Annotated in this window: 52 protein-coding genes and 3 pseudogenes (2 of these 55 only partly in view); 33 read left to right on the plus strand and 22 right to left on the minus strand. The window is 64.7% G+C overall.

Going from position 1 to position 57,009, the window contains the following annotated elements:
• The 5 genes and pseudogenes from ppsA to AC4BCK_RS11275 all read right to left on the minus strand — a co-directional run.
• Positions 1 to 1,091: pseudogene (ppsA, locus tag AC4BCK_RS11255) on the minus strand (phosphoenolpyruvate synthase) (it extends 1,323 nt beyond the left edge of the window).
• 88 nt (positions 1,092 to 1,179) lie between these two features.
• Positions 1,180 to 3,729, minus strand: a complete 2,550-nt coding sequence (locus tag AC4BCK_RS11260; protein WP_490565940.1) for a cation-translocating P-type ATPase — start codon at positions 3,727 to 3,729, stop codon at positions 1,180 to 1,182.
• Entirely contained in the window at positions 3,726 to 4,190 is a 465-nt protein-coding gene (locus AC4BCK_RS11265) for a universal stress protein (RefSeq protein ID WP_400591354.1), read from the minus strand. Before AC4BCK_RS11265 ends, AC4BCK_RS11260 begins: the two co-directional genes overlap by 4 nt.
• Positions 4,191 to 4,256: 66 nt before the next feature.
• Complete coding sequence (locus AC4BCK_RS11270) at positions 4,257 to 6,077, minus strand: heavy metal translocating P-type ATPase (protein WP_490566909.1); 1,821 nt, start codon at positions 6,075 to 6,077, stop codon at positions 4,257 to 4,259.
• 136 nt (positions 6,078 to 6,213) lie between these two features.
• Positions 6,214 to 6,696, minus strand: coding sequence for a pyridoxamine 5'-phosphate oxidase family protein (locus AC4BCK_RS11275; RefSeq protein ID WP_251424186.1), 483 nt, complete (start codon positions 6,694 to 6,696; stop codon positions 6,214 to 6,216).
• A 144-nt stretch (positions 6,697 to 6,840) separates the two neighbouring features.
• Here AC4BCK_RS11275 and AC4BCK_RS11280 point away from each other — a divergent pair, with 144 nt between their 5' ends.
• The 4 genes from AC4BCK_RS11280 to AC4BCK_RS11295 all read left to right on the plus strand — a co-directional run bounded on the left by AC4BCK_RS11280 (position 6,841) and on the right by AC4BCK_RS11295 (position 8,862).
• Positions 6,841 to 7,311: a pyridoxamine 5'-phosphate oxidase family protein gene (locus AC4BCK_RS11280; RefSeq protein WP_251424184.1), complete on the plus strand. Its 471-nt coding sequence runs from the start codon at positions 6,841 to 6,843 to the stop codon at positions 7,309 to 7,311.
• 14 nt (positions 7,312 to 7,325) lie between these two features.
• Positions 7,326 to 7,697, plus strand: coding sequence for a DUF5655 domain-containing protein (locus tag AC4BCK_RS11285; protein ID WP_251424182.1), 372 nt, complete (start codon positions 7,326 to 7,328; stop codon positions 7,695 to 7,697).
• Between the two features lie 314 nt (positions 7,698 to 8,011).
• Positions 8,012 to 8,257 carry a GyrI-like domain-containing protein gene (locus AC4BCK_RS11290; RefSeq protein ID WP_490565941.1) on the plus strand — a complete coding sequence of 82 codons (246 nt, stop codon included), beginning with the start codon at positions 8,012 to 8,014 and terminating at the stop codon, positions 8,255 to 8,257.
• Positions 8,258 to 8,280: 23 nt separating this feature from the next.
• Positions 8,281 to 8,862, plus strand: coding sequence for a flavodoxin domain-containing protein (locus AC4BCK_RS11295; RefSeq protein ID WP_251424179.1), 582 nt, complete (start codon positions 8,281 to 8,283; stop codon positions 8,860 to 8,862).
• Here AC4BCK_RS11295 and AC4BCK_RS11300 read toward each other — a convergent pair.
• Positions 8,859 to 9,296 carry a DUF1003 domain-containing protein gene (locus tag AC4BCK_RS11300; RefSeq protein WP_400591362.1) on the minus strand — a complete coding sequence of 146 codons (438 nt, stop codon included), beginning with the start codon at positions 9,294 to 9,296 and terminating at the stop codon, positions 8,859 to 8,861. The two genes, AC4BCK_RS11295 and AC4BCK_RS11300, sit on opposite strands and share 4 nt — an antisense overlap.
• Positions 9,297 to 9,516: 220 nt before the next feature.
• Here AC4BCK_RS11300 and AC4BCK_RS11305 point away from each other — a divergent pair, with 220 nt between their 5' ends.
• Positions 9,517 to 9,789, plus strand: a complete 273-nt coding sequence (locus AC4BCK_RS11305) for a YegP family protein (protein WP_251424175.1) — start codon at positions 9,517 to 9,519, stop codon at positions 9,787 to 9,789.
• 12 nt (positions 9,790 to 9,801) lie between these two features.
• Here the strand turns inward: AC4BCK_RS11305 and AC4BCK_RS11310 are convergent, their stop codons facing one another.
• Both AC4BCK_RS11310 and AC4BCK_RS11315 read right to left on the minus strand, forming a co-directional pair.
• The gene (locus AC4BCK_RS11310; protein WP_490565942.1) at positions 9,802 to 11,262 is read right to left on the minus strand and encodes a DUF5129 domain-containing protein; all 1,461 of its coding nucleotides are present in this window, start codon (positions 11,260 to 11,262) and stop codon (positions 9,802 to 9,804) included.
• 29 nt (positions 11,263 to 11,291) lie between these two features.
• Positions 11,292 to 12,062, minus strand: coding sequence for an SDR family NAD(P)-dependent oxidoreductase (locus AC4BCK_RS11315; RefSeq protein ID WP_490565943.1), 771 nt, complete (start codon positions 12,060 to 12,062; stop codon positions 11,292 to 11,294).
• Between the two features lie 154 nt (positions 12,063 to 12,216).
• Between AC4BCK_RS11315 and AC4BCK_RS11320 the strand changes: the two genes are divergently transcribed.
• The 6 genes from AC4BCK_RS11320 to AC4BCK_RS11345 all read left to right on the plus strand — a co-directional run bounded on the left by AC4BCK_RS11320 (position 12,217) and on the right by AC4BCK_RS11345 (position 16,480).
• Positions 12,217 to 13,089, plus strand: a complete 873-nt coding sequence (locus AC4BCK_RS11320) for a universal stress protein (RefSeq protein WP_174180272.1) — start codon at positions 12,217 to 12,219, stop codon at positions 13,087 to 13,089.
• Between the two features lie 41 nt (positions 13,090 to 13,130).
• A complete protein-coding gene (locus AC4BCK_RS11325; protein ID WP_490565944.1) occupies positions 13,131 to 13,568 on the plus strand; it encodes a VOC family protein in 438 nt (145 codons plus the stop codon).
• Positions 13,569 to 13,696: 128 nt separating this feature from the next.
• On the plus strand, positions 13,697 to 14,752 hold the full coding sequence (locus tag AC4BCK_RS11330; RefSeq protein ID WP_310112600.1) for a zinc-dependent alcohol dehydrogenase family protein: 1,056 nt from the start codon (positions 13,697 to 13,699) through the stop codon (positions 14,750 to 14,752).
• 59 nt (positions 14,753 to 14,811) lie between these two features.
• Complete coding sequence (locus tag AC4BCK_RS11335; RefSeq protein ID WP_174180266.1) at positions 14,812 to 15,342, plus strand: hypothetical protein; 531 nt, start codon at positions 14,812 to 14,814, stop codon at positions 15,340 to 15,342.
• The gene (locus tag AC4BCK_RS11340) at positions 15,339 to 15,533 is read left to right on the plus strand and encodes a hypothetical protein (protein ID WP_174180264.1); all 195 of its coding nucleotides are present in this window, start codon (positions 15,339 to 15,341) and stop codon (positions 15,531 to 15,533) included. Before AC4BCK_RS11335 ends, AC4BCK_RS11340 begins: the two co-directional genes overlap by 4 nt.
• 56 nt (positions 15,534 to 15,589) lie before the next feature.
• On the plus strand, positions 15,590 to 16,480 hold the full coding sequence (locus tag AC4BCK_RS11345) for an HNH endonuclease (protein WP_377088288.1): 891 nt from the start codon (positions 15,590 to 15,592) through the stop codon (positions 16,478 to 16,480).
• Between the two features lie 11 nt (positions 16,481 to 16,491).
• On the opposite strand, the gene AC4BCK_RS11350 is transcribed toward AC4BCK_RS11345, so the two are convergent.
• A complete protein-coding gene (locus AC4BCK_RS11350) occupies positions 16,492 to 17,199 on the minus strand; it encodes a Pr6Pr family membrane protein (protein ID WP_490565945.1) in 708 nt (235 codons plus the stop codon).
• Between the two features lie 53 nt (positions 17,200 to 17,252).
• A complete protein-coding gene (locus tag AC4BCK_RS11355) occupies positions 17,253 to 17,747 on the minus strand; it encodes a hypothetical protein (protein ID WP_490565946.1) in 495 nt (164 codons plus the stop codon).
• A 237-nt stretch (positions 17,748 to 17,984) separates the two neighbouring features.
• Here AC4BCK_RS11355 and AC4BCK_RS11360 point away from each other — a divergent pair, with 237 nt between their 5' ends.
• The 5 genes from AC4BCK_RS11360 to AC4BCK_RS11380 all read left to right on the plus strand — a co-directional run bounded on the left by AC4BCK_RS11360 (position 17,985) and on the right by AC4BCK_RS11380 (position 23,942).
• Positions 17,985 to 19,007 carry a LacI family DNA-binding transcriptional regulator gene (locus AC4BCK_RS11360; RefSeq protein ID WP_366278401.1) on the plus strand — a complete coding sequence of 341 codons (1,023 nt, stop codon included), beginning with the start codon at positions 17,985 to 17,987 and terminating at the stop codon, positions 19,005 to 19,007.
• A gap of 191 nt (positions 19,008 to 19,198) precedes the next feature.
• Complete coding sequence (locus AC4BCK_RS11365; protein ID WP_364407235.1) at positions 19,199 to 20,491, plus strand: ABC transporter substrate-binding protein; 1,293 nt, start codon at positions 19,199 to 19,201, stop codon at positions 20,489 to 20,491.
• Positions 20,492 to 20,561: 70 nt separating this feature from the next.
• Entirely contained in the window at positions 20,562 to 21,539 is a 978-nt protein-coding gene (locus tag AC4BCK_RS11370; protein ID WP_174180256.1) for a carbohydrate ABC transporter permease, read from the plus strand.
• A 1-nt stretch (position 21,540) separates the two neighbouring features.
• Positions 21,541 to 22,419 (plus strand): carbohydrate ABC transporter permease, encoded by an 879-nt coding sequence (locus tag AC4BCK_RS11375; RefSeq protein WP_066276517.1) that lies wholly within the window; start codon positions 21,541 to 21,543, stop codon positions 22,417 to 22,419.
• A 2-nt stretch (positions 22,420 to 22,421) separates the two neighbouring features.
• Entirely contained in the window at positions 22,422 to 23,942 is a 1,521-nt protein-coding gene (locus tag AC4BCK_RS11380) for a glycoside hydrolase family 32 protein (protein WP_174180254.1), read from the plus strand.
• Between the two features lie 37 nt (positions 23,943 to 23,979).
• Here AC4BCK_RS11380 and AC4BCK_RS11385 read toward each other — a convergent pair whose 3' ends face one another.
• Positions 23,980 to 25,146 (minus strand): alpha/beta fold hydrolase, encoded by a 1,167-nt coding sequence (locus tag AC4BCK_RS11385; protein WP_490565947.1) that lies wholly within the window; start codon positions 25,144 to 25,146, stop codon positions 23,980 to 23,982.
• A 110-nt stretch (positions 25,147 to 25,256) separates the two neighbouring features.
• Here AC4BCK_RS11385 and AC4BCK_RS11390 point away from each other — a divergent pair, with 110 nt between their 5' ends.
• A complete protein-coding gene (locus AC4BCK_RS11390) occupies positions 25,257 to 26,777 on the plus strand; it encodes an HNH endonuclease signature motif containing protein (RefSeq protein WP_490565948.1) in 1,521 nt (506 codons plus the stop codon).
• Positions 26,778 to 26,836: 59 nt separating this feature from the next.
• On the opposite strand, the gene AC4BCK_RS11395 is transcribed toward AC4BCK_RS11390, so the two are convergent.
• From AC4BCK_RS11395 to AC4BCK_RS11415, 5 genes are all read right to left on the minus strand, one after another.
• A complete protein-coding gene (locus tag AC4BCK_RS11395; RefSeq protein ID WP_490565949.1) occupies positions 26,837 to 27,442 on the minus strand; it encodes a hypothetical protein in 606 nt (201 codons plus the stop codon).
• 58 nt (positions 27,443 to 27,500) lie between these two features.
• Positions 27,501 to 28,322, minus strand: a complete 822-nt coding sequence (locus AC4BCK_RS11400; protein ID WP_490565950.1) for a nuclease-related domain-containing protein — start codon at positions 28,320 to 28,322, stop codon at positions 27,501 to 27,503.
• A 178-nt stretch (positions 28,323 to 28,500) separates the two neighbouring features.
• Positions 28,501 to 29,322: a hypothetical protein gene (locus AC4BCK_RS11405; RefSeq protein ID WP_400512037.1), complete on the minus strand. Its 822-nt coding sequence runs from the start codon at positions 29,320 to 29,322 to the stop codon at positions 28,501 to 28,503.
• Positions 29,323 to 29,859: 537 nt separating this feature from the next.
• A complete protein-coding gene (locus AC4BCK_RS11410; protein WP_400512038.1) occupies positions 29,860 to 30,726 on the minus strand; it encodes a hypothetical protein in 867 nt (288 codons plus the stop codon).
• On the minus strand, positions 30,710 to 32,476 hold the full coding sequence (locus AC4BCK_RS11415; protein ID WP_400512039.1) for an NAD(P)/FAD-dependent oxidoreductase: 1,767 nt from the start codon (positions 32,474 to 32,476) through the stop codon (positions 30,710 to 30,712). Before AC4BCK_RS11415 ends, AC4BCK_RS11410 begins: the two co-directional genes overlap by 17 nt.
• Positions 32,477 to 32,631: 155 nt before the next feature.
• On the opposite strand from AC4BCK_RS11415, the gene AC4BCK_RS11420 reads away from it, so the two are divergent.
• The 3 genes from AC4BCK_RS11420 (at position 32,632) to AC4BCK_RS11430 (ending at position 34,925) form a co-directional block, all read left to right on the plus strand.
• A complete protein-coding gene (locus AC4BCK_RS11420) occupies positions 32,632 to 32,994 on the plus strand; it encodes a UBP-type zinc finger domain-containing protein (protein WP_363936227.1) in 363 nt (120 codons plus the stop codon).
• Positions 32,995 to 33,137: 143 nt separating this feature from the next.
• On the plus strand, positions 33,138 to 34,304 hold the full coding sequence (locus AC4BCK_RS11425; protein WP_363957415.1) for a cytochrome P450: 1,167 nt from the start codon (positions 33,138 to 33,140) through the stop codon (positions 34,302 to 34,304).
• A gap of 180 nt (positions 34,305 to 34,484) precedes the next feature.
• A complete protein-coding gene (locus AC4BCK_RS11430) occupies positions 34,485 to 34,925 on the plus strand; it encodes a hypothetical protein (protein ID WP_400512041.1) in 441 nt (146 codons plus the stop codon).
• An 11-nt stretch (positions 34,926 to 34,936) separates the two neighbouring features.
• Here the strand turns inward: AC4BCK_RS11430 and AC4BCK_RS11435 are convergent, their stop codons facing one another.
• A complete protein-coding gene (locus AC4BCK_RS11435; protein ID WP_490565951.1) occupies positions 34,937 to 35,173 on the minus strand; it encodes a hypothetical protein in 237 nt (78 codons plus the stop codon).
• 359 nt (positions 35,174 to 35,532) lie between these two features.
• Here AC4BCK_RS11435 and AC4BCK_RS11440 point away from each other — a divergent pair, with 359 nt between their 5' ends.
• The 4 genes from AC4BCK_RS11440 to AC4BCK_RS11455 all read left to right on the plus strand — a co-directional run bounded on the left by AC4BCK_RS11440 (position 35,533) and on the right by AC4BCK_RS11455 (position 38,818).
• Positions 35,533 to 36,225, plus strand: coding sequence for a histidine phosphatase family protein (locus AC4BCK_RS11440; RefSeq protein ID WP_436055089.1), 693 nt, complete (start codon positions 35,533 to 35,535; stop codon positions 36,223 to 36,225).
• A 24-nt stretch (positions 36,226 to 36,249) separates the two neighbouring features.
• Positions 36,250 to 36,804 carry a DUF3090 domain-containing protein gene (locus AC4BCK_RS11445; RefSeq protein ID WP_490565952.1) on the plus strand — a complete coding sequence of 185 codons (555 nt, stop codon included), beginning with the start codon at positions 36,250 to 36,252 and terminating at the stop codon, positions 36,802 to 36,804.
• Positions 36,804 to 37,571, plus strand: a complete 768-nt coding sequence (locus tag AC4BCK_RS11450; protein WP_490565953.1) for an SCO1664 family protein — start codon at positions 36,804 to 36,806, stop codon at positions 37,569 to 37,571. The genes AC4BCK_RS11445 and AC4BCK_RS11450 overlap by 1 nt, the downstream gene beginning before the upstream one ends.
• Before the next feature lie 215 nt (positions 37,572 to 37,786).
• A complete protein-coding gene (locus AC4BCK_RS11455; RefSeq protein WP_363936240.1) occupies positions 37,787 to 38,818 on the plus strand; it encodes a restriction endonuclease in 1,032 nt (343 codons plus the stop codon).
• Positions 38,819 to 38,830: 12 nt separating this feature from the next.
• On the opposite strand, the gene AC4BCK_RS11460 is transcribed toward AC4BCK_RS11455, so the two are convergent.
• Positions 38,831 to 39,550: a hypothetical protein gene (locus AC4BCK_RS11460; protein WP_400597967.1), complete on the minus strand. Its 720-nt coding sequence runs from the start codon at positions 39,548 to 39,550 to the stop codon at positions 38,831 to 38,833.
• A 196-nt stretch (positions 39,551 to 39,746) separates the two neighbouring features.
• On the opposite strand from AC4BCK_RS11460, the pseudogene AC4BCK_RS11465 reads away from it, so the two are divergent.
• A pseudogene (locus AC4BCK_RS11465) lies at positions 39,747 to 40,016 on the plus strand (IS21 family transposase); the annotation flags it as partial.
• A gap of 49 nt (positions 40,017 to 40,065) precedes the next feature.
• Here the strand turns inward: AC4BCK_RS11465 and AC4BCK_RS11470 are convergent.
• Positions 40,066 to 41,355: an ISL3 family transposase gene (locus AC4BCK_RS11470; protein WP_310258686.1), complete on the minus strand. Its 1,290-nt coding sequence runs from the start codon at positions 41,353 to 41,355 to the stop codon at positions 40,066 to 40,068.
• 102 nt (positions 41,356 to 41,457) lie between these two features.
• Between AC4BCK_RS11470 and istA the strand changes: the two are divergent.
• Both istA and AC4BCK_RS11480 read left to right on the plus strand, forming a co-directional pair.
• Positions 41,458 to 42,762: pseudogene (gene istA, locus AC4BCK_RS11475) on the plus strand (IS21 family transposase); the annotation flags it as partial.
• Complete coding sequence (locus tag AC4BCK_RS11480; protein WP_363937873.1) at positions 42,759 to 43,505, plus strand: ATP-binding protein; 747 nt, start codon at positions 42,759 to 42,761, stop codon at positions 43,503 to 43,505. The pseudogene istA and the gene AC4BCK_RS11480, both read left to right, overlap by 4 nt.
• Before the next feature lie 500 nt (positions 43,506 to 44,005).
• Here AC4BCK_RS11480 and AC4BCK_RS11485 read toward each other — a convergent pair whose 3' ends face one another.
• The 3 genes from AC4BCK_RS11485 to AC4BCK_RS11495 all read right to left on the minus strand — a co-directional run bounded on the left by AC4BCK_RS11485 (position 44,006) and on the right by AC4BCK_RS11495 (position 46,597).
• Entirely contained in the window at positions 44,006 to 45,019 is a 1,014-nt protein-coding gene (locus tag AC4BCK_RS11485; protein WP_363936245.1) for an EcsC family protein, read from the minus strand.
• A gap of 215 nt (positions 45,020 to 45,234) precedes the next feature.
• Entirely contained in the window at positions 45,235 to 45,888 is a 654-nt protein-coding gene (locus AC4BCK_RS11490) for a DUF4352 domain-containing protein (RefSeq protein WP_490565954.1), read from the minus strand.
• A gap of 46 nt (positions 45,889 to 45,934) precedes the next feature.
• Positions 45,935 to 46,597 (minus strand): Rv1352/Rv1906c domain-containing protein, encoded by a 663-nt coding sequence (locus tag AC4BCK_RS11495; protein ID WP_490565955.1) that lies wholly within the window; start codon positions 46,595 to 46,597, stop codon positions 45,935 to 45,937.
• Positions 46,598 to 46,837: 240 nt separating this feature from the next.
• Between AC4BCK_RS11495 and AC4BCK_RS11500 the strand changes: the two genes are divergently transcribed.
• The 6 genes from AC4BCK_RS11500 to AC4BCK_RS11525 form a co-directional block, all read left to right on the plus strand.
• The gene (locus tag AC4BCK_RS11500) at positions 46,838 to 48,901 is read left to right on the plus strand and encodes a hypothetical protein (protein ID WP_490565956.1); all 2,064 of its coding nucleotides are present in this window, start codon (positions 46,838 to 46,840) and stop codon (positions 48,899 to 48,901) included.
• The gene (locus tag AC4BCK_RS11505) at positions 48,901 to 50,532 is read left to right on the plus strand and encodes a class I SAM-dependent DNA methyltransferase (protein WP_490565957.1); all 1,632 of its coding nucleotides are present in this window, start codon (positions 48,901 to 48,903) and stop codon (positions 50,530 to 50,532) included. Before AC4BCK_RS11500 ends, AC4BCK_RS11505 begins: the two co-directional genes overlap by 1 nt.
• 46 nt (positions 50,533 to 50,578) lie before the next feature.
• A complete protein-coding gene (locus AC4BCK_RS11510) occupies positions 50,579 to 51,694 on the plus strand; it encodes a restriction endonuclease subunit S (RefSeq protein ID WP_490565958.1) in 1,116 nt (371 codons plus the stop codon).
• 86 nt (positions 51,695 to 51,780) lie between these two features.
• Positions 51,781 to 54,972, plus strand: a complete 3,192-nt coding sequence (locus AC4BCK_RS11515; RefSeq protein WP_490565959.1) for a type I restriction endonuclease subunit R — start codon at positions 51,781 to 51,783, stop codon at positions 54,970 to 54,972.
• Positions 54,973 to 55,135: 163 nt separating this feature from the next.
• Entirely contained in the window at positions 55,136 to 56,593 is a 1,458-nt protein-coding gene (locus tag AC4BCK_RS11520) for an ATP-binding protein (RefSeq protein WP_490565960.1), read from the plus strand.
• Positions 56,593 to 57,009 carry the start of a hypothetical protein gene (locus tag AC4BCK_RS11525; RefSeq protein ID WP_490565961.1) on the plus strand. Its footprint extends 807 nt past the window's final position, so 417 of the gene's 1,224 nt are visible here — the first part of the coding sequence; it begins with the start codon at positions 56,593 to 56,595; the stop codon falls past the right edge of the window. The genes AC4BCK_RS11520 and AC4BCK_RS11525 overlap by 1 nt, the downstream gene beginning before the upstream one ends.

The raw sequence follows: 57,009 nt of genomic DNA on the forward strand, positions 1-57,009 counted from the left end.
AGCAGCCGCCCCTGCTGCCGGAGGTGGTACGTCCGGAACGACGTGCTGCTGCGCTGGGCCTGCACCGTTTCCGGCCTGGCCTGCACCATGAACAGTTCGCCCGTCACGCCGTCTTTGGCCCACTCCATGTCCATGGGCCGCCCGTAATGGTCTTCCACGGCCTTGGCCCAGCGCGCCAGCAGGACCACTTCGTCGTCGGACAGCACAAGGGTTTCCTGCTCCCGTTCGGTGGTCTCCACCATCCGGGTCCGCGCATTGCCGCCCTGGCTGTAGATCATCTTCCGTTCCTTGGCACCCCGTTCCCTCTCGATCACGGGGCGGAAGCGCCCGTCGGCGAGCAGCGGCTTGAACACCTGGTATTTGTCCGGATTGATGGTCCCCTGGACAACGGTCTCCCCAAGGCCCCACGCCGCGCTGATGAGCACGGCATCGGGAAAGCCGGACTCGGTGTCGATGGAGAACAAGACCCCGGAGGCGCCGAGGTCCGAGCGGACCATGCGCTGGACGCCCACGGACAGGGCCACGTCGAGGTGGTCGTAGCCCTTCATTTCGCGGTAGCTGATGGCGCGGTCAGTAAACAGGGAGGCATAGCAGTTCCGGCACGCTTCGAGGACGGCGCGCTCCCCGGCCACGTTGAGGAATGTCTCCTGCTGGCCCGCGAAACTGGCGTCCGGCAGGTCCTCGGCCGTGGCGCTGCTGCGGACTGCGACGGACACCTCGTGCTGGCCCGCCCGGCGGGAAAGGAGCCGGTATCGCTCCTGGATCGCCTCGCCGATGCTGTCCGGGAACGTTGCTGACAGGAACAGCTCCCGGATTGCCGCGCCCGCCTGGCGCAGCGTTGCGCGTCCGGCCCGGTACTCCTCGATGTACGTCCTGATGCGCGGCTCCAGGGCATTCGAAGCCAGGAAGGCGCGGTAGGCGCCGGCGGTGGTGGCAAACCCGTCGGGAACCCTCACGCCGGCGGACTGCAGGGAGCGGCTCAACTCGCCCAGCGACGCGTTTTTCCCCCCCACCGACGCGATGTCCCCGATCCCCGTGTCCTCGAACCACTTGACGTGGACATCGGCCGGGGACGTTGCGGGAGCAGTCATGCCTTGATTCTGGGCCGTGCCCGAAACGCCCGGCAGAGTCTTTGGTCCTAAGCAGCCGCATGTCCAGGGGCCGGACCACTGCCCGGGGTCACCGGGCGCTGCGGCCCCTGAAGCCCTTATAGGCCCAGTCCGCCGCCAGGACCGCCGGTACCGCCAGGGCGGCCACGAGCAATCCGGTCGCCGGCGGCGGGGCCTGGCCCAGCAGGGCGGCGAGCTGCGGCAGGTACAGGCAGGCTGCGAGCACGGCCAGTTCAGCCAGGACGGCCCACGCCAGGAGCCTGTTCGAGCCCCACCCCAGCCTCCATGGCGGCACGGTGGCACTCCGGCAGGCGTAGGCGTTGGCCAGCTGGCCCAGGACCACCGCGGTGAAGGCAGCCCCTGACGCGGCCATGAGGAGCCCGGGATCCGGGGGCTCGCCCCGAACCCAGCCGCCGCCGAAGAGCACAACGGAGAACGCGGCCATTTCAACAACGGCCTCCACCGGGCCCAGCACGCAGAAGACCCGCACCATCAGCTGCCGGTCCATCAGGTGCCGGCGCTCCGGCGGCCGGGACAGCACCCGTTTGCTTGGCGGCTCGGCACCCAGGGCCAGGGCAGGCAGCAGGTCGGTTCCGATGTCCAGGGCAAGGATCTGCAGGACGCCCAGCGCAAGCGGGAACTGGCCGCCGGAGAGGGCCCAGACCACGAAGGGGGTCAGCTCCGCCACGTTGTCGGTGAGGTGGTAGGTCAGGAACCGGTGGATGTTCGAGTAGGTTGCCCTGCCCTGCTCGATAGCTGCCACGATCGTCGCGAAGTGGTCATCAAGGAGCACCAGGTCGGCCGCTTCGCGCGCAACGTCTGTGCCGCTCAATCCCATGGCCACCCCGATGTCGGCCTCACGGAGGGCCGGCCCGTCGTTGACGCCGTCCCCCGTCATGGCCACCACATGGCCCCGGGACTGCAGGGCTTTGGCAACCCGGAGCTTCTGCTCCGGGGATACCCTGCTCACCACTACCCCGTCCCGGTCCAGGAGCGCCCCCAGCAGCTGCTCATCGTCGGGAAGGTCCGATCCCTCCAGGACGAATTCCGGTGCCCCCATCAGCCCGATCTCCCGGGCAATTGCCGCTGCGGTCGCAGGATGGTCACCGGTGATCATGGCCAGTTTGAGCCCTGCCGTCCGGGCAGTCCGGATCACGTCGCCCACGTCCGGCCGCGGCGGATCATGGAGCCCGATCAGTCCCAGCAGCTCCATGCCGCGTTCGATGTCCCCGGAGGGGCGCGACTCCCAGTCGGCGGACGGTCCATTGAGCCGCCTCCGCGCCACGGCGATAACACGGAGTCCGCGGGAGGCCATCAGCTGGACCTGGTCAGCCACCGGCCCGTCGACGTCGCTGCACAGCGGAAGGACGGCCTCGGGGGCGCCCTTGCAGAAAAGGTCGTGTCCTACGATCGCCGACTCCCGCCGTCGTGAAGGATCAAAGGCGAAGCGGCGCGAAGGCGCCATGCCGGCACCCGCCACTCCCAGGCGCCGCGCCAGCACGTCGATGGCGGCTTCCATGGGGTCCCCCGAGGCCCGCCATTGCCCCTCATGCAGTTCGGCCCGTCCCTGGGAGGCGGCGAGCGCTGCGAGCGCAGTTTCCGCGGCTCTCTCCTGCCCGTCCCCCTGGACGGTACCCTCCGGGTTGTACCCCTCGCCCGCTATGTGGACCGACCCGCCGGACGTGAAGACTTCGACGGCGTTCATCCGGTTCTGGGTGAGGGTTCCGGTCTTGTCAGTGCAGATGAAAGTGGTGGAACCGAGGGTTTCCACGGCTTCGAGGTTGCGGACCAGTGCGTTGCGGGAGGCCATGCGCTGCGCCCCCATCGCCAGCGACAGCGTCACGGTGGGCAGCAGGCCCTCGGGGACAAGCGCGACGGCGACGCCGATGGCGAACAGGAAGGAATCGCGCCATTCGATCCCCACCAGCAGGGATATCAGGAAGAACAGGGCGGCGATGGCCAGGGCAACTGATGCCACCACCCGGACAATCCGGCGCAGTTCCAGGGACAGCGGCGTGGGCGGGGGTACCGCGCCGCTGGTGAGGGCGGAGATCCCGGCCAGCCGCGTCCGGGCACCGGTGGCCGTGACAGTGGCCTCGGCGTCGCCGTTCACCAGGAACGTCCCGGCCCAGGCGGAGTCACCGGGCGTCTTTGGCACCGGATCGCTTTCGCCTGTCAGCATTGACTCGTCCACGGCGCAGGCTTGCGCCGTGGCCAGGACGACGTCCGCGGGGATGCGGTCACCGGCTGCCAGCAGCACGGCGTCGTCCACCACCAGTTCGCTGGCGTGGACCTTGCGGACGTGTCCGTCCCGCCGCACCATGACGTCAGCCGGCAGCAGCCCTCGCAGCCTGGCGGCGGCGTGCTGGGCCCGTTCCTGCTGGATGTGGGCAAAGACTCCGTTGACAAGGACGACGACGATGATCGCCACGCCCAGTTGCGGCAGGTCGGCGAGGAAGGCCAGGGCTGCCGCGCACCACAGCATGAGGGCAAAGAAGTGCGTCAGCTCCCCCCAGAGTTTCCGCCACTGCGGTACGGGCTTCTCGGCGGGGAGGATGTTCGGCCCTGCCTGCTTCAGGAGTTCCGCAGCCTGATCCGAGGTCAGGCCCGCCGCCGTCATGGCAGGTCATCCGCCTCCTGGCCCACCAGGAGCACCGGGCACACCGAATGCGCTGCGCAGGCCTTGCTGACCGAGCCCATGGACGTGCCGAGGAATCCGCCCTCACCGTGCCGGCCGACAACCAGCAGCTGCGCCCGCCGGCTCTCTTCCACGAGGACTTTGCCGGGCGGCCCGAACCTGACGGTCACGTCGATGCCCTGGGGCCGGTCCCCGGTGAATGCCCTTCCCAGGGCGTCCTCCACCAGGCGGCTGGCGGTTTCCTCGAGCCTTGCCGTCAAGGGGTGCTCGGCGTTTTCAAGGTGGGCCACCACCAGGTAATCGGGCATGCCGATGCAGGTGATGACCTCCAGCCGCGCACCCAGGCGCGCGGCGAGGGTTCCGGCGTACCGCAGGGCGGCGGAGGAATATTCGGAGCCGTCGACGCCCACGATGACAGGCTTGGACACTGTTTCTGCATTCATACCCACCACATTTGCCATTGCTGGCCGAGTGCGGAAGGGCCGAAGGTCATGCCGGGGCCTGCCCGATCAGGCCCGGCCGGAGGGTTTCGGCGGCCGGGCACCGTGCAGGGCCCTCAGCCCGTTCAGGATCGTGGCAAGGTCCACGAGTTCCTGCAGGAGGGCGCCGGTAACCGCTGGGATGTAGCCCGTCATGGCCACGGCCATCAGGCCGATGCTCAGGCCTATGCCTGTCCAGATGCTCACCAGGGCCACCGCTACCGTGCGCTTCCCGATTTCAACCGCCACGGCCACCTTGGACAGGTCGTCGAGCATGATCACGACGTCCGCGGACTCACTCGCGGCGGTGGCACCCTTTGCCCCCATGGCGATGCCGACGTCCGCGGCCGCCAGGACGGGGGCGTCATTGACGCCGTCGCCCACCATGATGACGGGGCGCTCCCGGACGGCGGCCACCGCGTTGACCTTGTCCTCCGGCAGGCAGTCAGCCTGCACATGCCGGATGCCGGCTTCCTCGGCGATGTGCGCCGCAGTTCCGTGGGCGTCGCCGGTCAGCAGCATGGTGTGCCGGACCCCCAGCCGGTGCAGCCGGGCGAGGGTCTCTCCTGCATCGGTGCGCAGCGGGTCTTTCATGATCAGGGCGCCGGCATAGTTCCCGTTGACGGCGACGTAGATGGCCAGTTGGCCGCTCTGCAGGGCAGCTTCCCGGAAGCCCGCGGATGAGTTCCGGACCAGCCCTGCCTTGCCCACCACCACAGTGTCCCCGCCGCAGACGGCCTCCACGCCCTGGGTGGCGTGTTCTGTGGCCCGGGTGACGGGGAGGAGCTCAAGGTTGCGCCGGGCGGCGGCCTCGATGACCGAGGCCGCCAGGACGTGCGAGGAGTACTGCTCGGCTGAGGCGGCGAGCTGCAGGATCCGCCCGGCGTCCACCGCAGCGCCTGCTCCTGTTCCCTGGTCCTGTGCAACCTGGACCGTGTCCAGGACGGGGCGCCCTGAGGTCAGGGTTCCGGTCTTGTCGAAGACCGCGGTCCTGGCTTTGGCCAGCTGCTCCAGGGTCCCGGTGTTCTTGATGATGATGCCCCTGTGGGCTGCCTGGCTGGTGCCGGCGAGGAACGCCACGGGCGCGGCGATCAGGAGCGGGCAGGGTGTGGCCACCACCAGGACCTGGGCGATGCGCACGGGATCCCCGGACAGGGCCCAGGCAGTCCCGGCCATGAGGATCGCCAGCGCGGTGAAGGGAACGGCGTACCGGTCGGCCAGGCGGACCACCGGGGCCCGGCTGGACGCTGCTTCCTCCACCAGGGCGATGATGCGGCTGTACTGTGAATCCTTGGCTGTGGCGGCCGCCCGCATCCTGATGGCCGTCTCGCCGTTGACGGAGCCGCTGAGCAGGAGGTCCCCCCGGACCCGCTCCACGGGCAGGCTCTCCCCTGTCAGCGACGACTCATCCAGGCTCGCGGCCTGGGACAGGAGCTCACCGTCCACGGGGACCAGCTCGGAGGGGCGCACCACCAGAACGTCGCCGGGAACAACCTCGCCCACGGGTGTTTCCTCCAGGACTGATCCTGCAGCCTCCCGGTGGGCGAAACGGGGCGCCCTGTCCAGCAGGGACCTGAGTTCGCGTGCTGCCCGTCCCTGGGCGAAGCTTTCGAGCGCCTCACCGCCGGACAGCATGAGCATCACCACGAGGGCAGCGAGGTATTCACCCACCCACACGGTGCTGGCAATCGCCATCAGGGCCAGGACGTCAATCCCCCAGCGGCCCTCGCGGAGCGAACGGAACATCGCCACCGCACGGATGACGGCGACGACGGCGGCATAGGCGGACGCGCCGAGCCGGGCGGGCTCTTCCAGTCCGGACTGCAGCAGTATCCCGGTGGCGGCGAGCATCAGGCACGTCAGCGCCACCAGGGGGTACTGGCGGACAAGCGCGGAGGCCCGGCCCGGGAGCGACGTGCCGGGCTCTTCGGGACCGGCCTCCGGCTGCGGCGGGACGGGGGTGCCGGGCGGGGCTGCCGGCTTTCCCTCAGGCAAGGCCCGCCCGCGTCGGATTATCCAGATGGCTCCACCAGGTCAGCGGGGAGGTGACGGTGAAGCGCCGGCCGCTTACCGCCGTCGGAATGATCCGCACGAAATGGTCCTTGGGGCCTGCCTGCCAGGGGAACAGGGTGAGGCCGGCACCGGCCATCAGCTCCGGTGAGGGCTCGAGGACCTCGGCGTGGCCTTTCACAACGACGCTCCAGGCGGTTCGTTTGTCCTGGTCAGTGCCGTCCGCTTCAAGCGCGACGGCGGTGGGCTGGGCGGCGGCGTGGAGCTTCGTCCCTTCTCCGGTGCGGAAGACCACCGAGCCATGGTCCACCTTGTAGTTCACGGGAAAGATCTCCGGATGGCCGTCCACCAGGACAGCCAAGTGGCCCACCGAAACCCCGCGCAGGAGATCCCAGCAGTCGTTGGTGCCCAGGACGTCCACGCTGGATGCGGCGTCCCGTTCCGGTGAGTTATTGCGCATACAGCTGAAAATACTGCCGCCAGGCCGGGCACGCTAGGGCATTTAGGCCCAGCCGTCCGCATCCGGCGGCAAGGGGCTTCCCCGGGCAGGTCAAAGGTCTTTGGGCCCTGTTGGGCAGCATTGGCCACACCATAGGATCTGGGCATGACCGACAAGAACATGGTGCCCGAAGCTGAAATCCTCAACGCGGACGAATGCTGGAAACTACTGGAACACACGAGTGTTGGACGGCTCGGCGTCGTGGTGGACGGCGAACCGGACGTCTTCCCGGTGAGCTTCAAAGTCGACGGTGAGGGCCTTGTCTTCCGGACTGGCAGCGGAACAAAGCTGCAGGCCATTGAAGCGAACTCGATGGTTGCCCTGGAGGCGGACAGCGTGAGCGCCGAATTCGGACTGGCCTGGAGTGTGGTGGTCAAGGGCAAGGCTGTCCAGGACGACGCAGCGGGTCCAGCCCTGAATGAGCCACGCCGGGGGCTCTTTCCCTGGCAGGGCGTTGGCCAGGACCACCTCATCCGGATTGTTCCGCAGTCGGTGACGGGCCGCAGGTTCACTTTGTCAGCCACCGGCACCTGGCAAACCCCGCTGAACGAGGCCACCCGCGCAGGGCTCGAATAACCGCCGCCGTTCCGGTGGACGGCGGCGAACCCTGGACCGTTGACCGCTTCTTTGAGGGTTCCGGCACTGCCCGGGACATCTACGAGGCGGCAGAACGCATGGCGTCCGCCATCGGCCCCATGACGGTCCGCGTGTCCAGGAGCCAGGTCTCGTTCCGCCGCCGGAGGGGCTTTGCATACCTTTGGCGCCCTGGAATGTACGTCAGGTCCGTTGTTCCCCTTGTCCTGTCGCTGGCGCTTCCCTATGAGATCGGCTCACCCCGCTTCAAGGAGACAGCGCACCCTGCCCCCGGCATCTGGATGCATCACCTTGAACTTATGGACAGCAGCCAGCTCGACGGCGAGGTGGAGCAATGGTTGCGCCAGGCGTATGAGGCTGCAGGCTGAGTGCGGCGCGGGACTCTCCGCCCGGCTGGTCGGACGCTTTAGAGTCCTAAGGCCCTGTCAGGCCCGGTGCCGGCAGCGCACGCTGGAGATATGAATGACTCTGGCGCCCACCCCAGGAAAGTCCACCTCGCTGAGCAGCCGGTCGCCGTCGTCCGTGAACGCGTCCGGATGGACGCACTGACGGATTTCTTCGGCCGGGCCTTTGGGACGGTCATGGCAGCAGCGCAGCAGCAGGGCGTGGCCCTTGCCGGCCCTCCCTTTGCGCTTTACCGTGGCAAGCCCGGCGAGAGCGTTGACGTGGAAGCGGGCTTCCCGTGGCCGGGAACTTCACGGACGCGGACGGAGTGGCCGGCGGGACGCTGCCGGAAGCTGACGCCTTCGAGGCCCTGCACACCGGGCCCTATGACACCCTGGAAAACACCTACAACGCGGTCCTTGGCCGGATGCAGGCGGAAGGCCTCACCCCGGGGGACATCATGTGGGAGTACTACCTGAGCGACCCCGAAACGGAACCCGACCCCGCAAAGTGGCAGACACGGGTCATCTGGCCCGTCGCGTGACTGCCCGGGCCCCAGGAGGTCCTGTGAGAATCCTTGTTGCCTACGCAACCCGCCATGGTGCAACAGCCGGCATCGCCGAACGCCTCGCCTCCCGCTTCGCCGAGGACGGCATCCCGGCCGAGGCCCATCCGGTGACCGCCGTGGACGACGTCGCTTTGTACGACGCCGTGGTGCTGGGCGGCGCCGCCTACATGGGGCACTGGTTGAAGGAGGCAACAGCTTTCGCCAAACGGCACCGGCAGGAGCTGCAGGACCGGAAGGTCTGGCTCTTCAGCAGCGGCCCGCTCGGAAACGACGCCGTCGACAAAGCCGGCGAGGATGTCCTGCACAGTGCGCGGCCCAAGGAGTTCACCGAACTGACCACACTGCTCCAGCCCCGCGGCGAGGAAGTGTTTTTTGGTGCGTGGAATCCGGATGCTCCTCCCGTCGGCATCGGCGAGCGCCTGATCCGGCTCGCTCCGGCGTCCCGGGAAGCACTGCCGGCCGGTGACTTCCGCAATTGGGACGCCGTCGATGCCTGGGCTGACCACATCGCTGCCGAACTGGCAGCGGGCAGTGAACCCACGCCGGGGTCCGGTGCATCAGGACCTGCCCCGGTAAACTAGCTGCCGCCGCCCGCTGCCTCCCGCAGCGCACCGGGCTGAGCGACACCGGGCTGAAGGACACCGGGCTGCGGGACAGCAGGCTCAAGCATCGCCCGGAGCTCCTCCAGCATTTCAAGCTGCCGGCTGTTGATGGCCATCAGCCGGTCGAGCTCCGACTTGGACTGCACATCCGTCTCGTAGTCGTGGCGTGCCATCGCCGCCGCTATGGCGTCCTGGCGTTTGGCGGCAATCAGCAGGATGGCGCCCTGGAGTCCTGCCAGCATCGAGAGGAAAAGGTTGAGGAGAATGTAGGGATACGGGTCCCAGGCTGCTGCTGCCAGGACATAGGTGTTGTACCCGGCCCACGCCGCCATGGCGGCGAGGAACAGACCTACGAAAGTCCAGCTGCCCATGCCGTTGCGGAGGACGTCCGCCGCCCGCTCACCCCGGCTCAAGCCTCCTTGTGCCGCGCATGCCACGTACTTCTTCGCTCGCTCATGTGCTTAGGGTATGCGGCGCCCCGCGTCCTCCGCTGCACCAATGTGCGGATGGATCCACCGGCAGGGTTGCCCCCGGCGAACACCCCATTACGGGACCTTGGCCCCTAATGGATTGCCCCGTCCTCTGGCACGGTGGACGGAGGCCGATGCAGGACCATCGAGGGAGAGCAAATTTATGGCGGGAACGTTCGAGCTGTTTGCCGATGAGGATTCGCGGATCAGGTTCAGGCTTGTCGCGCCGGACGGAACCGTGCTGGCGGTGTCCGGACAGTACCCGGACAAGTACCAGGCTGCCGCCGCCATCAGGGATGTCCGCGAGTGCGCGGGAACGGGTTTGATCAGTGACCTCGCTCCTGCCGCCGCCCTGGCACGGGTGGGGGCGCAGCGGAGCCCTCACCACGTCCGCCCGTACAGTACCGGCACGGCAAATTCGCGCGGGGCCGCGTAGAGGCCCGCTGGGCTAGAAACTGGATGAACTGCCCGAACCGGAAAAGCTACCGCCACTGCTTCCATACCCGGTGGTGCTGCCGCCTCCGCCCCGGGCGGAGCTGACGCTGCTGACTCCCGTGTTGAGGCCGGAGTTGAAGGTGGCCACCGAGAAGAAGTGGTAGGACGGATATACGGTGCCCAGGATGCTTGGCTCGTAGCTGCGCCGCCCCCTGTGGTTGAGTCCGTCCTGGGCCGCCTGCATCTCCTTGCGCATCACCTCCGCTTCGCGTTGGTTTTTCGCGAATCCCTCAATGACTGTTTGGGCATGGTTTTCCAGGAGCACGGCCAGCCGGGACCGGGCGTCGTAGAGGCGGTCGAGCGCCTTTTCGGGGGTGGTTTTTCCTTCGGCCAGCTCCACCGTCCACCGTTCGATGTCCCGGAGGCTCTGGTCCCGGAAGGACCGCAGGGCCGCCGCGGTGGCCGAGTCCCCCTGCCCGTGGCGCTTGCTGAGGACTTGCTCCAGCCCTGCAAGATCCTTGCGGAAGGGGGCGAGCTGGCGGTCCCACGCCGTAGGCCACGTGCCGGCCTTGTTGAGGAGGGCGTTGGTGTCGGCGATGACATCGTCCAGTGCGTCGAGCTCCGAGGCTGCATCCGCGTATTCCCGGGCGAGCTTGAGGTGCCTGCGGCGCCCCAGGTCGCGGCTGGACAGCGCATGCACCCTGTTTGAGAGCTGGCTGGCGGTGTTGTACCGGTTGAGGAAAGTCCGGTGCTTCTCAAGGACGTGGCCTCCGTACCGGGAGGCCTCGGGAATGGTGCCCGCGTTCAGCTCTGTCACCTCAAGGTCCATGCTGACGTTGGCGTAGCTTTGGTCGCCGCGCGCAATCTCTTTCCGGCTGGAGGATCTCGTGACGGCCCGCACGATGATCCAGGCGGCCGCACCCAAGGCTGCTGTTCCTGCGGTCACCCAGGCTGTGATGAGGAAGGCTGCGGACCGGTACCACGGCTGGCTGATGAGCTCGGCCGCACGGCGGACGCCCGCCACGGTTCCCTCCGTCCACTGCGCGTCACGGAGGAGATCCCTGGCCGCGTCCTGGATGTCTTGCCGCTGCTCAAGGGACACCTTCCGGTCCTCGCCCATGTAGGTTCCAACATGGCGGCCCACCGGATCAAGGGCGAAGATGAAGAGCCCGTCTGCCCACTTCTGCCCATCCGCGCTGATCCACTCGGGATGCCCGCTCCGGGCAAACCTCAAGACCTCTTCATTGAGGTTGTCCCCGGTCCTGCCGTTGTAGGTGTAGATGGCAACCCGTGTGGGCTCGTAGAAGTCGATCCCCTCCAGCGCCGGTACAAGCTGGTTCCGGTCCAGGACCCCGGCAGTGTCCTCCACCTGTACGGATACCGGCGGATCAGCGAAAGCGGCGGCTGCTCCCGCCGGCAACAGCGCTGCCAGGACCAGCATCAGGCCTACGAGCCTGTGCACTGCGGTACTCATCCGGTCCACCCCGTTGCTCCCCTGCGTGCTCAGACGGCGTTCCATCCGTTGTCGGAGGGAAGCACCACGCCGTTGATGTTTGAGCCGTCCCTGCTGAGCAGGAATGTAATCCCGGCGGCGACTTCCCCGGCTTCCGCGATAGGCGGCTCGTTTGCCTGGAGCAGGGGGCCAAGGACCTCAGCGCCCAGCTGGGACTTGAATTCTGCGTGGATGTTGGTCCTGGTGCCGCCGGGAGCTACTGCATTGACCCGGATGCCGCGGCGCCCGTACATGACCGCTGAGCTGCGGGTCAGGCCGATCAGGGCGTGTTTGGAGACGGTGTAGGCAGCACCTGCCGCCGCCCCGCGCAGGCCTGCCTCGGAGGAGACATTCACTATCGAGCCGTACCCCGCCGCCAGCATCACCGGCACTACGGCCCTTGTAAGGCGCATGACGGCAGTCAGGTTGACGTCCAGCACCCGCTCCCACATGCCGTCGTCGAGCTCATGGACGGGCTGGAAGCTGTCCATGATGCCTGCCACGTTGGCCAGCGCGTCGATGCGCCCGCCGGCGGCGGCCACCACCCCCTGCACCACGTCTTCTCTGCTGATGTCGCCGGCAACCGGCACAAACCCGAGCCCCGGGTATTCGGCTACCAGGTTGTCCAGGCCTTCCCCGCTCAGGTCGCTTGCGATGACCCGGCCGCCCTCGCGGGCAACACGCAGGGCAGTTGCGCGTCCTATCCCGGATGCGGCACCGGTGACAATGACTGTCTGGCCTTCGAACCGGCCCGTCGTGATGTTTTCCTGCCACGCAGCCATGCGGTGCTCCTCAATCCTCAGCATGTCTTGCTTCCCGCTGCTGTGTGGTGCTCTGCTTGGTTGAGCGGGTACACAGGAACCCACGCCACCAGCATGCAGTCACGGAAGAAACCCCCACAGTGCCGAAAGTCCCCTGACCAGGAGCGCAGAAGCTATGCAGGATTCACGGTCCATCGTTGCCGGCTATGACGGTTCTGCTGAGGCTGCTACCGCCATCCACTGGGCGGCGGAGCAGGCGCAGCTGCGCAACCGCCCACTCCTCGTGGTGCACTGCTCCATCTGGCCGCTGCTGACCAGGAACCTCGGCCCCGTTCCCGGCGTCGCGGACAGCGGGCTGGAGCGGGCGGCGCAGGCAATTCTGGAGGAGGGGATCAGCCGTGCCGAAGCGGCGGCCCCCGGGCTGAAGGTTGAAGGCACCCTGCTGCACGGATTGCCCGCATCGTATCTCGCCGAGATTTCTTCCGGGGAGGAGATGATCGTCGTCGGCAGCCGGGGTTTGGGCGGCTTCCTGGGACTCCTGGTGGGATCCGTAAGCCTGGAACTGGCGGCCACCGCAACCTGCCCGGTAGCAGTGATAAGGCCGGATCTTCACCCCGGCGGGCCCGTCGTCGTCGCGGTGGACGGCACGGGGTCCTCCATGGCGCTGGAAGACGCCTGTGAACTCGCCTCTGCCTGGCAGGCGGGCCTCACCGTCGTCCATGTCCACCACACGCCGCCCGGATACGGGCATCGCGAAATGCCGGACGCCGTGGCCGCCGCCGGGGAGGTCCTCAATTCCGCCCTTGCCCGCGCCCGCGCCCTCTCCCCTGCTGTTCCCGTGGAGGGAAGGGTGCTGACTGATACGTCGGTCGCCCATGCCGTCCTCAAAGCGTCGGAAGGTGCACGGATGCTGGTTGTGGGCACCAAGGGCCAGGGGCTCCTCAGGGAGACGATAGGTTCCACCGCCCACGCTGTCCTGCACCACGCACGTGGCCCGGTCCTCATCTCACGCCGCGGCACGACCGCCCGCATCAGGGAGGAACAATAAGGCCCCTGGAGCCAAGTGGTCCGCCTTGGTAGCTTCAACACATGGCCATCACATTCGAGAACGTCGGCATCGCCGTCCGCGACATTGAAGCAGCAATTGCCTTCTTTACCGACCTCGGGCTCACGGTGGTCGGCCGCGATACGGTCAGCGGCGAGTGGACGGATACGGCCGTCGGGCTGGATGGCAACCACGCCAGGATTGCCATGCTCCAGACCCCGGACGGCCGCGGCCAACTTGAGCTTTTCGAATACATCCACCCCGAAGCGAACCAGACCAATCCAACCCGCCCCAACGACATTGGCATGCACCGCGTGGCCTTCTCGGTGGACAACCTGGACACAGCCCTTAAGGCAGCCGCGAAGCACGGATGCCATCCGCTGCGCGGCGTGGCGACCTACGGCGACGCGTACAAGCTCACATACCTCCGCGGTCCGAGCGGAATCATTCTGATGCTCGCCGAAAAACTGCAGAAACGCTGACACCAGCGGACGGCACAATCCTGGCCACCGGGACCTAGGACCCTTATCGATCCCGGCACCCTCCTCCATCCTTGAGGTTGACGCAGCAGTCCGGGATCAACCCGATCGCCGACCAACAAGGAGCAGTCATGAAGGCCATTGTCTACGGCGGGCCCGGGAAAAAATCCTGGACCGATGTGCCGGACCCGTCGATCATCAATCCCAGCGACGCCATCGTCAAGGTGGACACCACCACCATCTGCGGAACAGACCTGCACATCCTCAAGGGTGATGTCCCTGCAGTCCAGGAGGGACGGATCCTGGGCCACGAAGGCGTGGGAACCATCACCGAGGTGGGGGCCTCCGTCACCACACTGAAACCTGGCGACAGGGTGATCATTTCCTGCATCAAGTCCTGCGGCCACTGCGCCAACTGCAGGACTGGGCTCTATTCCCATTGCCTCGGGGACGAAGGCGCATCAGGAATCGGCTGGGTCTTTGGCCACCTCATCGACGGCACCCAAGCCGAATACGTCCGCGTTCCCTATGCGGAAAACTCCCTTCATCTCCTCCCTGAGGGGGTTACGGACGAACAGGCCGTCATGCTCTCGGACATCCTCCCCACGGGCTTCGAAATCGGGGTCCAGTACGGCCGCGTGAAGCCCGGGGACACGGTGGCTGTGGTGGGAGCGGGCCCGGTGGGGCTGGCAGCGATTGCCACTGCGGGCCTCTACGGGGCGGCCACCATCATCGCCATAGACCTTGACCGGAACCGCCTGGAGCAATCCCGCGCGTTCGGGGCTACACACGTTGTCCTGTCAGGCGATTCCGACTGGAAAGACCAAGTGCTGTCCCGGACGGACGGGCAGGGCGTGGATGTTGCCATTGAGGCCGTGGGCATTCCCGCCACCTTCGGTATGTGCACCGAGATTGTCCGGCCCGGCGGCACAGTTGCCAATGTTGGCGTGCACGGCAAACCGGTGGAGCTGCACCTGGAAAACCTCTGGATCCAGAACATCAACATCAGCATGGGCCTGGTCAACGCCAACACGACGCCAATGCTCCTGAAGCTCGTTGCGCAGAAGAAGCTGCCCGCAGAAAAGTTCGCCACCCACCATTTCCGCTTTGAGCAGTTCATCGACGCCTACGACACGTTCGCGCGGGCCGCGGAGACCAACGCACTGAAGGTGGTCATTACCGCCTGAGGCGCGCGGCGGGTGGCGTCCGCCCGGCTGGCAGCCGCGCCGCGGCCTATGCTGGTCCAGTGACCCCTGCCCCCTCCCCAAGCACGCTCGACGTCGTCGTCCATTCGGGACCGGCCGACTGGTGGGTCATCCTCGCCGGCCTGGGTCCCCTGGCCGTCCTCATCGCCGCCCTGCTGGCGTTCTACATCAATTGGCGCACGCTTAAACAGCGCACTGCAGCCGATGCCACTGCGCTGGAGCAGAAGCGGGAAGCGGACGCCCATGCACTGCTGCAAAAAACCGAAGCGGACAGCCGTGCGGAGTGGTGGCGCCGGACGCAGTGGGCGCTGGACCGGGCACTGGACCAGGATGAAGGAACGAAAGCCCTGGGACTGGCAACCCTGGAAGTCCTGGCACGCAGCGAACTCGCCCGCAACGAGGAGCTTGAGCTGTTCGACATCGCCTGGAAGAGCGTGTGGGGCGACGAAAACGCGGACGACGACGGGCTGGGCACCGAGGCGGACCCGGAGACTGGGTTCGTGGACGCCGGTGGCAACATAGGCGAGAATGGAACCACGGGTGAAGACACTACCAAGGAGGTTGGACCATGAGCGCAGCATCGTCTGAACACCGGTTCGTCCATACTCCGCGGAGCGCCGCCGCCAAGCCGGCCCCGAAGAAAGCCACCCCTGCCGAGCATCGCGTCCAGGTGGCTGCTGCCAGGCTGCGTGTCACGCTCGACCAGCGCCTCGGCCGGGAAACACCGGCCAGGACCAAGGCGCTGGCCAGGGAACCCATCTAGGTTCCGTTCTGCAGGCTGTGAAGGCCAACGCACATGTGTGCTGGATTGGGTGAGTAGTGGCTGCAGTAATTCTTGGATGGAACCCGGGCGGATCCGGCCCATGGGACTACCGTGCCGCCGTCGGGCTCGTGGCGGAGTCCGGCAGGTTCCTGCGGCGCTGGAGTACTGTCCGGCCACTCAACGTCCCCGCAGGAAGTGAAGCCTGGCTCTTCGTCCAGGGTGGCAGCGACGCCGGCACAGGGCTGATCGGCCACGGGGTGGTGGTGTCCGAGCCGTACCAGGTGCTGTCCGGGGACGACGGCGCCATGGCCTGGCATGCCGGCGTGCTGTTCGACGCACTGCTCCCCCTCGGTGAGCAGATCCGTCAGGAAACGCTCCGCGCATCAGTCCCCGGGATTCCCTGGAGTGAGGCACTGATCCGCCCGGGCGTTACCGTTCCCGGTCACGCGGAGCCCGCCCTCCGCCGCCTGTGGAGGGACCTCGGGCCGGCGGCCACCGGTCCTCCACACGTTGTTTCGGGCACGCTCCCGCCGGACGCCGTCAGCACCATTGACGTGAACCGCCATGAGCGGGACCCTGACGCACGCCGGGTGTGCCTGGCGTTCCATGGAACGTCCTGCGCTGCCTGCGGTTTCTCCTTCGAGGCCTTTGATGGCGACGCCGGCTCCGGGTCCATCGACGTCCACCATGTGGTGCCGCCGGAGCTGCTCGGGAGCGGGTACCAGCTGGACCCCGTCGCCGACCTTGTGCCGCTGTGCCCCAACTGCCACGCCCTGGCACACCCCAGCGGCGGCCCGCCGCGCACCGTGTCGGAGCTCCGGCACATCATTTCCGCCTCCGGCCACCTGAGGGGCGAGGTGGTCAGCGACCTTGCCCTCCAGGCCCAGGAAGATGCGAGGAGGATTCTGGAAGGACCAGGCACAAACCGGCAGGAGCCTCCGGCCTAGGTTGCCTGACGTTAGTGCCGCGGGTGCCTGAGGGCTAGAGCGGCGCGTGCGTTGCCGGCAAGATGCACCAGGGCCGCGACCACCAGGAAAGCCGCCAGGACCTGGGCTATGGACGCCAGGGCAGCAGGCCAGCCGCCCTCAAGCGTGGGATCCAGGAAATCGTAGACGTACCAGCCGTCGATGGAACCCCGCACCCAGGAAAAGATGAGGAAGGCCACCGGGTAGGCAAGCCAAGCCAGGGGCCGCCACCAGGGACCCCGGCCCATCCTGCTGACCAGGAGCCAGTCGAACACAACATAAAGCGGGGCCAGGCGGTGGTGGGCCATTTGCGGCCAGTAGAGGTCCCAGCTCCACCATGGTTCCTCCGGCGGCGCCACGAGGACAATGTAGATAAGTCCCGTCATCACCAAGTAGAGGACAAAGGCGCCGAAGAGGTGGTCCCACCAACGCGGAAGCCTTGCCGCCGGCCATGCCGCCGATCCGATCAGCAGGAACCCGAGGCCGAGGTTCGCCTGGACGGTGAATTCCAAATACAACTGAAAACTGTCGACGTCGTTGCCCGGCAGGGTTGCGTCATAGGTCTTCTGCACGAGTGCGGCGAGCACGAACGCGCCCACCAGCAGCCGGACCGCCCTGACCCACGGGCTGTTCGGGTGCAGGGCGCTGGCCGGGTCGCGGTGATGCTCCTCCAGGGGAACCAACCTGCGTGCGCTGCTCATTCGCAAAGTGTCGCACGCCAGGGACGTCCCTGCGCAGGGCACAAAGACCGCTGTCAGCTGCTTTCACCCGACGGGCCCCGCATTCCGCTGTAGGTCGTGGCGGCGCCCGCCAGGAATATGAGGACAGCGAGGTACACCGGGCCGAGGTGTCCAAGCGTTGCCAGGCCCCAGGGGTAATGCGCCGGGACAGAGATTGCGAGACTGACTGCCGTAACAGTGACGGTGGCGGCGAAGGCCCACCGTTCACCCCGTCGCACGCCGAACCAGGACATGGCCGCAATGGCCAGCCCGGTGGCAGCGATGAAGCCGCTAAGCGCAATGTGCAGATGGCTGATGTAGTGATACAGCCGGGGGCTGAACGCCTGGACCTCCGCCCTGCCTTTGTCCACCTCTTCGGGACCGATGCCCAGCTCCAGGAAGGCGCCCGAGAAGTTGAGAGCCAGGAAGGCTGCGGCGTATCCCACGAAAGCCAGCCCGGCAAGCGCCATCAGGGCTGCTCCGGCCCGGAGCCGGAACTGCTGTGCGGAAGTAGTTTGGATGGCAGGCACAGCCGCCACCCCCTCTCGGGTTCACGTTCTTCTTTGATGAGAGTCCCCTGTTCCACGCCTGTCAAGGGAACTTTCCCGGGAAGCGGCGGGCTGATCAACCCCTCAGAAGAAAGCCCCTGTTCCCGGCTGCACGAACTAACCGGCAGTGTAATCCGCAAGAAAGCTTGACGGTTGCAAAACGTTTTGCATATAGTGATGCAAGCAACATACAAAACGTTTTGCAAAGGAACGAAGTCAATGGCGACAAAGGTAAACATCAGGGACGTGGCCAAGGCCGCAGGCGTCTCCGTGACCACTGTGTCGCATGCCCTGAGCGAAGCGCACAGCTCCCGGGTCAACGCCCGGACCGTGGAGCACATCAAGGCAGTGGCCGGCGACCTCGGCTACGCCCCGAACCGGCTGGCAAGCGGACTGCGCAACCAGCGCTCCCAGATCCTGGGCCTCGTCAGCGACGAAATCACCACCACCCCTTTTGCCGGCGCGATGATCCAGGGCGCACAGGATGCCGCTTCCGAACACGGGCACCTGCTCATGGTGGTCAACTCCGGCCTGGACAACGAACTCGAACTCCAGGAAATCCGGGCACTGCAGCAGCACCAGGTGGACGGCATCATCTATGCGCGCATGTTCAACCAGCAGGTATCCGTCCCGGAGGAGCTCCAGGCCCTGCCCACCATCGTGCTGGATGCCACCTCGGACAACCCGGGGCTGTCCTCAGTAGTGCCGGACGAGTTCGGCGCCGGTGACTCCGCCGCCGAGCTGCTGGTCAGGGCGGGGCACCGCACTATCGCCATGATCAACAACGAGGACGACATCCCCGCGGCCCACGGGCGGCTCGCCGGGTTCCGGGCAGGCCTGGACCGCCACGGGCTGCAGCTGCCGGAGGAGTTCCTGGTTGCAGGCCATCCCAGTACAGCGGGAGGCCGGGAAGCTGCGCTGGACCTGTTGTCCAGGCGGGAGCGTCCCACTGCGCTGTTCTGTTTCAACGACCAGATGGCCATGGGCGCCTACCAGGCAGCCGGGCACCTCGGCCTGGGCGTCCCGGCGGACGTTTCGATCGTGGGCGTGGACAACCTCGAGCTCATCGCCGACGGCCTGTGGCCCGGACTGTCCACCATGGCACTCCCCCACTACGAGATGGGCAGGTGGGCTGTCCTGAAGCTCCTCAGCGAGCTCGAAAACCCCGGGGCGCCCCGGTCGCACGAAAAAATCCCCTGCCCGCTGGTTGAGCGGGAGTCCGTCGCTTCGCCCAGGGGCTGAGCGGCTTCGTCCAGGGGCCTGACCGTCAGCACCGGGTCTGCCCCGGCAGCACCGGGCCGGTTACCGGCCCGGACCACGAACCATCCCCTCCACCCTTCCCACAAAAAACGGGAACGCAGCCGTTGCAGCGGCCGCGTTCCCTGCAGGACCCAATCAATCCCTCCACCCTGTCCAAGCAGAAAGACCGACCCATGAACAAGAAGCTCACCAGGATCCTGGCGACCAGCATAGCCGCTGCCGCCCTCACCGCCACCCTCGCCGGCTGCGGCAAAGGCAGCGCCTCCTCCTCCACCGAAGGGTCCGGGGAAATCGCCCTGTGGACCCACAACGCCGGCAATCCGGAAGAACTGGCCGCGGTCCAGGGAATCGTCGACTCCTACAACAGCAGCCAGGACAAAGTGAAAATCAAAGTCCAGGCCTTCCCCCAGGACTCCTACAACGATTCCGTGGTCTCCGCGGCCGCCGCGGGCAACCTCCCCTGCATTGTGGACATCGACGGCCCCAACGTCCCCAACTGGGCCTGGGCCGGCTACCTGGAGCCCCTCGAACTGGACACGGACCTGTCCAAGCACCTCCCCAGCACCGTGGCTGAATGGGACGGGAAGCCCTACGCCGTGGGCTACTACGACGTCGCCCTCGCCATGATGGCACGCGCCTCGGACCTGGAGGCGGCCGGCGTCCGCGTTGCCACCATGGAGCAGCCCTGGACCAAGGAAGAGTTCCAGGACGCCCTCACCAAGCTCAAGGCCCTGGGCAAATGGGAGCACCCGCTGGACCTCGGCACAGCCGGCACCGGTGAATGGCTCCCCTACGCCTACTCCCCCTTCCTGCAGTCCTTCGGCGGAGACCTGGTCAACCGGGACGGCTTCCAGAGTGCGGACGGTGAACTGAACGGCGAGGAAGCAGTCCAGTGGGCCAACTGGTTCCGCGGGCTGGCCAACGAGGGCTTCATGGCCAAGAAGAGCGGCAAGGACTCCACCCAGGACTTCCTGAACAACAAGAGCGCCATCGTGTACACCGGTTCGTGGGCTGCGGACAAGGCCAAAGAGGCCCTCGGGGACGACCTGGTGGTCATGCCGCCGGTCGACCTCGGCGAAGGACCCAAGATCGGCGGCGCCTCCTGGCAGTGGGGCGTGACCAGCGGCTGCAGCGATACCGGGGCAGCCATGGACTACCTGGCCTATTCACTGAAGCCGGAGAACATCGCCGCGGTTGCCAAGGCCACCGGCGCCATTCCGGCCAGCGAGGAGGCTGCGGCCCAGATCCCCAGCTTCACCGAAGGCGGCGCCAACCGGATCTTCATGGACTTCTCCCGGGAATACGCCGTGATGCGCCCTGAAACTCCCGCCTACCCCTTCATCGCCACCGAGTTCGGCAAGGCCACCCAGGACATCCTGAACGGGGCCGACCCCCAGGCCACCCTGGACAGCGCCGTGAAGGCGATTGACGCCAACATCAAGTCCAACGGCGGCTACAACAACTAGCCGGAGCACGCCGGAGGGATGCGCCGCAGCGCGCCGCATCCCTCCCGCCGCCCGACCTACGGAGACCCCCATGGCAACTGTTCCCCTTCCCACACGCCCACGTCCCGCTACCCCGGAAACCGCACTGCCGCCGTCGAACGCCAGGCGCAAGGCCCCCACCAAGCACCGCAGGCCCGGCTCCGGCCGCGAGCAGCTCAGCGGCTGGGGCATGATCGCCCCGGCGGCAGTGCTGCTGCTGGCCTTCATCTTCATCCCGGCCATCCTCGGATTCGGCCTGGCCTTCACCAACGCACGGCTCATCTCGCCGCGGCCGGTGGAGTTCGTGGGCGTGGACAACTTCGCCCGCCTCTTCTCGGACCCCACGTTCTACCGGGCACTGCTCAACGTCGCCTACTTCACAGTGGTCATTGTTCCGGTGCAGTCCGGCCTGGCCCTGGTGATGGCGCTGCTGATCAACAAGAAGTTCCGGGGCGTAAATTTCTTCCGCACCGTGTACTTCCTGCCCGTGGTCACCTCCATGGTGGTGGTCTCCCTGCTGTGGCTGTTCATGTACCGCAAGGACGGCCTGATCAACGAGATCCTCTCCGCCGTCAGCTTCGGCCTCATCGACGGCCCGGACTGGCTCGGGGACCCGAACACCGCTATGCCCGCCATCATCATCCTGTCCATCTGGCAGGCCGCCGGCTTCCACATGATCATCTGGCTGGCCGGGCTCCAGGGCATCTCGGGCGAACTGTACGAGGCGTCGCAACTGGACGGCACCAGCCGCTGGCAGCAGTTCCGCTACGTCACCTGGCCGGGCCTCTTCCACACCCGCAGCCTGGTCCTCGTGACCATCACCATCCAGGCCCTTGGCCTCTTCGACCAGATCAGCGTGATGACCCAGGGCGGTCCGATGGACTCGACCACCACCATCATCTACGAGGCGGTCCAGTCCGGCTACCGGCAGCAGGAAACCTCCTACGCCTCCGCCATTTCGCTGGTGTTCTTCGTCCTCGTGCTGATCGTCTCCGCGGTGCAGCGCCACCTCACGCGGGAGAAAGACTGACATGAAAAACCAACTGTTCCTGAAAGACGCGGGCACCATGCTGGTCCGCATCCTCTTCGCCGTCGTCGCCGCGTTCCCTATCGTTTTCATGCTGGTGTCCTCGCTGAAGCCGGACCAGCAGATCTTCGGCGACATGTCCTCCCTGGCCGCGTTCCTGCCGGTGGGCAACATCTCCTTCGACAACTACGCAGCCGTCTTCGACCGAGTCCCGGCAGCCCGATTCCTGCTCAACTCGGTGGGCGTCTCCGCCGTCACGGTGATCCTTGGCATTTTCGTCAACAGCCTCTGCGCCTTCGCCCTGTCCCGCATGCAGGTCCGCGGGAAGAAGATCGTGTTCACCGCGATCCTCGCCACGCTGATTGTGCCTTTCCAGACCCTGGCCCTGCCGCTGGTGTGGTGGGTCAACCAGCTCCCCTACTTCGAACTGAACGGCTTCAGCCTCGAGTTCTCCAAGGGCTGGCTGGACACGTACCAGGTCCAGATCATCCCGTTCATCGCCAACGCCTTCTCCATCTACCTGTTCCACCAGTACTTCGAGTCCATTCCCAAGGAGCTGGACGAGGCCGCGCGCATCGACGGCGCCGGCTGGTTCAAGATCTACCGCCAGGTGGTCATGCCGCTCTCCGGGCCGGCCACCGCCACCGTGGCGATCCTGACCTTCCTCCCTGCCTGGAACTCCTATCTCTGGCCGCTGATGGTGGTCCAGTCCGAGGAACTGCGTCCGGTAATGATCGGCATTCAGTACTTCTTCCAGCTGAACGTCTCGTGGGGCGAGGTGATGGCATACGCTTCCCTCATCACTGTTCCGGTGGTGGTGCTTTTCATCGCCTTCCAGCGTTCGTTCGTCAACAGCATCGCCTCCAGCGGCGTGAAGGGCTGACCGTGAATTCATTAACGACGGCGCCAGGGGCACCTCCCGCCACCACCGCGGACCCTTACCGGCCGGAGTTCCACTTCACCGCCGAACGCAACTGGCTGAACGATCCCAACGGGCTGGTGTACCTCAACGGCACCTACCACCTCTTCTACCAGCACAATCCCTTCGGCACGGACTGGGGCAACATGTCCTGGGGCCATGCCACCTCCCCGGACCTGCTCCACTGGGACGAGCAGCCGGTGGCCATTCCGTGCGACGAGCGCGAGGCGATTTTCTCCGGCTCGGCGGTATTCGACGAGCACAACACCAGTGGCCTCGGCACGGCCCGCAATCCTCCGCTGGTTGCCATTTACACCAGCGCCTACAGTGCCGCCTCACCCCTGGCGGGCCGGCAGGCCCAGTCGCTCGCCTACAGCCTCGACGAGGGCGCCACCTGGACAAAGCACTCCGGCAATCCCGTCCTGGACCGCGCGTCCTCGGACTTCCGGGATCCCAAGGTTTTTTGGTACGACGGCGCCGCGGGCAGTTACTGGGTGATGGTCGCCGTTGAGGCGGTGCAGCGCCAGGTGGTGCTGTACAAGTCGGCTGACCTGAAGAGCTGGGAGTACCTGAGCACCTTTGGCCCGGCCAACGCCACCGGCGGGGTGTGGGAGTGCCCGGACCTCTTCGAGCTGCCCGTGGACGGCAACCCCGGTGAGACCAGGTGGGTCCTCATCGTCAACCTCAACCCGGGCGGCATCGCCGGCGGTTCCGCCGGGCAGTACTTCCTGGGCGCGTTCGACGGCGTGGAGTTCCGTTCCGGGTCGACGGTTACGGAGGGCTTCCAACAGGACGGCAGCCGGATGCGTGAGTACGGCTGGCTCGACTGGGGCCGCGACTACTACGCCGCGGTCTCCTTCAGCGGGGTTGCCGACGGCCGGCGGATCATGATCGGCTGGATGAACAACTGGGACTATGCCGGCTCCACCCCCACCGGCGGGTGGCGCAGTTCGATGTCACTGCCGCGGGAGGTCTCACTGGCCAGGCTGGACGGGAGATTGGTGCTTCGGCAAACGGCCATTGACCCGTTTGCCGGGCAGGAATCCCCAAGCTTCAGCCTGGGTCCGCAGGCCCTGGCATCTGGCGTCCAGGAGCTGCCGGTGGCAGCCGCCGTGGGGCGGCTGGAGGTGGTTTTCGAGCCGGGTGCGGCAACCCGTGTGGGGCTGGTGGTCCGGGCCGGCGGAGCCGAACGTACCGTCATCAGCTACGACGTTGCGGACGGCGTGCTTCGCCTGGACCGGAGGGAGTCGGGACAGGCAGATTTCCATGCGGCCTTCCCTTCCGTTGAGGCCGTCGCCGTTCCGCTGCGGGATGGCCGCCTTGGACTGTCTGTCCATCTGGACCGCTGCTCCGTGGAGGTCTTCGCCCAGGACGGGCTCGCCACCATCACGGACCTTGTGTTCCCTGCGGAGGCGAGCACGGCCCTGGCGGTCTTCGCCGAAGGTGGGGGCGCGCACCTCGTGGCGCTGAACGTCGTCGGACGCTGACGCTGCCGGTGGTCCCGGGGTTCGGGACCACCTGCCCTCAGGCTGGGGACGTTTCGGTTGAGCCCGTATCGGCAGCCTGCAGCCAGGTGGTGAGCACCGCACACGCGAGCCCGAGGTTCCCCATCTGGCAGTGCTGGCCGGCGTGCTCGGCCCGGGTGAACACCCGGGTGGTGACGCTTCGGGCCGCCACGAGCGCCCTTTCCTGTTCCCTGGCCAGCGCTGGCGGTTGGAAGGCGTCGTTTTCGCCAACCATCAACAGCACGTCCTGGTTCACCCGGCCGCTGCCCAGGTGCGTGGCATTCATGCCCAGGAACCATTCGGCGACGTCTGCCGGGTCGTCGCTGTTGAGCATGTACAGGACCTGGTCCACCACCACACGGAGGGTGGGAAACAGCCGGGCACGGGTCCGCACGCTCCAGCGCATGAAGCCGCGGTGCCGCACCATCGCGCGTACCGGGCCGCGCGCCACGCGTGGGAGCCTGTAGAGCCAGTCGTACACCGGCGGCCAGGCCACCACCCGGTGGATCCGGGGCTCGCGGCCTGCGGCGCGGACTGCCCAGTAGCCACCCATGGAGATGCCTACCAGGGCGGCGTGGCCGAGCCGGAAGTGGTCCAGCACCGCCCCGACAGGCTTTTCCCAGTCGTGGTCGAAGGTAAGCCTGTTCAATGTCCGGGCACCGCCTTGGCCCGGCCCCTCGAAGGCAATCACTTGGAAACCTGCGGCCGCGATCCGCTGGCAGATGGGGAAGAACTCCTCGATCAGGGAGTCGAACCCGCCGTGCAGCAGCACCGTGCCGCCGTTTCGGGTCCCGGACGCCGGAAGCGAGTAGGCCGGCAATGACGCCTCGCCATAAGGGATGGTGTGACGAGTCAGGCCGGTGCCGGCGGATTCGGTCTCGAAAAGCTGCCGGTAGCGGCGGTAGCGCGTCGCCTTTTCGGCTGACCGCGGTGGCGTGAAGAACTCTGCGATCCTGGCGTAACCCGCCGCCTGCAGGTGCCGGTCCCCGGCTGCGGCGCGGTTGGACAGAGCCTCGAACACGGCGACGCAGTCATCCATTCCGCGCACGTGTGGTGCGGCGCCGAGCAGTTCATCCCGGTCGGCAAAACCCAGGGCATGTGCCCGGTTGAGTTGGTAATTGATGAAGGCCCGCCGGTGGAACCGTTCGAATCCCACCGGCAGGGGAACAAGCTCCGGATCGCTCACATCGCGATCGTACTCCTGGGCTGATGGACGGCGCAGTAGGGCTTCACTTTGCTCTCTTTCGACTGCCCAGGCCACACGTGATTGTCAGACCCCCTTGGCAGGATTGTTCTATGGGCAGCGAAGCGGTAGCTAAGGCGTTTGCGGATATCAGGGCCGCCCTTGCCGTGCTTAACGCGGAGGTGGACGGGTGCGGTTCGGAGCCGTTCTCTGCTGCCGATCCATTAGCCGGGCTGGCAGACGGGAGCCTGGACATCCTCGCTGGTGCGGCGGCTGTGGAGGCCGGCGTGGCGGGGTTGAAGGCCCGTGCTGCCATGAAGTACGCCGACACCGCCCATACCCTGGCCCCTCCCGGAATGCCGATGCAGGCACAGGAGATGGCTGTGGCCGCGGAGATCGGGTGCGTGCTGGCCCTCGGGCCACGGGCCGCCAGCGCGTTCCTGTCCGTATCCCACGCACTGACCACCACCCTGCCCCTGACCCTCGCGGCCCTGCACGCCGGCACGATCTCGTGGCAGCACGCCCGGGCCATGGCGGACGAGGCCGCCACCCTCGACGCCGCCGGCGCCACCGCCCTGGAAGCCCACTTCCTGGACCCGGACACACCACGACCAGCCACCGCAGCAACGATCGGGGAGATGCCCGCTCACCGGTTCAAACACAAAGCCCGCAACTGGCGCGAACGCCACCATCCCGAATCGCTGGAGAAACGCCACGCCAAGGGGGTGGCGGACCGGCGGGTCGAATACCGGCCTGACCAGGACGGCATGGCCTGGCTCTCGGCCTGCCTCCCCGCCGACCAGGCCATAGCAGGCTGGAACCGGCTCACCGCCCTCTCCCGCGCCGCACAAGGACCCACCGAACCCCGCACCCTCACCCAACTCAGTGCCGACCACTTCGCCCAAGCCATCCTCACCAGCGGAACCAGTGCAACCTTCCATGCAGACAACAGTGCAGGTAACGGCGAAGAAGCAAGCGACAGCGACGGAGCCGGCGCAGGAACCTGTGCCGGCCTGCTTTCCCCGGGGATCCGGGCGCAGGTCCTCGTCACCGTGCCGGTGTTCTCGCTGATGGGCCTGACGGAGGAGCCGGCGGTGCTGGACGGGTTCGGCCCCATCCCAGCGTCGATGGCACGGGACCTGGTCGCTAACGGTGCTGATTCGTTCTACCGGGTCCTTGTCGATCCGCGGGACGGGGCCCCGCTGGAGATCGGCAGGAGCAGCTACCGGGTCACCAAAGCCATGCGGAACTGGCTCCGGCTGCGGGACGGCCAGTGCCCTTTCCCCGGCTGCAGCAACCCGTCTTTGGATAACGAGGCAGACCACCTCCTCGCCTGGCACCACGGCGGAACCACCGGGATCAGCAACCTCGGACAACCCTGCCCGAAACACCACAAACTCCGGCACACCAGCAGGTGGAAACCAACACCAGCCACCAAAAACCAATCACCCGGCTGGACCTCACCCACCGGACGCCACTACACAAGCGAACACCAGGACTGGGAACCACCCCACTGGCCAGAGTCTGCCCTGTCCGCCATGCCCGCTCAGCCCGGCGGCCACGCGGACTATCTATACATTCCACGGTCCCCAGGAGAAGAAAGCCTGCACCGCGTCCTCTACGGCAGCTCCTGACCGCTGTGCAGCTCCCTGCCTTCGGCTCCCCCGCAAGAGGCTTCCGTTCTAACTGGGGCTCAAGACGCTGCCTCAGCCCGGTCGCGCACGTTCAGCCGCATTTTGCGCATCATCCAGAAGTCGCCGAACTCAAGCAAGAGGGAGAAAGCTATGGTGGGCGAGAGCCACCGGTACCGCGAGCGCACACGGCTGATCAACCGCGTTGAGCCGTCCGACATGGGATCGAGCTGCCACGTCCAGGTGGTGTCACCGGGCGTACCCCAGATCATGGACTTCGGTGCGTCCATCGCCTGGACCGGCATGCCGTGCTTGCCGTCAGGGCTCATCGGCACAATGTCGCCGACAGCGAAGTGTTGAAGTTCGGGGATGATGCGCCGGGCGCTTGGACGGCCCAGGTTGTCGAGGATGTCGTAGCTGTACCAGCCGGCACGGGTCAGCCCGGCCTGGACCAGCCACGGCCAGATCCGCTCCGGCGGCGCTCCAACCGTGACCGCCCGCGTGGCGTTGAAGGATGGACCCGGCACGAGGTCATCTCCGGGCAGAGCACGTGAGACCTCTTCCGGCGTCGCGCCCCAGTGGAGCTGCCGCGGACGCAGGTACCGGGCATAGGTTGCGCCCGCAGCAGCAGCCGCGAACACGATGACCAAACGCCTGTGGAACCGCATCATCCCGGTTTGCGCTTCACTCCCCTGCCGGATCCAGAGGCCAAACGTCCCGGCCGGTTCAGCGACCGCCAAGGCCCTGGAGGATTGCTGCACCCCACTGCGCGCTGTTGGCCACGACCACGAAACCGACTGCCGGAACGCTCAACGCCCAGGCTGCCTGCCGCCGTCGTGCTTGTTCGACCATCATCCGGAGGGCAGTGAAGCTGTCCTGAAGGGCGGGCAGATCGCTTGCGGCAGGAGGCTTCCGGCACCAGGTCCCCGGCTGGACGGCCGCCGACGCGATCCGCGCCACCTGCTCCGGGCCCAGGACGGGCTGGCTCTGGCGCAGCCAGGCAAGGAGCCGTGCGTCCCTCACCACGGCCACGCGCTCGGGCCGAGCTTTGATGGTCAGGCTCTTCGGTTGGACGATGACCACGACGCCGGTCACCTCGACAGGGAAGCCAGCCGCGGTGCCCAGAAGTCTTGCTGCCCGGGAAGCTTCGTACGCAGCGCTACGAATGTGGTGTGTCCTCTTTCCCGCAACCAGGAGTGCCCGCCCCGCCACCCAGACTGGCTGGCCGGAGTGGTTCTTGGTGTTTAAGGTGAAAACTCCCGCCGGCCCCACCAGCACGTGGTCAATATCCGAGGAACCGGCGCCCACCGGCACGGCATGCAGGACCAGCCACTCGGGACCCAGCCCCGCGAGGATCCTTCCCACGGCAATTTCGCCGAGAGCCCCCTTGTACCAGGGCATGCTCTCCGGACCGAGCGGGCTGGCACCAAGCAACCGCTTAAGCCAGCTGCGGCCCGGAACGCGGCTTTGCACCGCCATCAACGTCTCGAGCACTGCCTGCCCGGGAACCCGTTCCTGCAGCAGCTGTGGTGTGGCATCAGGGCTCATGGTCGCCTCCCAAACTTTCGGATGCTGGACAGCGTAGATCGCGAAGAGTTCGGAAAATAGCGGCGGAAGGCCCTGCTTCGGAATGCTTCAGGAATATTTGCCCAACGTTGAGCCCTTCTTGCGGGAACACGAAATCTGGTGCTTCGTCCAGCGCTTCGCACCCCCGTGGCACATCCTTCTACGGCAGCCCGTCCACCGCGTCGAGCCCGCGCCGGGCGACGACGTAACCCCAGAGCAACAGCGCATGGGGACGTGTCCCCTTCCAGCTCATGGGGGTAGAAGCGCCGTCCCGCTCCACAACAGTGGCTGACCAGCGGCGGCGTACCAGCCCGGGCCGGCGGAGGCGGAGTGTGGTGAGGGAGGCGTACGGGATCCAACGGCCTGCGTGCTGCTTAGCGAGCCTGACGGCACGCGCCGGCGTCACGGTGGCGCGCTGAAAGCGGGGGTTCCCGCCCGGGTCCAACGGACCGTGCGGGATGGTTCCGGCGGGCAGGATGAGGATGCCGTTCATGTTGACCCACGCCTGGACCTGCCGGCCATCGCTGGCGGCGTCCCCGCACACCAACCGGCACAGGTCGTCGTCCTCTTCAGGTTCCACCTGCTGCGCCGGACGGGACGTAGTGGCTGGGGCGTCCAGGTGGACTCCTCCTCCGGCCGGGACATCCTTTTGGTCCGCGACATAGGGGTCATGTGCCCGCAAGTTGGCTGCTGCGACAGCCTGCATCACGGCTGCGCGCAATCCGTCGGCGCACAACCGGGGCGCGTCAACGGCGAACACCTCCCGATCGAGCTGCACAACGGAGCGGACGCCGGCCTGTCCGCCCAGGAGTTCTGCCAGATCGTCATGGTCGCGGCGCACAAACAGGCCGACTTCATCACCCAGTCCCACCTGCCAGCCGTGGCCGGCAATTTCGGGCTCAGCGTCGGGGTCGACATCGATCCAGTCCGCCAGCTCCGCCGCACGAACCGGTCCCAGATCCTCCCCTGCGCCGTAAGGCAAAAGGAGTCCCAAACGCCGGACAACATCAGCGGTGTGAACAGTACAGTCATGTTTGTTCAGTCGGTGCTGCACCAGCAGGCTCCCCCAGGATTAGTTCGGGCCAGGACCGGGGCCGCCCCAAAGGGCGGGCATCGTTACTCTTCCTGGATCCCGCAGCGACATGTCATCGAATTAGCCGGTTTCGAAGTGAGTCTGATCGTAAGTCATTTCGCCTGGGATGAAGCAGACCCCGGACCAAAAGTTTTGATCCTGTACCTGGGTATGGACTCTATTTCCGCGCCGCCTGCCCAGGTGTGGCCCTGGCTGGTGCAGATGAGGGTTCACGGGGCTGGACTGCAGTTCATCCTCCACGAAGCGGACGACGGCGGGACGCGGCTGCTGCGGACACGCACCGGTCCGGGGCGGCCGGCAGGACTGCGGTTCATGGACGTCCTGCTTCAGCCGGGTTACCTGGTTATGGATATGCGATGCTACTGGGCATCAAGCAGCGCGCTGAGGAGTAGCCGAAGAAGGATCGGGCCTCTGCGGAAAGCCCGCTCAGCTAATTCCGGCCCGCGCTCCGGGCGATCGCGATAGGGCGAATGCCCATCCACCGGCGGTTCCTATGGCCAGCAGTACGGTGGCGAAGCCGATGGCCGGTGCGCTCGGCCATGCCAGGGCGCCGCCATACCGCAGCAGGGCAAGCGCCTGCAGAATGACGAAGGCAACCGAGGTCAGGGCCACGGGGCGTACGGTGCGGAGGTCTGCGCTGGACTGGCCCTGCGCAGCCGACCATCCCAGGCCGACCATCCACGCTCCGACCGCCCTCGCCGTGAGCTCGGACAGTGTCCAGGGCCACCACGTGGCGGCATAAGCGGGTATTGCCAGAAGCGCCACACCGTAGCACAGCAGTACCCCGGCGATTCCCGCCATGAGCAGCCGTAGCGCAGGGGGCAGCACCGGCCGACCCGCCGTCACGGACGTTGGGGCAGGACGCCGGGAGCGTATCTGCATCCAGCTGACCACGAGCATCGCCACGGGCACCATGGCATAGATCGCCAGCCACGCCCAAGTGGCTATCTGGGCCAGTGCGCCATTTTCTGGCGAGAGGTGGAAGCGATCCAGATGAAGCAGGGTGACCCCAAGAGTCAGCGTAGTGAAGACGAACACTGGCCAGACTGCCAGCCTCGCTGACTCCCAACTCGCTGAGCGGGCGCCCGTCACCTCCAGGCCGGCGGCCGACCAGTATGCCGCCCCGAGGAAGACGGCGGTCATGGGCGGATTGACGGTCCACGCGAACCATTCCGCCGTCCGCAGCGGAAACACGAACAGCACGAGCCCGGCAAGAAACACGAGGAATGCAGCGACGTAGAGCAGCCACCGCATCGGCGGAATCAACGGTGTGCCCTCAGTTGAAGCGGACATCTCCGGGCAGCTCCTCGGATACGGCAGCATCACCCGGGGCAGGGGGCGAAGCAGGCAGGGGGTGCTCGGCCAGGTAGGTGTGGAGCATCGAGACCACGGTGGCCCCGTCCCCCACAGCGGTAGCCACCCTTTTGATGGAACCGGCCCGCACGTCGCCGATCGCAAAGATGCCGGGCATGCTGGTTTCCAGTGCCAGCGGATGCCTCCCGGGCCTGAGGGACCCGGCGTCGTTCACATCCCGGTTGGCGCCGGTGCGGAGGAAACCGGCCTGGTCACGCTCTACGGTGTCGGGCAGCCAGGAGGTCCGCGGCACCGAACCGATCAGCACGAATAGACCGCCGGCTTCGATCTCCTCGCCCGGCGTTGCGTCGGCGGCGCCGGGTGAGGCGACCTTGACCGAGGCAAGGAAGCCGTCCCGGTCGCGGGCGCCCACGATTACGGTGCCATAGCGGATCGCAACGTTCCTGGTGGCCTCCAGTTGGGAGATGAGGTATTCCGACATGCTCACCGACAGGGTGGGGCCACGCACCAGGAGCGTCACCTTCTTCGCGAACTTGGCCAGGTGCAGGACCGCCTGTCCGGCCGAGTTCCCGCCACCCACAACGCAGACGTTCTTACCGGCCATCGACGGCGCCTCGGAGACTGTGGCCCCGAAGAAGACGCCCCTGCCCACCAGATCCTCTATCTGGGGTATCCCGAGGCGCCGGTAGTCCACTCCGGTGGCCACCACCACTGTGCGGCACCGCACCTGGCTGCCATCGGAAATCGACACAGCGTAGAGTGCTCCGTCCGCGCCGAGGCCTTCCACCTTCCGCAAGAACAGGAAGTCCGTGCCCAAAGTCCAGGCCTGGTGGAACGAGCGGTAGGCCAGATGGGCGCCACTGACACCCCGGGAGAAGCCAGGGTAGTTGCGGATCAAGGAGCTGGTGCCGGCCTGGCCCCCCACAGCCTCTCCCTCAACCACCATGGTGGCGAGGCCCTCCGAGGAGGCATAGACGGCGGTTGCAAGACCGGAGGGACCGGCTCCAACCACCACCACATCGAAAACCTTGTCCGGTGGTGGCGGTCGCGTCACCCCCATCGCCTCGGCAATCTCCAGGTCAGTTGGGTTCTGGAGGACAATTGGTGAAGCAGTGAACTCCAGCACCAGGACTGGCAGCATGGGGTCGCGCAGGCCAAGGCTCTCCAGCGTCCGTTCCGCAGTCTCGGACCCCACAGGATGGAAGCCCACCGGAATGTGGTTTCGGCTCAGGGAGTCGCGCAGCGAATGGGTCCTCCCGTCGCCAACCTCCCCGATCAGCCTGACAGCCTCGAACCCGACCCCCTGGGCCAGGTGCCAGTCGTCAAGGGCGTCAGTGATCGCCCCATGGAATTCTTCGTCGCGCGAGCGTTCTGGTCGGATGATCAGCAGCTCCGCGTGCCCCTGCCCGATCGCACGGAAAACGGTGGGGGCGCTGGCGAAGTCACCCCATGTCACCACAACTGCCCGCTTTGCGGCCGGGTGAAAGCCATAGGCGCGACGCAGGAAATCGAGCCCACCGCGGTCACCCGGGCCATAACACCCGAGTATGAGCGCTACCGGGCGGTTCCAGCGCCGGAGCCCCTCAAGCACCGCCCGCCCGTGGGCGTGTCCCTCGCAGGCCACCACCTCATAGTCGGCACCGTAGCGCCGGCGTAACTCATCTCCGAGAATGCGCCGGGAGTCCGAGTCAGAGGTGGCAACCAGCATGATCGGAACCGAGTGATCCATGGCCGCCGTCTTTCCGGTTCAATGGTTCGGTGGCGCTCACGATACTCGCGCTGGGACAGTGCAGACAAGGGCGCGGAGATTCTGCCAGAATTGCTCCCGGCGGGGGCAGCCGGGATGACCTGAGCAGGACCGGAGTGATGGACATGGAGTACCCCTTGGAGGACCGCCCTATCGCGGGGATCAACCTTGCCGCCACACCCAGTGGAACAGGGTGTCTGGAGTGCCTTGACGGTGACGGCCCGGGTTGGTGGCTGCATCTTCGCCGCTGCGCAGAGTGCGGCCACATCGGATGCTGCGATTCATCGCCCTCCCAGCATGCCAGCGCCCACGCGCGCAAAGCCGGTCACCCCGTCGTGAGGTCCTTTGAACCCGGGGAGGACTGGTTCTACGAGCACCCCACGAAGAAGTTCTTCCGTGGACCGCGACTTCCGGATCCCCAGTCCAGGCCACCGGAACAGCCCTCACCTGCACCGGCGGACAAGGTACCTGCAGACTGGCGGGAACGCATCCACCGGTAGCAGCGCATCCAGTAACAACCTTGCCGCCGCCTGCTAGTGACCCGGGGGCACGCGCTGGCTAAAATCAAGATTTAGCGCTCCATCGGCAGTAACCACCGCGTACGTCAGTCCGATAGAGACCCAGGCGAGCAGAGAGGCCAGCCATGGACGTCAACCATTCCGCTGAACACCAGCTCGACCCGTTTCCCCATTACGAACGAATGCGGGAAACTGCCCCTGTCTATTTCGACGAACAATCCGGCAGTTGGCACGTCTTCCGGTACGACGACGTTCAGCGGGCTTTGTCTGAATACGCCACCTTCTCGTCGCACATGGGAGGTGACGATGCATCGGGGACCGGCCAGCTGTTTTCCTCGAGCCTGATCGCCACCGATCCTCCAAGGCACCGGCAACTGCGCTCCCTGGTCACCCAGGCGTTCACTCCCAAAGCCGTGGATGCGCTGTCTCCCCGCATCGCCGGGCTCACGGACGAGCTGCTGGAGGGGTTCGCGGTCCGCGGCAGCGCAGACCTGATTAAGGAACTGGCGTACCCGTTGCCCGTCATAGTGATCTCCGAACTCATGGGGATCCCCCCGCAGGACCGTGAGCGGTTCAAACGGTGGTCCGATGTGATTGTCAGCCAAACGCGGACCGGTGCGGCCAATGAGGATCACACCGCAGCAAACGTGGAGATGACGGAGTACTTCCTGGCCCTGATCGACCAACGCAGGAGCCGCCCGGGCCAGGACCTGATCAGTACCCTGCTTGCAGCGGAGATTGACGGCCAAAAGCTGACGGTGCCCGAACTGCTCGGTTTTTGCGCCCTGCTGCTCGTCGCAGGAAACGAGACCACCACCAATCTGATCGGTAACGCCGTTTTATGCCTGGCTGAGAACCCCGGAACTATTGACCGCCTGCTCAGGGAACCAGCCCTGATTCCCAAGGCCATCGAGGAAGTGCTGCGCTTTCGGTCGCCGGTGCAGTCCATGTACCGGTTGACGGTCGCGGAGACCACCCTGGGGGACGAGGTGATTCCAGCCGGCGCACCGATCGTGGCGTGGATCGGCTCCGCCAACCGCGACGAGCGGCAGTTCCAGCGGCCTGCCGAGTTCGATGTTGATCGCGGCCACAACCGGCATCTGGCATTCGGCCACGGCATTCACTTCTGCCTCGGCGCGCCGCTGGCCCGGCTCGAAGCCAGGATTGCCCTGGAGGCCCTGTTGTCCCGTTTGCCCGGGCTTTCCCTGGAACAGGGAGCGCCCCTGGAACGAATGGACAGCACGATCGTCTATGGGGTGAAGGCACTCCAGGTGCGTTGGCAGCCGGCCTGACCGGCAAGAGTTGGTGTGCCCATGGGATCGAGGGAGAGGCGCCACCGGATTGCCTTTGCGGTGTCCTTGCTGATTCCTCCAGGGTTACTGGCCGGGTGCACGTACGAGTACATCGAACCCGGGCATCCGCCAACACGTGGCACTGAGCCAAGGAACAAGCCAACGTCCGAACCGGCCGGGGTGGCTGCGTCCGCGCCGGTTTATGTCGACCCGTTGGTCCTGGAGCGGGAGGTCAAGAACTACGGCGAGCTGGACCGGCTGCTCAAGGCGGTGCCGGGGCCCGCCATCCTTTTTGAGGAGGGACCATTGGATGGCCCGGTCAGGGGCTTTGGAGCAACGGAGCAGGTGCCGGCGGCCGGGGAGTACATCGTCACCGCTGCCTGTGTTGGTGCTACCGGCGCCACGGTGTCCGTTGGACAGGAGTATCCGGGTGCACCCTTCCGGCCGGTTGAGCTCGCGCTGGATTGTGATGGAGCCACTTCGCAGGTCATTGCGCTTGAGCAGGGGTACGTTTTTGCGCATCTGGTCCTTACCGGACCCGGTGATACTCCGTGGACGGGGGCAGTTGGCGGGGTCCGCGTGACCGGAGCAGTCCCCGCAGCAGATGAAGGCGGACGGTGACGTCCCACTGCTCACTCCGGCTGGTCCTCGAGGGACGAGACAATACTGCCGCAGCCCTGGAAGAACATCCGCCGGCCAAGACCGCCGTCAGCCCAGATCCAGATGATGGAGTAGTCACCCGTCATGGCATCCACGACGCCCGTGCCGGAAAGGCCTGCGTCCAGAAAGCTGACCCTCTCCCCCAGTGCGAACCGGGGATGCCGGATCCTCTTCCGACGCAGCTTCGAGTGGGAGGTAAACATGTTCATGAAGGTCCTTGGGTCGCGGGCGGTTCTGCCAGCTCATTACGACCCTGCCCGCTGCTCCCAGGTCACGCCTACACGTGGTGAAGCCACAGTATCCGCATTGTTGGGCGGCTGCAGCGGGAACGCTTGTTTTTGGAATGTGACCGGCCAACGCCAGCCCCGGACAGCCGGTGATGGGTGGAAGGCGATCCACAAGAACATCGCCATTGCCGCACCCTAAGCCCGCACCGGCGCAACATTATGGGTTATGCCTTCTTAGCCCAGTGAGACCCGACGCCCTTTGCTGAACCAATAGGGCAAGGTTGCCGGTTTCCATGGGCCCCGGTGCACACTGCCATCGTGCGGGTGGATAGGCTGGGTGGATGGCGACAGTTATCCTCGTGCGGCACGGACGCACCACAGCCAATGCCACTGGACTGCTGGCCGGGCGGGCCGCCGGTGTCAGCCTGGACCAGACCGGGCGCGAGCAGGCGGCTTTGACCGGAGAACGGCTCGCGGCGGTGCCGGTCGTCGGGGTGGTATCGAGCCCTCTCGAGCGTTGCCAGCAGACCGCCCAGCTCATCCTCGACCGCCAGGCCGGCACTCCGTACGCGCCGGTGGAACCCGACCTTACCGAATGCGATTACGGCCAGTGGCAGGGCCGCATGCTCAGTGACCTCGCAACCGAAGATCTGTGGTCGGCCGTGCAATCCCAGCCGTCCGCCGTCGTCTTTCCCGGCGGTGAATCCATGGCCGGGATGCAGGCCCGGGCGGTGGCCGCCATTCGCCGCCACGATGCCGCCTTCGAAGCCGAGTACGGGCCAGGAGCCGTATGGGTGGCGGTGAGCCACGGTGACGTCATCAAATCCATCATTGCCGACGCGCTGGGCATGCACCTGGACCTGTTCCAGCGAATTAGCGTGGGTCCGGCCTCCGTATCGATCGTGCGTTACAGCGCCACAAGGCCAAGCGTTTACGCGACCAACACCGAGGCCGGGGATCTGTCCTGGCTGTCGAATGGCGTCCACTCCACCGACGCGCCGGTGGGCGGCGGTGCAGGGCACCAGGCGCCTTGAGGCGCCTGTGCCTAAAATGCTCTTATGCCTACACGTGTTCATGAGTTCGACTGGCCCGATCGGGTAGTCGTCGGCACCATTGGCCCTCCGGGGGCACGGACGTTCTACCTGCAGGTGCGGGCAGGGAATCAGACGGTCAGTATCGCCATGGAGAAGCAACAGTCGGCCCTGCTCGCGGAGAAGATCGACGAAATCCTCGACCAGCTTCTCACCATTGACGGGAACCCTCACAGCGTCCCCACCAGTACTCCCATTGAATTGGTTGACAATGACCAGCTCGAGGCCGTTCAGGAGCAGTTCCGCACCGGCGCCATGAGCTTAGGTTGGGACCCGACAACGGCCCAGGTCGTGATCGAGGCCTACCCTATCTCCGATGTCGACGCTGATAACGGCGACGAACCGCTTGATGGGGACGACGCCGACGTGCCCGAAATGCTGCTGGTGCGGATGCCGGTCGGCACCGCCCGCGCCTTCGCCAAGCGCACGCGGGAGGTTGTGGGCGCCGGGCGTCCGGAGTGCCCGCTGTGTGGTTACCCCGTAGACGCCGACGGGCACGTCTGCACTCTGCCCGAAGCCTGATGCCGGCGCCTGACCTGGTGACAGCCGAGCTGACGCTCACTGGGCGCATCACGACGGCGTCGAATGCCACCTTCCTGGGCAGCATCGGCGACACGGCGGTTGTCTATAAGCCGATTGCCGGGGAGAAACCGCTGTGGGATTTTCCCGACGGGGTCCTTGCCCACCGGGAGGTTGCCGCCTATCTGGTCTCGGAGGTCCTCGGCTGGAACGTGGTGCCCCGCACCTGGCTGCGCGATGGTCCGTTAGGCGAAGGGATGGTGCAGCTGTGGCAGGAGAAAGCCCCCGACCAGAACGCGGTGGACCTCGTTGCGTCGGACGACGTACCGGAGAACGGTTGGAAACACGTCCTCCAGGGTCAGGATGAGACCGGACGGATGGTCGCCCTCATCCACGAGGACTCTCCGGCGCTCAGGCGTATGGCGGTGTTCGACGTCCTCGTCAACAATGCCGACCGCAAAGGCGACCACATCCTTGCCATGACGGACGGACATCGGCACGGCGTGGACCACGGACTTACCTTCCACCGTGACCACAAGCTGCGCACGGTGCTGTGGGGGTGGCTGGGGGACGCCCTGACCGCCGAGGAGCTTGAGGGTATCGACCGCGTCAGCGAAGGACTGGACGGTGACCTGGGCCGGAACTTGGCTGACCTGCTCAGCGCCGAGGAAATTTCCTCGCTCGCTGCACGCTGCGCCCGGTTGCGCTCGGCGGGCCGGTTTCCCGCTCCACGCGGTCACATGTCGGCGGTGCCCTGGCCGCTGTTCTGAGGGAGATACAGCTGCGGCGCTTCCCTGGCAACATTAAGTGGGCGACCTGATAAAGACTGATTAGGACTCGTGGGCGGGCAGGACAGCGTCACGAAGGCTTGAGGTCCAATCACAGGGGCATGTGGCTGTAAAGGGTTCACGTCCGCTCCCCCAGAGTCTTCCAGCAACCGCCGGTAGGCTAAGGAGGCCGAAGTGGCAAATGAGAGATGGGGGACATGTTGGTTGCAGTCTGGGGCATTCACAACGATGCACTATCGAATGAACTGGTTGAGGAAGGCTTCATCAGCATTGGTTGGTCCGTCATTCCTAATCTCCATTCCATTGGTGCTGACCGCGATTCTTTAAAGCGAGCTTTGGCTGGCGCGTACCCCGATGCCAAGGCCGGCGCAATCCCCGTCTGGGCCGGGATTCTTTACCGCTTTGGCTTCGAGATGAAAGAAGGAGACATCGTCATAGCGCCGTACCGCGCTGACAGCACCCTCAACTTCGGTGTCATCACAGGGGAATACGAGTACATCCCTGAAGCATCCGTCCATCCACATCGTCGCAAGGTCAGATGGATAAAAACGGGGGTTTCGCGAGGCCTGTTTCCCCAAGAGGCGCTCTACGAGATCGGGTCCGCGATGACACTTTTCCGTGTCAAGAAGAATGTTCAGGTCTTCATGAACTTCCTGAATGCGGGTCCGGATGCGGTCGCGCCGGGAATGCCACTTGATTCCATCGAAAGGCAGGCAGCTGATGATTGGATTGAAACCGAGCCCAGTGCCGCTCGGTTGGACCAGTTCACACACGACTTCATTCTGAAAACGCTGCTGCTGGACCTCTCGCACGAAGAATTCGAACATTTCACTGCTGATTTGCTCAGGGCGATGGGATACGAAGCGAGGGTAACGCCCTACTCCTCCGACGGTGGTGTCGATGTCATCGCTCACAGGGACCCGCTCGGTCTTGAACCTCCCGTAATCAAGGTCCAATGCAAACACACCGCCGCCCAGCAGTCCCGCCCGGACGTTCAGCGCCTCAGTGGAACGCTCGCACACGGTGAGCTGGCCCTCTTCGTCTGCCTGGGAAGTTTCAGTAAAGATGCACTGGGCTATGAGCGCGAAAGGCAAAACCTCCGTCTCCTAACGGGCGCAGATGTCGTGGAACTGACCCTGCAGAATTACGATAAGATCTCAGCGCGGTGGAAAACTCGTATTCCACTCCGTCAGGTGTACGTAGTGGACCGAGCCAGCGAGGGACGCTAGCTGGCCGACAAGCTAAAGCATCGTGTTCCTCCAGTGATCCCGCCAATTGCCATAAAGTTCGAACCTCAACGTGGGCTGCTCCGCACCACGATCAACTGAAGCCGCGACCGAAAATTCCGGGTTGCAGTTCACCAGCTTGCCACCGCATTCATCCCAAGGCTCTCGAGCACTCTTCAGTCCTCTGCTGGAAGTCTCGTAAATCCTCATGAATGATGCCGACTGCATATCCCAGCGCATGCCGAGCGTTGCTTCATGCTCCTGCACAAGTTGGAGGCCCAATGCCACGTGCGCGAAGTTACTGTCCTCTTTCCGCAATTTTGTCAGAGCCAGCCGCGCACGCTCGCGTCGGTACCGAGGCCCCAGCAGTTTCACTCCTGGGTAGCTTGACCCTGGCAAAGCAGTCAGCAACAAGGACCATTCCGCGAGGAGATCGAGACGCTTCGCCTCGGTTTGAGACCGACTGCCGGTACTGCCATATACATCTGCCACGGCACTCCAAAAGAAGACGAAGTTCTTGAGCAGCCCTTCATCCTCAAGGGAATGGGTGAGCGCCGCTTGGTCGAGTTCGATGAGGTGCCCCAACCGCAAGAACCTGTCGACTCGAGCAGCCGTTGCGCTGAAGCTCACAGTCCATTCACGGATGCCCGGCATACGGGATACAACAGGCCGCTCCTCGTTACGCAACATGTTCTTAGTCCAGTTCAAGTACGGGGTGATATCTTGCTCGGTCATGGCTTCTCCTCTAGGTGACTTAAAGCGAAGTGTGAATATTCGCTCTTTTGGGGTCCATCCGTCGTGTGTTTGGGGGCCGGCGGGCAGAGCGTGCAGTAGCGGTCTTGGGCGCCGGTAGTGGCGTTCTTGGGGGCCACCCCGGCTTAGGCTCCTTCCGTCGTGTGTATAGGGCGCACGGCGGAAGGAGTAATCATCAATGGTACGGAAGATCAGAGCGAAGCTCGTGTTGCAGCTGCGCGCCGAGGGCTTGTCAGGCCGAGCGATCGCTGCATCGCAAGGAATGTCCCGGAAGAGCATCACGGCGGTGCTGGAGGCTGCCGATGCGGCCGGTGTGGTGTGGGATGACATCGCCAGCAGTTCAGAGGGCGAGGTCTATGCCCGGCTGTTTCCCGGGCGTGGTGAGCATCAGAGCGTGTTCGCGCAGCCGGACTGGGACCAGGTCCACCGGGAGATGGCCCGGGTCGGCGTAACGGGCTCTTCGCGGTTCGTGGGGAAATGGATCCCTGGAATGAGCGTCATGCCGCCGTCCTGACGGCACTTCTCAAGAGAATAACCGATTTGTAGTTGGCGGCGTTGCGGTACCCGCGGGCGGTTCGTTTGATGTTCTTGATTGCGGTGTTGTTCGCCTCGACCTTGCCTGTCGTGGCGCCGGTAATGATCAGCACCTCGATCTCCTTCCACCACCGGCAGACTGTACGGTACAGCCTGTTCGTCTCCGGCCGTGCGGCTTCCTTGACCAGCTCCTCGAGTACCTGCTTGGCCGCCGCGGCGTCCTCCAGGGAGCCGGTGCGCAACAGGGCGCGGAGTTGTTCCTTGACCTTCCAGACGGCCTGGAGGGTGCCGGTTGGATCGTCCAGGGCGAACACTTCCTCGAGTCGGAGGGCGGCCCTACACGTGAGGGTGTCACCGCCGCGCAGCAGGAGCATGCGGTGGGCCCAGGCCTTGTCGATGGCCCTGCCGCGGCGGCCCTTGACCTGTTGGGAGAGGTTCTGCCTGGTCTCAGTCATTGCCTGGTTGGCCAGCGAGATCAGGTGGAAGTGATCGACGGCGACAGCAGTGCGGGGAAGCCACATCCGTAAGGCTTTGCGGAACGCCGCGGAGGGGTCGATTGCGACGACCTGCACGGCCAGCCGCCACTGCAGGGGCCGGGCGAACAGCCAGTCCCCGACGCCCTTGTGGTCTCGGCCGTCGACCACGCCGAGGACTTGGCCGGTGTCCAGATCCACGATGGTTGTCATCCACGGCTCGAACCGTGTCCACGCCTTCGTGGTCGGGTCCTGGAAGTAGCGCACGGACCGGAACCGGTGTTCATCAATGCCCAGCATCCGCGGACTGAGCTTGTCCACGTCGGGCAGCCGCAGCAGGCAGGCCTCGGTCACCGCAGCCCGGACCATCCACCAGGACACGGCGAAGCCGGCAGCTGTCTCCGAGAAAGCCCTGCCGGAGCGAATGACCGCGTCCACGAGCTGGTCCCGCAGCCGGCTCGTCGACCGGGCACGGCGCGGCACTTGCGGCGTGGATTCGAAGAACGAGAGCCGGTCGCACGCTGACTCTTCGCAGTACCAGCGGTACTTGGACCAGAGCACGTCCACCGGCCCGGCGACGGGAATATCGCGGAGCCGTTGAAGGCGGCGTTCCTTCCGCCGGGAGGCAATGACCCCACAGCTCGGGCAGCCCGGTAGCGCGTCAGTTTCGACGATGACCTGACGGCGGCCAGCGGACATGGTCGTGGAGATGACACGGTAGTCGGGCAGGTTGAAGAGGATGGTGGCAGCATCGGCTGCGACCCCGGTAGGCTCGTTCAAGGCTCGTGGTCCTGTTCCAGGTTGAATGCTTAGACACACTCATCCCAACAGGGCCACGGGCCCCTTTCTCTTCAACGACACGAACTCAATTCCCCATCAACCGCGAAGAGCCGCGTAACGCTGAAGCTGCTGCATGGCGAGTACGCCGATTCACTCGCCGCTGCCGGTGAGCCGGTGATGGGTTATGACCGGTTCTGCAGGACTTACCAGCGGCATGTGCTGGTCACGGGGGTGGCGTCCCGCGTCGGGCACAAGGCGGCGCAGACGGTGGAGGTGGACTGGTCGGGCCCGACGATGCAGTTGGCCGATCCGGTTACGGGCAAGCCCAGGACCGTGTATCTGTTTGTGGCTTGCCTGCCTTTCAGCCGCTACGCGTTCGTCGAACCCGCCATGGACATGAAGCAGGACACCTGGTTGCGGGCCCACGTGGCGATGTTCGAAGCCTTCACCGGTTCGGTGCCGCGGATCGTGCCGGACAATCTGAAGACCGGTGTCATCAAGCATCCCCGCGAAGGTGAGGTCGTGCTCAATGACGCTTACCGCGAGATGGCGGCGCACTATTCGGCGGCGGTGCTGCCCGGACGTATCCGGGCGCCGAAGGACAAGGCGAGCGTGGAGAACACGGTCGCCCACGTGGCTACCTGGGTCATTGCCGGGCTGCGCCAGCAGCAATTCACCTCGTTGCCGGAGCTCAGGGCCGCCATCATCGACCGGGTAGCTGCGTATAACGCGGAGCCGTTCCAGAAGCGGCCAGGGTCCAGGGCCAGCGTGTTCGCAGCCGAGGAGCAGCCGTTCCTGACGGGGTTGCCGGCAGCCGCTTACGAGATCAGCAGGTGGGTCTACGGGCGCCGGGTGGGCCGGAACGGGCACGTGGTCTGGGAGAGAAACTACTACTCGGTGCCCTTTGCCAACATCGGCACCACGGTGGACCTACGAATCACCGATCGGGTGCTTCAGGCCTACCGGGGCACCGAACGGCTGACCAGCCACCTGCTGCTGCCCGAGAGCGCGGCCAACGAGTACCGCACCAACGACGCAGACCTGCCCGTCGGCGAGAAGTACCGGCTATGGGACCCGTCCCGGGCGCGGGAATGGGCCGGACGGGTCGGCCCGGCGGCGGTGACCGTGGTCAACCGGATCTTCGAGTCCGTCCCGGTCGACGTGCAGGGCCTGGACGCGGCACTGGCCGTCTTGCGGCTCTCCCGGCGCTATTCGGCCGAACGGGTCGAGGCGGCCTGCCGGCTTGCGTTGGCAGGGCGTGTGCGGTCCCCGCGGTATGCGCATCTGCAGCCCATCCTGGCAACAGAGCAGGACAAAGCCGCCGGTTTCAGGCCACCACGGGATGAACCGGCCGAACATGGCGGGTTCGTGCGGGGCGCCGAGTACTACGCAGGTGGTGCCAAGTGAGCGGGATCGATACCGAAACCAAGCGCAAGCTCCGTGAGATGGGCGCCGCTCCGATGCTGGAGGCGCTCGAGGCCCAGGACGAGACGCTCGTGCTCGGCATGGCCTTCGAGGAACGGCTCCGCCTGATCGTGGACGAGGCCCACTCCGGCTTCAACCACGCCAAGGTCGAGGGACTGATCCGACGGGCCGGGCTCCGCTACCCGGGCGCGGACCTGCGCCGGCTCGACCTCGTGGACGAACGCGGCCTGGACCGGAACCTGATCGCCCAGCTCGGCACCTGCTCGTTCATCGAACGGCAGCAGAACGTCGTGTTTCAAGGATTTACCGGGTCCGGGAAGTCCTACCTGGGGTGCGCTCTGGCCAAGCAAGCCTGCCAGCACCGGATCCGGGCCCATTACGTCCGAATGCCCGACCTCGAGGAAGCCTGGGCGCTGGCGAAGGACAAGCCATTGGGCGCCACGAAGTTCCTGAAGAAGTACGCGGCCTTCACCCTGCTGGTGATCGATGAATGGCTTCTTGACCACCCCGACGAGGGCATGCGCAGCATGCTGCTGGAGCTACTCGAGCGCAGGTACGACACAGCTTCCACCGTGTTCTGCACCCAATACGCCAAGAAGGACTGGCACCAGCGACTCGGCTCCGGGGTCCACGCCGATGCGATCATGGACCGCATCGTGCACAACACAATCTGGGTCGATACCGGCAACCACAACATGCGTGAGCACGCCACAATGACACAGTGAGAACGCCGGTGAGGGCCAGCGGCCCCTATAGCCGCGGCCGCTGGCCCCCACCGGCAATATCAATGGCCCCGAAAGGCAATATCGTCTGGCCTCCAAGCCTCAAATACTCAGAAGTGCCCTCGGCAGATGCCAAGGGCTGGAATTCTGGAATGACTATTTGTTTATGGGGCAGGCAGTTGAATCTAGTCACGCGATAAGACGTAGCGCAGGAAGCGCAGAAGGCCCCCGGGACGATCCGGAGGCCTTCATTACTTCTAACATTATCTTCTTTGCTGCGTTACCAAATCAAGAAGCGCTTTTCTGGCTGGCTCCTAGAGCGATCGGTTCTGTTGGCAACCTAGACAAGGTGCTGATTACACGGCGCTACCCCGGCTTGCTAATTTGCTCCTGTCACTTATTGTGAGACCGCTTCCGTTACACATGCAAATGGGGATCACAGCAAATAACTTGAACTCGCGCCTCCGGAGCAAAGGGACTGAGGCCGAATCAGCCGCTTTTGCTTAAGGGGTCTCAGCCAACGGCTCGTTGTCTGAGTCGCGTGCGAGTGCGGCCGGAAGTGGCAAACCATACTTCTCGCACAAGAATCGGGTTTGGCAATACCGCTGCGCGTCTGCGGCCACATTGCCGAGGACCGCTGAATTCATACCGGCGCCAATAAGGATGCCTACGAACGGCACCACCTTTGCGACGTTCTGAATCGGAACCGTGGAGCCGGCTGGACCAAGGTGCTGCATCAACTTCTCAAGGCCGGCCAGCAGGCGGTGGTCGGCGCGGATTTTGTCTGACCACCTAACGCGTCCATTAATCGCTTCGGCCGCACGTGCGACGTCACGCAACGGCTCGACCTTTGCAGCTTGCGCCATGAATGACCGGCGTACCAGGCGTTGGATGAAAATCTGCTCATCGGGGTCTCTTGCGTCGTAACCGTAGGAGTATGCGATGCGCGATGCAATCGATGTGCTCAGGACTTGGATGACGAGAATGTCGGCTGTAATCGCGACAGGGATACCAGCCACTGGAGTCAGAGCCAGCACACCCATAGTCCCACCTTCCAACGCCCCCGCCGTCCGCCACGTGAGAGTGTTGAATTTCAGCATTCGGTCGCAGACCTTGAGGTCATGCTGCCGCAGTTCGGTGAAACTGTTGAGGTCGAGACCCCGCTTCCGGGCGAGCTTCTCTACGCTTTTCGGGTCATTGAGCTCCAAAGCCCAGTCGTTAACCAGCTCGAGAAGCGATGCCGCACCTGCGAGCGCTGGCCGCACGGCCGTGGTGGCCACAGCGTCGCCGGCGCGGCGCATCGGTTCCTTCACCGCCTCTGGCACAGACGCCGTAACCCTGTTCACGGCCTTTCCTGTTACCTCTCCGGTGCGCTCGAGCGCAGTGCTCGCCCAGTTCGGCAGGCCACGGCGGTTGTTACGCCGCTGCCAGTGCTCGTTGAGCTTGTTCCACACTTGCCCCTCGTAGGCACTCATCGGCGTTGCGCCGTGGACGAGCGGGTCTGTGTATGTGCTCACTGAGATTCTCCATTCCGACTGTGATTGCTGGATCCATGTTGCCCTACGAGCTGACACGCAGGGGTGAGGGCGCTGTGTGTCATCGCTGCGCATTGCTGCAAGTTGTTTTAGTTGTGGGAGTACGGCGAGCGAATCGCGATGTACGGGTGGAAGGACATTTTGTCGCTTGGGCGTAAACCGAAAGGTTTCCTTCCCCCTCAGTCTGGTCAGGACCACTAAGGAATCTGGATCCGCGCCGCCTCCTGCAGCAGCGGACCCGAGATCATGACAGTGGCGGCGCCGGGAGCGATATCTAACGCGATGAAGCCGCGTGACTTGTCCCCCGGCAGTACCTCTCCGGAACCAAGCTGGTTGTCGGCAAACATACTGAGGTCGGCTTTGCGCCCGTTGGCATCCTTCGCGGAGAAGTACAGCGGGTTGGACGAGGTCGCGCCCTTCTCGGTCTCCCAGAGGACGTCCAGGAGCAGGTAGGTGCCGTTCTTCGGCGGCGTGGCAAACGCCGTCGTGCTGACGGTGTCAGTCCTCACCGCGGAGACAATCGTGATCCGGGCAACGTTGCCGTTGCGCATCTCCACTGTGAAAGGCGTCCCCACCGTCGGTGCGGCAGGCGCCGCGGGGGCGGCAGGTGCCGCAGGTGCAGGCACCGCAGCGGCCGACGCCTGTGCTGCCGCCGGCTGGGCGGCCTCGGCGGAGGCGGCCGGAACACTGCCACCGCCGGCAGTGCCCGCTCCCCCGCCGGAGCAGGAGCCAAGCATGATGCCGAGGAGCAGCACGCCAGCGGGGATGACGAAGCGCTTCTTCTTGAAGAACGGCCGCGGCGCAGGCGCCTGGGCAGCGGGCGGAAAAGGGGCAAAATTAGGGTGGGTCATGGTGGTGCCTTTCGGTGATGTGATGCGGTGGATGCTGCGGAAACGGCTACTGCTTTTCCCATTTGCCGCAGCGGGTGGATTTGAAATCCTGGCCGGCGGAGAGTGCCACGGAGGGCCGTCCGCCGCCGGGGAGGTCGTTGTCGATGATGTTGCTGCCGTTGCTGCCGGTGGCATAGATGCCCCAGTAGCAGGAGGAGCCGACGTCGGCGGCCGTCCGGTAGGTGCCTGGCTCGATGTCGGTGCCCACGGTCCAGGTGCCGTCACCGATGGTGTTGGCTGCCTTGGTCTTCTCCGCCCCGGTGATGGCCTCTTCGCGGACCTTCACCGCCGCTTCAGCGGACTTGACCGCGGCGTCGGCTTTTCCAACCTCGGCCTCCCGCGCCGCAACCTTGGACTCGCGGGACGCCATACCCCTTTCGAGGGTGTCGTACTTGCCTTTCAGCGTGGCGTAGCTGGACAGCGCGGCGTCGCGCTCAATCTCCACCGTCGACTTCTCGTCTGCGAGGGACACATACGCCTCGCTTGTTTTCGGATCGGGCAGGACAGTTCCGAAGGCGATTCCGCCGGCAAAGAGTACGACGGCGGCGCTCGCCACAAGAATGTGCTTCTTCCGGCTTCGTTTGGTCACGTGGGCGGGCTGACCGGACTCGGTTTCAACTCCGGTCTCGCTCTCCGGCATGTCTGCCGGGCCGATGTGGCTATTCAACATCTTCTCTTCCTTTGTTCGTGGATAACCGCTGAACGGCGGCGGGATACTGATCCCCCAATGCACGGTTTCCCGCCGCCGCCGCAGCTCCGGAAGATTCCTTCTTGGCTGCAGGACGAACTTACGAGCGGGCGGCGGCACATCCGCAACAAACAACTGATAACCCGGGTTATCAGTGCGCAGAAGTCAGTGTCACAGCACCCCGCTAGGCTGATGGGACGATTCCGACTGACGGGGGCAGCCATGGACACAGCTACCGGCTCACTGCACATGAGCCTCTCCGATGTAGCCTCCCTTGCGCAGGTCCAGCGGCCGGTGGTCTCCATGTGGCGCAGGCGAAGCAGCGGAGGACCGCTGCCGTTCCCTGCGGCCGCCGCCACCGCCAACGGAATCGAGCTGTTCGACGCCGACGAGGTCACCGCCTGGCTCCAGGCCACCGGGCGCGGGAACAACGCGGAAGCTACGAACGACGCCGCCGTGTTCGCGAGGCTGGCCACCCCGGCAGCTGGAGCGCCCCGGGACAGTCGGCAGACCTTCGATGGCCTCACCTCGCTCCTCGCCCTAAAGGTCATCACCGGGCAGGTCCTCAGCCGAACCAGCACCGCCGAGCTGCTGGACTCCGCCGATGAGGCTGACCCGGACGACGTCTTCCTCTACTCCGAGCTGGAGGCCCTGGGTTCTGCACTGCCGGGCCTGTCGAACTTCGCCGACCGGCTTGCAGACAGTGCGTTCAGCGCGCCGGCAGCGTTCGAGAAACTGCTCGCCCACCGCTTCAAGGCAGGGCTGCGGGAGCAATCGGACACTGCACTGACGGACGCTGCGCTCAAGCTTGTCAGCACCACAGCCCTGGAGCTCGGCGCAACCCTGGACCGGAAGCCACTGTTCGTAGACTCCACGCCGGGCGGCAGCGACGTGATGCTCAGCATCGTGCAGCAGTCCGGCGAATCAGGGCCCGTCACTTTCCTGGCAGCAGACCACGACGGCGGCGCCTCACGGTTTGCCCGCCGCCGCCTGGCAGTGCACGGCGCGGACAGCGCCCCGGTCAAGATTGACGCCAAAGGCGCCTTCACCGTCAGTGGTCCCGCCGTGCATGTGGCCCAGTATCCGGCTCCCGGCGATCCTGCACTGGAGACCACCGGCATCCTGCTGGGCATCGAGAACATCGTCCTGCAGATGGACGACTCCCAGCGGGCAGTGGTCATTGCGCCTGCCCGAGTGCTGTGCGACGCCTTGCCGGGCGAGGACGGGAACCTGCGCGCGGGGCTCCTGCGCTCCGGCCGGGTGCGTGCAATCGTCCGGCTCCAGCCGGGTCTTCTTCGCGCCAAGCCGCGGGAACCGCAAGCTTTGTGGGTGCTGGGTCCGTCCTTCGCGGAAGTGCCCATCGCCGACCGCTGGACCATGGTGGCGGACCTGAGCACCAGCCCGCTCACCCTCGATGTGAGCCAGGACCTGATCAGCGACGCCGTCGCTTCCATGGGCAGCCGCGCCACCATCCGAGCGCACTCCTTCCGGTTCGCCCGGCTGGTGCAGACGCGCATACTGCTGGCCAGCCACGGATCGCTTGTCGGCGTCCCCCCGGCCAAAAGTACGACGGCGGCGCGCGGCATCGAGACAGCGCTGCGGATCGAGGAACTCGTCCGGGTCCTTTCCGCCGGGGCGGCCGAGCCGCCTGCACTCCCGGCGGTCCAGCCCGCGGCGGCCGGCGCCCCAATCCAGCCCGCAACGGTCCAGGAGCTTATGAATACCGGCAACCTCAGGTATGTGAAGGGTGTCCGCCTTGAGGAGACCGACCTCAACGGCCTGGCCGGGAGCAGGATCCTGGGCCGCGAGGAACTGCTGGATCCGCACAATGCCCAGCCCCGCTTCATCACCCTTCTCGACTTCGCCGCCAAATACCCGGCAGGACGCCTCACCGAGCCCGGTGACGTGGTCTTCTGTACCAGCCCGCGGCCCGCCGCCGTGGTCGACGCGGAGGGCGGCTCCGTCGTCGTCTTTCCTGCGCGGATCCTGAGGATCGATCAGGGCGACCCTGGAGGTCTGGTGCCCGCCGTCGCTGCAGCCGACGTCAACAGCCTCAACCAGGCGGACAAGACCTGGCGGAACTGGCGGTTGCGCCGCACAGCGGAGGCCCAGCGCCAACCGTTAATGAACGCCCTGGAAGCCCTGCAACACGAGCAGGCGGCAGCACGGCAACGCCTCAAACAGCTGGAAGAACTCGCTACCCTGATTACGGACGGCGTAGCGGGCGGAAGCCTCACCCTGACAGACCCTAGTACCCACGCCGGACCAGAAGAAGGAACTGCATAATGCCCCCGAAAGTGAAGGCGGACCTCGCCCCGTCCACCATGAAGGAACTTAAGGACACGCTTTGGAAGGCGGCGGACAAGCTCCGCGGTTCGATGGATGCCTCGCAGTACAAGGACGTGATACTGGGGCTGGTGTTTCTGAAGTATGTGTCGGACGCGTTCGAGGAGCGGCGCGGGCAGATCCAGGCTGAGCTGGAGGCGGAGGGGCTCAACGAGGAGCAGATCGCCCAGCTGATCGACGACGTGGACGAGTACACCGGCCGGGGCGTGTTTTGGGTTTCGCCGCGGGCGCGGTGGACGTACCTGGCGGAGCACGCTAAGGGCCTGGACTCGGTGGACGGTGCGGCGCCCAAGTCCATCGGGCTGCTGATTGATGAGGCGATGGAGCTCATCATGGCCGACAACAAGTCACTGGCCGCCACACTCCCCAAGATCTACAACCGCGACAACGTGGACCAGCGCCGCCTGGGTGAGCTGCTGGACCTCTTCAACTCCGCCCGGTTCACGGGCCAGGGTGCCAGCAAGGCGCGCGACCTGCTCGGCGAGGTGTATGAGTACTTCCTGGAGAAGTTCGCGAAGGCCGAGGGCAAGCGCGGCGGCGAGTTCTACACCCCGGCCGGCGTGGTCCGGGTGCTGGTGGAGGTGCTGGAACCACACCGCGGGCGGGTGTATGATCCGTGCTGCGGTTCGGGCGGCATGTTTGTGCAGGCGGAGAAGTTCCTGGCCGCGCATCACCTGGAGGGCTCTGACATCTCCGTCTACGGCCAGGAGCTCAATGAGCGCACCTGGCGGATGGCGAAGATGAACCTGGCCATCCACGGCCTCAACGCCAACCTGGCCTCCCGCTGGGGCGACACCTTCGCCCGCGACCAGCACCCCGAGCTGAGCGGTGCCAATGGCGCGGACTTCATCATGGCCAACCCGCCGTTCAACATCAAGGACTGGGCCCGCTCCGAGTCCGACCCGCGCTGGAAGTACGGGGTCCCACCGGCCGGCAACGCGAATTACGCCTGGATCCAGCACATCATTTCGAAGCTGGCACCCGGGGGCAGCGCGGGCGTAGTCATGGCCAACGGTTCCATGTCGTCGAACTCCGGCGGCGAGGGCGAGATCCGCGCGCAGCTGGTGGAAGCGGACCTAGTCTCCTGCATGGTGGCGCTGCCCACCCAGCTCTTCCGCAGCACCGGCATCCCGGTATGCACCTGGTTCTTCGCGAAGGACAAGACCGCCGGGCCGCGAGGTTCGGTGGACCGGACCGGGCAGGTTCTCTTCATCGACGCCCGGAACCTGGGCTACATGGTGGACCGCGCCGAGCGCGCACTGTCCGACGAGGACATCGCCAAGATCGCCAACACCTACCACGCATGGCGCGGGACGGCATCGGCAGTAGAGGCGGGGCTGACGTACGACGACGAAGCGGGCTTCTGCTATTCAGCAAGCCTTGCGGAGGTTAAGGCAGCGGATTACGCGCTGACGCCGGGGCGGTATGTCGGGGCGGCTGACGTTGAGGACGACGGCGAGCCTGTAGAAGAGAAGATCACCAGGTTGTCGAAGGAGCTGTTCGAACAGTTCGAAGAGTCCGAGCGGCTGGCAACCGTTGTGCGCGAGCAGCTGGCGGTGCTGGATGTCTAACCTGCCAGAAGGATGGGAGCGAAAGCGAGTTGATGAGCTATGCCGCGTGACCCGAGGTGCGTCGCCCCGTCCGATACACGAGTGGATTGCGCCGTCTGGTACCCCCTGGGTCAAAATCGCCGACGCTACGTCGGATCCATCGAAGTACGTCACCAAAACAAAAGAATTCATTCGTAATGAGGGCCGCAGCAGAAGCGTCGTCGTTCACCCAGGGGACCTGATCCTTTCCAATAGCGCAACCCCGGGAATTCCGAAGTTTCTTGGAATAGAGGCATGCATTCACGACGGCTGGCTGCTCCTCCGGGACCTACGAAACATCGATCCAATGTTTTTGTATTACGCCTTTTTGAATGATCGCAAGGATCTGGCCGGGCAAGGGAACGGATCGATCTTCACCAACCTCAAGACTGACATCGTGAAGCGCCATGAGGTGGCCATTCCACCATTGTGGGAACAGCGGGCGATAGGTGAGGTGCTCGGCGCCCTCGACGACAAGATCGCCGCAAACACGAAACTCGCAGCTATATCGGATGAACTAATAGCGATCCATTTCCGTAAGGCAGTTGAGTCTGAGGGCACCGAACCTATGCCACTTTTCAAGGTTATTGATATCGATTTTGGAGAACCGTTCACAGGCGCCAACTTTTCTGAACCTGGCACGGGCCGCCCCCTAATCCGGATACGGGACTTGAAGACGTTTAGCAGCCAAGTCTGGACGACAGAAATTCGCACTAGGGAAGTTGTCGTACTGCCTGGCGATGTAGTCATCGGGATGGATGCTGAGTTCAGGCCGACAGCATGGCTCGGCGAGCCTGGGCTTCTAAACCAGCGAGTCTGCCGCGCCCGAGGTAGGGCAACTGGTCCCGCTTTTGTCCGTGAGACTTTGAAAGAGCCGCTTAGCCGGATTGAAGGTTACAAGACAGCAACCACAGTCATTCACCTGAACAAGAAGGACCTCGAGGAAACGGTCGTCCTTCTCCCTAGCGTTGCGAATCTGCAGGCATTCGAAGATTCTGTTGAGGGCCTCTACTCTCATCGCGTAGCCGTTGCAATAGAGAACCGAACGCTTGCGACTCTCCGCGACGCGCTCCTCCCCCAGCTCATGTCCGGCAAGCTCCGGGTCAAGGATGCAGAGAAGGTCTTAGAGAATGCGGGAGTATAGGCGCCCGGCACGCTTTTGGCGGGCACCGGGGATAGTCCCCGAAGCCTAAGTATGCTGAACATCAAATCGATTTGGGGGAAATCACCGTGACAGCACCAGCAGTAGCCTTCTCAGAAGCCGATTGGGAGGGTGCCGCGAAGGAGCGGCTTGGGGAGTTGGACTGGAAGCCCATGGAGGGTCAGGCCATTGCTCCTGGCACCGGGGAACGCGAGTCCTGGTCCGAGCTGCTGATCCGGCCCCGCCTGCTCGCGGCCCTTCAGCGCCTCAACCCGGCAGTCCCCGCCCAGTACCTGCAGCAGGCCCTGGCTGAAATAGCATCGCCGAAGTCGAACGATGCGATGGCCGAGAACCATCGCATCCACAATTACCTCGTGGACGGTTATCGGCTGACCTACATCGACTCCGACGGCAACGAAGCCAATCCGACCATCCGACTGCTCAGCCAGGCGCCGGACCAGAATGACTGGCTCGCCGTCAATCAGGTCACCCTGGTGCAGGGCGACTACAAACGGCGCTTCGACGTCGTGCTCTACTGCAACGGCATGCCCGTCAGCATCATCGAACTCAAGAAGGCTGGCAGCGCCCACGCCGACCTCCCCGGCGCCCACGCCCAGCTCCAGACCTACCTCCGCGAATTCCCCATGGCGTTCCGCTTCTGCGTCTTCACGCTGGCCACCGACGGAATCCAGGCCAAGTACGGAACGCCGTTCACCCCCTTCAACCACTTCTCACCGTGGAATGTAGACGACGACGGCGTCCCCGTCCCCCAGGGCTACATGCTCGACGGCGATGCCGTCACCGCCCTCGACACAGCGCTGGACGGCCTCTACAACCAGGAACGCTTCCTGCAACTCGTCCGGAACTTCACGGCGTTCGACCAGGGCTCCGGCGGTTTGGCCAAGCGCATCGCCAAGCCACACCAGTACTACGCCGTCACCAAGGCCGTGGCCAACACCATCCAGGCGGTGGAGAGCAACGGCAAGGCCGGCGTTGTCTGGCACACCCAGGGGTCGGGCAAGTCCATGGAAATGGAGCTATATGCGAACATGGTGGCGCGTGCGCCCAAGCTGAAGAACCCGACCGTCGTGGTCATCACGGACCGGAATGAGCTCGACGGCCAGCTGTTCGAGGGCTTCGACCGGAGCCTGCTCCTTGCCGAGCAACCGAAGCAGATCAGGAAACGCTCCGAACTGCGGGACGAACTGAGCAACCGGACCACAGGCGGCATCTACTTCACCACGCTGCAAAAGTTCGGCCGCAGCAAATCCGAGAAGGACGCCGGCGCCGACCACCCGCTGCTGTCCGACCGGCGCAACATCATCGTGGTGGTGGACGAGGCACACCGCTCGCACTACGACGACCTGGACGGCTACGCCCGGCACCTGCGCGACGCACTCCCCCACGCCACCCTCATCGCGTTCACCGGAACGCCGATCTCGTTCGACGACCGGAACACCCAGGACGTCTTCGGCGACTACATCGACATCTACGACCTGTCGCGGGCAGTCGAAGACGGCGCCACCGTGCCCGTGTACTTCGAACCGCGGCTGATCAAGGTTGGGCTTTCCGAAGGCGTCACGGAAGAGGACCTCGACAAGTCTGCCGATGAACTAACCCTCGGGCTCGACGATACGGAACGGGCGCGCATCGAGGCGAGTGTCGCCGTCGTCAACGCCGTCTATGGTGCGCCGCAGCGCATTGCTGCACTTGCGGAAGACTTGGTGGCGCACTGGGAAAACCGGCGCACGCGGATGGGCAAGTTCATTGAAGCGCCGGGCAAGGCGATGATCGTGGGCGGGACGCGGGAGATCTGCGCGAAGCTGTACTCCGCGATTGTGGAGCTGCGGCCCGGATGGCATTCAGACGACCTGTCGAAGGGCAAAATTAAGGTGGTGTACTCCGGCGACGCGACCGATGTGCCGCCGGTGTCCGATCACGTGCGCCGGGATTCGCTGAATGCTCAGGTCAAGGAGCGGCTCAAGAACGTCGACGACGAGCTGGAGCTGGTGATCGTCAAGGACATGATGCTTACTGGTTACGACTCTCCCCCGCTGCACACCCTGTACTTGGACCGGCCGCTCAAGGGCGCGCTGCTGATGCAGACTCTCGCGCGGGTGAACCGCACATTCCGCGGCAAGGAAGACGGGTTGCTGGTGGCATACGCGCCGCTAGCGGAGAACCTGGCAAAGGCGTTGGGCGAGTACACGCAGTCGGACCGGGCGAACAAGCCCGTGGGCAAGAACATTGATGAAGCCGTCGCACTGGTACGGGACCGCGTGGACGCTTGCCGTGGTCTATTGGTCGGTTATGACTGGAAGGCGGTGTGGCATAAGGGGGGGCCGAAAGCGTTTCTCAATGCGACTTGGGGCTCGGTGAACTACCTTCGCGATGTGAATACTCCAGGCAACCGTCCGGCCGACGGCGAAGAATCCCTCGCCACGCAATATCGTCGAGTCTCCAGTCAGCTTGCCAGAGCGTGGGCGCTTTGCTCTTCGACTGCAGATCTGGAGTCGCTACGCCCGGAGATAGCCGTATACGAAGAGATCCGCGTCTTCATGGCCAAAATGGACGCCAACGACCGACAGGCCAAAGGCGAGCCAGTGCCGGAGGAGATCCAGCGGCTGCTGGGGAATCTGATCGCTTCCGCGACGTCGTCGGGCGAGGTGCTGGACATCTACGAAGCCGCCGGCATGCCCAAGCCGTCCCTGGACGATCTGACGCCGGAGTTCATCGCCAAGACGCAGAAGGCGCGGAACCCGCAGCTGGCCATCGAGGCGCTGCGGAAGCTTATTGCAGACGAGTCCGCTTCTTCCACGCGGAACAACGTGATCCGTCAGCGGGCGTTCTCTGAGCGGATCACCGAGCTAATGAAAAAGTACACGAACCAGCAGCTGACATCTGCCGAAGTTATTGCCGAACTAGTGGAGCTGGCCCGTGAGGTTGCAGCGGAAGGGAAGCGCGGGGAGCAGTTCACTCCCCCGCTGAGTTCCGACGAATTGGCGTTCTACGACGCCGTGGCCCAGAACGAGTCGGCAGTGGAGGTCCAGGGCGAAGGCGTCCTGGCTGATATCGCGCGTGAACTGGTTTCCGTGATGCGACGGGATGTCCGCACTGACTGGACTGTGCGTGATGACGTCCGGGCTAAGCTTCGGTCTTCCATCAAGCGGCTTCTGGTGCGGTTCGGCTACCCGCCGGACAAGCAGCCGGAGGCGATCAAGCTCGTGATGGAGCAGATGGAGTCCATGGCACCGCGGTTTGCTGAGGCACATCGATTGTGATTGCGGTTTAGCGATACGACGAAAAGGAGCGGGTGATGAGCTGATGGCAGATTTTATAGACCGACTTCGTACCGAACCATTTGTCCTTAGAAATGAGGACACTCTCCGCTATGTGAAAAGGATGTGTAAAGACTATCCTGCCGCTGGCTTTCACCGTTCTGTAATGGCTGTTCTCGGATGTGATTACTCTTATGCCAGGAAGGACGACCAGACTGGTGTTTGGCATGCGGTTATGGAGCTCAATGCGCCGCTTCAGCTCATGCTTGGGTTGAATTCAGGAATACACATCGCTTTCACTCACTATCATGAGCTGCAGAGCCGAACCATAGAGGCCATGAGATCAAGGGAAATCGAGAGGCCCCGAAACGACGCCATCTATTTGCTGCATACGAAGGACTTATACGCGCAGCGAAAGCTGGACGACTGGACCTTTAGAGAGACCTATTCAGTACTTACCCTCAGTACAGGTGGAAGCCCAAAGGAAGTCGCCAAGGATTTGCTAGCTCGCATTGTAGCGGCATCCGCGCGAAATAACCCGTATGACCGAACTACCCCTGTATCAGGTGATGAATTTTTTTGCCGACACGAAACGCTCCGAAGTCTCGTTATGGAGCTCAGATCAGGCCGCGTATGTGGAGTGTTCGGGCTGAGGAAGACGGGAAAAACCAGCCTCTTAAGCGAGTTGGGAAGGTTATTCGTCTTGGGTGACCCTCAAGATAGCCTCTATGTTCTGCAAGACCTCGAGGTCCTACCCAGCGCGACTGAACATAAGATTCCTCAACTCATTTCCGACGTGGCAAACCAGCTGAAAATCTCGTTCGGTAAGCACGGGATGCGAACGCACGAGCTGGCATCGATAACGAACCTTTCCAGTGTTGGGGATCTCCGCCAAGCTATTGGTGCGGCATTAAGACGTGGAGTTGGTCCGACAAAGTCAGTCGTATTAGCTTTGGACGAGGTGGAGTCACTGGTGGGTACGGAGACTCAAACTTCCGAGATACAAACGGGAGTTCCAGAATTCTTCGGCGCTCTTCGCGCTCTCGTCCAGGAAAACAGGAACTTCAACGTAGTACTGTCAGGCATAACGACGGCTCCGATTATGTATCCCACACTATACGGCCGAGAGAACCCGCTCTTTGCTTGGGCCAAGCCAACTTTCTTGGCTGAAATCTCTCGGACTGAGTCTGACCGAATGATACAGGCCTTGGGCTCGAGAATGGCCGCTCGGTGGACACACGACGCACTAAGTCGTGTGTATGTAGGAACAGGCGGACAAGTATTTCTCACAAGGTCGCTTGCTGGCTTCGTCGCCGCCAAGTTGTCCAACGACATCGCCAGCCGTGAAATTCACGGTTCACTTGTACAGGAGTCCTTCAGGCAATGGAGAAGGACGGCCGTCAGCCTCGTGGATGGCATGATTGACAGCCTCAATCGATTCTATCCACACGAGCTTTCGGTCTTAGAGTTGGGTCTCGAACTTCCAAATTTTAACGAGCTGGAAGATGACTTCTCGAATGAAATAGCGAATCTTATAAACTTGGGCGTTTTGATTGACAACGGTAAGGACATCGCTCTGGCCCCATGGACGCAACTCGGTTCAAAGTTTAGGAGCAAGAACTAATGAATATTCCATGGTATCGGCCGCTCCTCGAATCCGTCGAAGTGAAGAGACACCTTTTTTGGCATTCATCACCGCTAAATTCAACGGAAGATTTGGTCCAGGATCTGGGTCATTCGAACATCAAAAATCATCAGATTAAAGTCATCGACTGCTCAAAGCTTCCAATTCTCCCCAGCCATGACCTAGATACTCGATCTATCGAATCAATCGAAGCAGACATCCTAATCGTTCTAAATTTTGATATCTTGCTCAGTTTGACCCATGGCAAGACTTGGATGAGACAACTTCGGCCAGCTATGGTTGAGCACCTCAAGCGCGGCTCGCGCCTAATCGTTGCCAGCAATTCTCCTCAAAACCATTACCCAGCCATCGATGGTTCCAGCCTTGCCACGGACTGCGTGCAGCATGTGGGCGAT

Source organism: Pseudarthrobacter sp. As-47 (assembly GCF_058215595.1).

Bases quoted from the DNA above. Each gene is read 5' to 3' on its own strand.
- AC4BCK_RS11260 (WP_490565940.1), bottom strand. From the start codon at position 3,729: ATGACGGCGGCGGGCCTGACCTCGGATCAGGCTGCGGAACTCCTGAAG.
- AC4BCK_RS11265 (WP_400591354.1), bottom strand. From the start codon at position 4,190: ATGAATGCAGAAACAGTGTCCAAGCCTGTCATCGTGGGCGTCGACGGC.
- AC4BCK_RS11270 (WP_490566909.1), bottom strand. From the start codon at position 6,077: ATGCTCGCCGCCACCGGGATACTGCTGCAGTCCGGACTGGAAGAGCCC.
- AC4BCK_RS11275 (WP_251424186.1), bottom strand. From the start codon at position 6,696: ATGCGCAATAACTCACCGGAACGGGACGCCGCATCCAGCGTGGACGTC.
- AC4BCK_RS11280 (WP_251424184.1), top strand. From the start codon at position 6,841: ATGACCGACAAGAACATGGTGCCCGAAGCTGAAATCCTCAACGCGGAC.
- AC4BCK_RS11305 (WP_251424175.1), top strand. From the start codon at position 9,517: ATGGCGGGAACGTTCGAGCTGTTTGCCGATGAGGATTCGCGGATCAGG.
- AC4BCK_RS11310 (WP_490565942.1), bottom strand. From the start codon at position 11,262: ATGAGTACCGCAGTGCACAGGCTCGTAGGCCTGATGCTGGTCCTGGCA.
- AC4BCK_RS11315 (WP_490565943.1), bottom strand. From the start codon at position 12,062: ATGGCTGCGTGGCAGGAAAACATCACGACGGGCCGGTTCGAAGGCCAG.
- AC4BCK_RS11320 (WP_174180272.1), top strand. From the start codon at position 12,217: ATGCAGGATTCACGGTCCATCGTTGCCGGCTATGACGGTTCTGCTGAG.
- AC4BCK_RS11325 (WP_490565944.1), top strand. From the start codon at position 13,131: ATGGCCATCACATTCGAGAACGTCGGCATCGCCGTCCGCGACATTGAA.
- AC4BCK_RS11330 (WP_310112600.1), top strand. From the start codon at position 13,697: ATGAAGGCCATTGTCTACGGCGGGCCCGGGAAAAAATCCTGGACCGAT.
- AC4BCK_RS11340 (WP_174180264.1), top strand. From the start codon at position 15,339: ATGAGCGCAGCATCGTCTGAACACCGGTTCGTCCATACTCCGCGGAGC.
- AC4BCK_RS11350 (WP_490565945.1), bottom strand. From the start codon at position 17,199: ATGAGCAGCGCACGCAGGTTGGTTCCCCTGGAGGAGCATCACCGCGAC.
- AC4BCK_RS11360 (WP_366278401.1), top strand. From the start codon at position 17,985: ATGGCGACAAAGGTAAACATCAGGGACGTGGCCAAGGCCGCAGGCGTC.
- AC4BCK_RS11365 (WP_364407235.1), top strand. From the start codon at position 19,199: ATGAACAAGAAGCTCACCAGGATCCTGGCGACCAGCATAGCCGCTGCC.
- AC4BCK_RS11370 (WP_174180256.1), top strand. From the start codon at position 20,562: ATGGCAACTGTTCCCCTTCCCACACGCCCACGTCCCGCTACCCCGGAA.
- AC4BCK_RS11375 (WP_066276517.1), top strand. From the start codon at position 21,541: ATGAAAAACCAACTGTTCCTGAAAGACGCGGGCACCATGCTGGTCCGC.
- AC4BCK_RS11390 (WP_490565948.1), top strand. From the start codon at position 25,257: ATGGGCAGCGAAGCGGTAGCTAAGGCGTTTGCGGATATCAGGGCCGCC.
- AC4BCK_RS11395 (WP_490565949.1), bottom strand. From the start codon at position 27,442: ATGCGGTTCCACAGGCGTTTGGTCATCGTGTTCGCGGCTGCTGCTGCG.
- AC4BCK_RS11400 (WP_490565950.1), bottom strand. From the start codon at position 28,322: ATGAGCCCTGATGCCACACCACAGCTGCTGCAGGAACGGGTTCCCGGG.
- AC4BCK_RS11410 (WP_400512038.1), bottom strand. From the start codon at position 30,726: ATGTCCGCTTCAACTGAGGGCACACCGTTGATTCCGCCGATGCGGTGG.
- AC4BCK_RS11415 (WP_400512039.1), bottom strand. From the start codon at position 32,476: ATGGATCACTCGGTTCCGATCATGCTGGTTGCCACCTCTGACTCGGAC.
- AC4BCK_RS11425 (WP_363957415.1), top strand. From the start codon at position 33,138: ATGGACGTCAACCATTCCGCTGAACACCAGCTCGACCCGTTTCCCCAT.
- AC4BCK_RS11435 (WP_490565951.1), bottom strand. From the start codon at position 35,173: ATGAACATGTTTACCTCCCACTCGAAGCTGCGTCGGAAGAGGATCCGG.
- AC4BCK_RS11440 (WP_436055089.1), top strand. From the start codon at position 35,533: ATGGCGACAGTTATCCTCGTGCGGCACGGACGCACCACAGCCAATGCC.
- AC4BCK_RS11445 (WP_490565952.1), top strand. From the start codon at position 36,250: ATGCCTACACGTGTTCATGAGTTCGACTGGCCCGATCGGGTAGTCGTC.
- AC4BCK_RS11450 (WP_490565953.1), top strand. From the start codon at position 36,804: ATGCCGGCGCCTGACCTGGTGACAGCCGAGCTGACGCTCACTGGGCGC.
- AC4BCK_RS11455 (WP_363936240.1), top strand. From the start codon at position 37,787: ATGTTGGTTGCAGTCTGGGGCATTCACAACGATGCACTATCGAATGAA.
- AC4BCK_RS11460 (WP_400597967.1), bottom strand. From the start codon at position 39,550: ATGACCGAGCAAGATATCACCCCGTACTTGAACTGGACTAAGAACATG.
- AC4BCK_RS11490 (WP_490565954.1), bottom strand. From the start codon at position 45,888: ATGACCCACCCTAATTTTGCCCCTTTTCCGCCCGCTGCCCAGGCGCCT.
- AC4BCK_RS11495 (WP_490565955.1), bottom strand. From the start codon at position 46,597: ATGTTGAATAGCCACATCGGCCCGGCAGACATGCCGGAGAGCGAGACC.
- AC4BCK_RS11500 (WP_490565956.1), top strand. From the start codon at position 46,838: ATGGACACAGCTACCGGCTCACTGCACATGAGCCTCTCCGATGTAGCC.
- AC4BCK_RS11505 (WP_490565957.1), top strand. From the start codon at position 48,901: ATGCCCCCGAAAGTGAAGGCGGACCTCGCCCCGTCCACCATGAAGGAA.
- AC4BCK_RS11520 (WP_490565960.1), top strand. From the start codon at position 55,136: ATGGCTGTTCTCGGATGTGATTACTCTTATGCCAGGAAGGACGACCAG.